The following is a 46675-nucleotide window of genomic DNA, read 5'->3' as shown; positions in this document are numbered from 1 at the left end:
CCCCCGCGATCTCCGCCCGGGGCACCCGACCGTCCCGCTCCGGCCGCGGCCCCCGTGCGGGGCGCCGCGCCCTCGCCGCCCTTGCCCGGCGGCACGAGGCACTCGTCGCCGTAGCCGATCAGGTCGGGCCGGCCGAGGCGGTGCAGGGCCTGGCGCAGCAGGGGCCAGTTGCGCTGGTCGTGCCAGCGCAGGAACGCCTTGTGCAACTCCCGCTGCTGGGGGCTGCGCACGGTGTCGACCCGGTCGGCCGGACGCACGTGGCGGACCACCTTGCGCAGGGTGTCGCGCCCGCTGTGGTACATGGCCGTGGCCGCCGCCATGGGCGTCGGCAGGAAGGTCTGCACCTGGTCGGGCTTGAAGCGGTTGCGCTTGAGCCAGAGGGCGAGGTTCAGCATGTCCCGGTCGGTGGTGCCCGGGTGGGCCGCGATGAAGTACGGGATCAGGTACTGCTTCTTGCCCGCCTGCCGGCTGTACTTCTCGAACAGGGCGCGGAACTTCTCGTAGCTGCCCACGCCCGGCTTCATCATCCGGCGCAGCGGTCCGTCCTCGGTGTGCTCCGGGGCGATCTTCAGGTAGCCGCCCACGTGGTGGGTCACCAGCTCCTTCACGTACTCCGGCGACTCGACGGCCAGGTCGTAGCGCAGCCCCGAGGCGATCAGCACCTTCTTGATGCCGGGGATGGCCCGCGCCCGGCGGTAGAGCCGGATCAGCGGCGCGTGGTCGGTGTCCAGGTTGGGGCAGATGTCCGGGTACACGCACGACGGCAGCCGGCAGGCCGCCTCGATCGCACGCGATTTGCAGGCGATGCGCCACATGTTGGCCGTGGGGCCGCCCAGGTCGCTGATCACGCCGGTGAAGCCGGGCGTCTTGTCGCGGATGTTCTCGATCTCCCGCAGGATGGATTCCTCGCTGCGGCTCTGGATGATGCGCCCCTCGTGCTCGGTGATCGAGCAGAAGGTGCAGCCGCCGAAGCAGCCGCGCATGATGTTCACCGAGTGCTTGATCATGTCGTAGGCCGGGATCGGCGTCTCGCCGTAGGACGTGTGCGGCCGCCGCGTGTAGGGCAGGTCGAACACCGCGTCGATCTCCGGCGTCGTCAGCGGGATCGGCGGCGGGTTGAGCCACACGTCGCGCTCGCCGTGGCGCTGCACCAGGGCGCGCGCGTTGCCCGGGTTGGTCTCGGCATGCATGACGCGCGAGGCGTGGGCGTAGAGGATCGGGTCGTCCGCCACCTGCTCGAACGCCGGCAGCCGGATCACCGTGCGGTCGCGGTGCTTCCAGCGGTGGCGCAGGTCCTTCATGTCCGCGAGGCCGGCCAGGGGAGCGGGTCCCGCCGCGGGCGGCGCCGCGTTGGCGGCTCCGTCTGCGCAGGCGGTCTCGTCCTCCATGGCGTAGGGATCCGGGTGCGCGATCAGGGCGCCCGGCGTGTCGACCTCGGTCGAATCCATCTCGATCCAGCCGCCCGGCACCTCGCTGCGCATGAAGGCGGTGCCGCGGATGTCGGTCAGGTCGCGGATGTCCTCGCCCGCCCCCAGGCGCTGGGCGATCTCCACGATCTGGCGCTCGGCGTTGCCGTAGACCAGCAGGTCGGCCTTGCTGTCCGGCAGCACGCTGCGCTTGACCTTGTCCGACCAGTAGTCGTACTGCGCGATGCGGCGCAGGCTGGCCTCGATGCCGCCCACCACCACCGGCACGCCCTTGAACGCCTCGCGGCAGCGCTGGGCGTAGACGAGCACCGCGCGGTCGGGCCGCCGGCCGCCCTCGCCGCCGGGGGTGTAGGCGTCGTCGTTCCGCCGCTTGCGGTTGCTCGTGTAGTGGTTGACGAGCGAGTCCATGTTGCCGGCCGTGACGCCGAAGAAGAGGGTCGGGCGGCCGAGGGCGCGGAACGGCTCGGCACTGTGCCAGTCGGGCTGGCTGATGATGCCCACGCGGAAGCCCTGGCGCTCGAGCACCCGGCCGATGACGGCCATGCCGAAGCTCGGGTGGTCGATGTAGGCGTCGCCGGTGACGAGGATCACGTCGCACGCCTCCCAGCCGAGGGCGTCCATCTCGGCCCGGGACATGGGCAGTTCGGGCGCCGTGCCGAAGCCCGCCGCCCAGTAGGGCGGGCGCGAGAAGAGGCCGGGCGCGGTCGGCGGAGCGGGTGCGGACATGGGTTCCTGCCGTGGGTCGGGGGCGCGATGCGACTGCGCACAGGAAAACGCCCGGTCGGGCCGGCGTCAAGCGCCACGCGGAACGGCCCGACGCCGGCCAGCCGCGGCCCGCCCTTGCGTCCGGCCCCGACCGGCCGCAGAATGTCGGGACGCGCCGCCGCCGGCGGCCCCGGCACCGAGCCCGACCCGCGAAGGAAACCCATGTCCGCTTCTCCCGATTCCGCCACGCTCCTGGCCCGCTACGGTCGCATGGCCGCCCAGCTCGCCGCCCAACTCGACGAAGGCCCCAAGGCCACCACCGACCCGGTCGCCCGCATGGCCACGATCTGCGCCCTGCTGCACGCCAAGCTGCCCCACTTCTTCTGGACGGGGTTCTACCGCCTCGTCGACGGCGACCTCGTCGTCGGGCCCTACCAGGGACCCCTGGCCTGCGCCAAGCTGCCCCCGCCGGACGGCGTGTGCTGGGCCGGCCTCCGCGGCGGCGAGACCGTCCTCGTGCCCGACGTGCACGCCTTCCCCGGACACGTGGCCTGCGACAGCCGCTCGCGCAGCGAGATCGTGGTGCCGGTGCGCGACGCCACGGGCGCCGTCGTCGCCGTGCTCGACGTGGATTCCGACCAGCCGGACGCCTTCGGCCCCGCCGACCGGGAGGGGCTCGAGGCCATCGTCGCCCTCGTCCACGCGCCGGCGGCGGGCCGGTGATCCGGCGCCTGATCCTGCTGGCCTGCCTCGGCGCCGCCCTCGCGGCCGCCTTCCTGGTCGGTTTCCAGCGGGGACGCCGCAACACCGGCCCCCGCCGCATCGCCATCACCGAACCGGACATCCGGCGCGACGACCTGCAGGGCCGCTGGTATCCGACCGCCCCCGTCGCCGAAGCCGGCGACCGCGAGCTGCGCCGCCTGCAGTCGGTGGGCTACCTCGGCGGCTACCGCGCCGGCCCGGACACCCGCGGCGCCGCCACCCTCGACTCGACCCGCTGCGCCCCCGGCCTGACCCTCGTCTGCTCCGGCCACGCCCCGGTGGCGACCCTCATCGACCGCGACGGCCGCCCGGTCCACACCTGGGAGGTTCCCTTCCGCACGGTGTGGCCCGACAGTGTCCCCTTCCCCGTGCACCCCGAGCACCGCGAGTTCCTGCGGCGCGCCGAGGTGCTGCCCAACGGCGACCTGATCGGCCTCTTCGAGTACGTCGGCATCTTCCGGGTCGACCGCGCGGGGCGCGTCCTCTGGCGCGACGCCTCGCTCCAGCACCACGACCTGCAGCTCCTGCCGGACGGCGGCATCCTCACCCTGGCCCGCCGCCTCGTGCCCCCCGCCGACCTCGAGGCCCATCTCGGCGCGGGCACCGTCCCCTTCCGCAACCTGCTGGTCGACGACGTGCTGCTCATGGACGCGTCGGGCCACATCCGCGAGCGCATCCCGCTGCTCGAGGCCATCGGCGCCTCGGACTTCGCCCCCATCCTGCAGCGCATCGCCCATCCCGACGTGTTCCACGCCAACTCGGTGTGGCGCATCGAAACGCCCTCGCCGGACCAGGCGGATCTCTTCGGCCCGGGCGACATCCTCGTCTCCCTGCGGAACATCAGCACCGTGGTGGCCCTCGACGCGACGACCCACCGCGTGAAGTGGGCCGCGGCCGGACCCTGGCACCGCCAGCACCAGGCCGTGTACCTGCCCGACGGTGACCTGCTCCTGTTCGACAATCTGGGCGCCAGCCGCCCCCTGCAGGCCTTCGACCGCTCGCGCGTGCTGCGGGTCGACCCCCTGACCGGGCGGATCCGCTGGTCCTTCGGCGGCCGGCCCGGCGAGGAGCTCTTCTCGGCCTGGCTCGGCAGCGTCCAGCCCCTGCCCGGCGGGAACGTCCTGGTCACCGAGGCCGCCGGGGGCCGCCTGCTCGAGGTCGCCCCGGACGGGGCCGTGGTGTGGACCTACGTGAACCCCCACCGGGCCGGCGACGCCGGCGAGTTCATCGCCGTGCTGCTCGCGGCGCGGCGCGTGCCCCGGTCGGGCCTGGGTTTCCTCGCGACGGAGTAGCGGGACGGCGTCCCGGGATGCGGCCCCCCGGTTTCCGACTACCTTGTGGGGGCTCGCCCACGGTCTCGTCGTCCGGGGGATTCCTTGTCCTTGCTCGTCCGGCATCACCTGCCGCGCCGGGTGACCTGCACCCTGCTCTTCGAAGTGGGGCTGCCGGCCGCGGCGCTGGCCGCCACGGCCGTCTGGACGGGTCTGCCCCGCCGGCTCGTCGCCGCCTCCGACACCCCCCTGCTCGTCGCCACCGTCGTCGCCTGCCCGCTGCTCGTGCAGGGGGGCTTCTGGCTCTGCGGGCTCTACTCCCGTCGCTGCGTCTACGCCGGCCAGGGCCTGCCCTTGCGCCTGTGCGCCGCCGCCGCCCTCATCCTGCCGGTCCTGGCGGTGCTGCTGCTGGCGGTGCGGCCCTTCGCGGGTCCGGCCTGGCCGTCTCTCGTCCTGTCGTGTGCGGGCGCCACCGGGGTGTGCGTGACCGGAGCCTGGCTGGCGCGATGGGTCGTGCTGCACCACTTCAATCACGGCGCCCACTACGGCCGCATCCTGATCGTCGGCGACCGCAACTGCCTGCCCCTGGTCGTCGAAGAGGTGCGCCGCACCCACGGCGACAGCCTCGAGATGGTCGGGATGCTCGGCTGCGACGACTGCCCCGGGGCCTGCCGCAGCGCCGACCTGCCGCTGCTCGGCGGACTGGGCTCCCTGGCCGAGGTGGTCCGACGCCACCGCGTGAACACGGTGGTGATGTCGCTGCGCCATGACGAGCCCGCCGCCTTCCTCGGGACCCTCGTCGCCTGTCGCCTCGCCGGCGTCGAGATCATCGACAGCGGCGACTTCTACGAGTCGATCTGCCACAAGCTCCTGCTCGAGCGCCGCGACAGCCTCAACTCGCTGGCCTGGGGACCGCACCGCGTCTCGCCCTGGCAGTGGCGGGCCAAGGCGCTCGGCGACAAGGTGCTGGCCGGCACGCTGCTCACGCTGCTGGCGGTGCCCTGTGCCGTGGTCGCCGCGGCCATCGCCCTCGCCGGCGACGGTCCGGTCACCTATCGCCAGCAGCGTGTCGGTCGCGGGGGGCGCCCCTTCACCATGCTCAAGTTCCGCACCATGTCCATCGACGCCGAGGCCCGCAGCGGCCCGGCCTGGGCCCGCCCCGCCGATCCGCGCGTGACCCCGGTCGGCCGCTGGCTGCGCCGCACGCGCTTCGACGAGGTGCCCCAGCTCGTGAACATCCTGCGCGGCGAGATGGCTTTCGTCGGGCCCCGCCCCGAGCGGCCGGCCTTCGTGGCCGACCTGGCCGAGGCCATCCCCGCCTATCCCTACCGGCATCTCGTCAAGCCGGGCCTGACCGGCTGGGCGCAGGTGAACTTCGGCTACGGCGTGGGCGTGGCCGGCGCCCGCGAGAAGCTGCGCTACGATCTCTACTACCTGAAGAACATGTCCCCCCTGCTCGATCTCGCCATCGTCGCGGCCACCCTGCGCGCCGTGGTCGCCGGCCAGGGCGTGCGCTGACCCGGCCCCGCCCGGCGATTGCGCACCCGGCCCCGCGGTTCCGCATGTCCGGTCGAAGCAACCTGTCGCGACCCCGTCGCGCCCCCCATGCCCAGGATGGACCTGACCATGAAGACCCTGCTCCCGCTCTCCCTGCTGATCGTCGCCCTGACGGCGACCGCCCCCGCCCGCGCCGACTCCCGCGTCGACATCATCCCCTCGGTGGCCTACATCAACCCGACGACCGACGTCGTCGACCAGGACGGCATCACCGCCCGTTTCGACGCCACCCTCGGCTTCGGCGGCCGCATCGCCATCTACCTGAACGAGACCGTCTCGCTCGATCTGAGCGGTCACTACGGCCGTTCGTCCCTCGCCGCCGACATCTTCGGCGACCCGGACGCGGCGTCGGTCGACCTGGCGCTGTTCTACGGATCGGCCCAGCTGGCGGTCGCCCTGGGCAGCGAGAAGCGGTTCATCCTGCACGGCGGCGTCGGCCTGCAGGGCACGAACTACGACGATTTCATCGAGGGCGGGAACATCATGACCGGCGTGCTCGGCCTCAGCGGCTGGATGCCCCTGAGCCCCACGGCCGCCCTGCGCGTCGACTTCGACGCCCACTTCCACACCACCTACTTCGAGGTGGGCGACGTGCGCACCGACGAGCTCTCGCAGCTGGACACGGTGCTCGCGGTGGGGATCCAGTTCACGTCCGGCGGTCGCTAGCGCGCGGCGGGCCGGGTCAGTCCGGGGCGCGGAACGCGTCGAGCGCGGGCAGCACTTCGCCGGCGGCGTCGAACAGGGCGCAGTCGCCCGCGCGCCAGGCCGGCACGCCGGGGGCGGCGATCCCCTCCGGCGCCCACCACAGCACCCCGCGCCCGTGGCCCCCGGGCGTCTCCCGCACCCGGCGCACGACCTCGCACAGGAAGGCCGCCTGGCCGGCGGGCGTGGCCGGGAACGGGGATGCCGCCGGCTCCGGCCCCTCCCGCCACGGCTGGGCCGTCTCCACCACGAGGACGTCGCGCCCGAACTCGGTCGCCACGACGTCGAGCGTCGCCGCCAGGTCGTCGGGCGCGCCGTGCCACCACGGGTAGTAGCTGAGCCCGACCAGGTCGTAGGGGACGTCGTGCCGTGCGAGTCCGGCCAGGAACCACCGCGTCGCCGCCGGGTCGCCGCCCGTGGCCAGATGCACCAGCAGCAGCGGCGTGCCGCCATCGGCATCCGCCCGGCGCGCGCCGCGGCCGGCCGCCCGCAGCAACGCCGCCAGCCGGACCCACGCCGCCTCGCTCCCGTCCAGCCGCCCCGCCGGCCACAGCAGGCCCGGCGTGATCTCGTTCCCCAGCTGCACGATGTCCGGCCGGGCGCCCGCCGCGGTCAGCGAGTCCACGACCGCCGCGGTGTACGACTCGACGCGGGCGGCGAGGGCGTCGGGAGCGAGTCCGCTCCAGGCCCGCGGCGTCTCCTGACGGCCGGGATCGGCCCAGGTGTCCGAATAGTGGAGGTCGAGCAGGAAGGTGGCGTGGCGGGCCTTGATGCGCGCCCCGAGCCGGGCGACCCAGGCCAGGTCCTGGCAGGCGGCCCCGTCCGGGTCGGGCGCGACGAAGAGCCGCACGCGGAAGGTGTTGCAACCGCTGCCGCCGAGGATCGCCAGCGCCTCGCCCGGCTTGCCCGCGACCGTGTACGTCACGCCCGCGTCTTCGCACAGGGGCAGCAGGGACACGTCGCCCCCCAGGAGCAGGGGCCGTTCCGCGGCGACCGCCGGCCTCGACCCGGCCAGGACGACCAGGGCCACCAGCCCCGCGCACCGGACGAACCGGCTCAACGCCCTTCGCCCGGCAGGGGGAACCAGCGCAGCGGCTCCAGGGCGGGGTCCAGGCTCACCGCGGACGCGACCGGCGCCACGGCGGCGGCGTCCCGCCAGCCGGCGACCAGTTCCTCCGCCTGGTCGAGATACTCCCGCAGCGCGCTCTCGGGCTCGGTCACGTGGTGCGAGCGGTACTGCATCTTGCCGGTGCAGTAGCTGATGTCGTGCAGGCGGAGGCTCGTGCCGCGCGGCTGCTCGCGGTGGCGCCAGATGCCGGTCTCCGGCTCGAAGTCGTAGTGGGCCAGGAAGCGCCAGCCCTCGCGCGCGATGAACTCCACGGCCCGGATGATGAAGTCGCACACGTCGTCGCTGATGAAGTAGTTGAAGTTCACGCGCACCCAGCCGGGCTTGATGCCCTCGGCGCCGGCGCTGATGGCCTCGTGGTACTTCATGCTGCGGGCGAGGTCGATGCCCAGCAGGCGGTGGCCGTAGGGCCCCGCGCACGAGCAGCCGCCCCGGGCCTGGATCCCGAAGAGGTCGTTCAGCAGGGCGACGACGAAGTTGTGGTGCAGGATGCGCCGGCCGCTGCGGATCACGAACGAGACGATCGACAGCCGTTTGGCCGCCAGGTTGCCCAGGATCTGGATGTCCGGGTTCTCCCCCCACGCCGCCACCGCCCGCTGCACGAAGCGGTGTTCGAGCGCCTCGATGTTCGCCTCGCCGACGGCGTTCTTCAGGTGGAACACGAGCCCGGCCCGGATCGCCTCGATGATGGCCGGCGTGCCCCCCTCCTCGCGGTGCTCGACGTCCGGCAGGTAGGTGTGCTTGTCGGAGCTCACGTAGGAGACGGTGCCGCCGCCCGGCACGGTGGGCACGGTGTTCTTCACCAGCGCGCGCTTGACCACCAGGAGGCCCGGCGTCCCCGGACCGCCGATGAACTTGTGGGGCGAGATGAAGACCGCGTCCTTGTAGGTCAGGCCGGCGCCCCCGTCATCGCCGTCGCGCAGGTTCATCTCGATCTTCACGTAGGGCGCCGCCGCGGCGAAATCCCAGAAGGCCAGGGCCCCGTGGCGGTGCAGCAGCCGCGAGATGCCGGCCGTGTCCGAGACGATCCCGGTCACGTTGCTCGCCGCCGAGAACGACCCGATCTTCAGGGGCCGTGCGGCGTGGTTCACGAGTTCGCGCTCGAGGTGGGCCTGATCGATGCGGCCGTCCATGTCCTCGGCGATGGTCACCACGTCGGCGATGGACTCGCGCCAGGGCAGTTCGTTCGAATGGTGCTCGTAGGGTCCGATGAAGACCACGGGGCGATCGTCCTTGGGGATGTGCGACGCCAGGTCGTACTTCTCCTCGAGGTCGCGCGGCAGGCTCAGGTTCAGGATGTCGATGAGCTTGTTGATGGCGCCGGTGGCCCCCGAACCGCAGAAGATGACGCAGTCGCTCTCGTCGCCGCCGCACGCCTGCAGGATGATCTGGCGCGCGTCCTCGCGGAAACGGGTGGTCTGCAGGCCGGTGCGCGACGTCTCGGTATGCGTGTTGGCGTAGAGGGGCAGCACCTCCTCGGCGATGAAGTCCTCGATGAACTCGAGGGAACGCCCGCTGGCCGTGTAGTCGGCGTAGGTCATGCGCCGGGGGCCGTAGGGGCCGCTGAGGGCCCGGTCGTCGCCGATGATGGCGTCGCGGATCTTCTCGACGAGGTGCTGGACGTTCGGTTCCATGGGCGCTCCGGGGACGGGTTCGCGGTGCGGCGAGGGCGCGACCATGATAAGCCCCGACGGCGCCGCGGGGAAGTCCGGTTCGCGGATGCGGCGAGGGGGCGGCCGCCGGGCCGCCCCCTGCCGTGCAGGTCCGCCGGGCGGATCTACTTCAACATGATCATCTTCCGCGTCTCGGTGAAGCCCGGCGCCTCGAGGCGGTAGAAGTACACGCCGCTGGGCCGGTCCTGGCCGTTGAACGTGAAGACGTGCTCGCCGACCCCGTACACGCCCTCGGCGAGCACGTCGACCAGCTCGCCCTTGACGTTGTACACGGCCAGGCGCACCCGGCCCTCCCGGGCCAGGCTGAAGGCGATGTCCGTCTGCGGGTTGAACGGGTTCGGCCAGTTGCGGCCCAGTCCGGTCAGCCCGACGACGCGGCCGCTCTCCGCACCGTACACGTCGCCCCCCTCGCAGCTCTGGGTGACGAGGTTGTCCCCGCTGGCGTAGTCCAGCGTCGCGTGGGTCACGTTGGTCACCGTGAAGCAGAAGGGCGAATTGGCGTAGGCCTTGGTCAGGGTCGAGAGCGTGACCCAGCCGTCGCTGCCCGTCACGCCGCTCACCGTGCCGCTGATGTCGCCGGAGTAGGTGGCGGTGACGGTCGCCGCGGCCACCGGGGCCCCGGTGTCGTCGACGACGCTCACGTCGCAGCGGCCGTAGTACTTCCGCCCGCTGAGCACCTTGTAGACGTTCATGTCGGCCACGTGCATGGTGCCGCCGCCGGCCGAGGGCTCGGTCACGGTGATGTAGCCGGTCTTGATCTCGGTGTCCGCGCCGTAGGCGTTGGTCACCGTCAGCGAGACCGTGTAGACGCCCGCCGCCGCGTAGGTGTGGTCCGGGTTCTGCACGGTGGCGGTGCCGCCGTCGCCGAAGGTCCAGGCCCAGCTCGTCGGGGCGTTGGCGCTCTGGTCGCTGAAGGCCACCACGAGCGGGTAGTCGCCGCTGGTGGGCGAGCCGCTGAAGGCCGCCACCGGCGGGTTCTCCACCGGGCCGCCGCCGCCGGCGATCGCCGCCGCCGCGTCGACCATGCCGTAGCCGCTGTAGCGGTCCCAGCCGGCGCCCGACTCGACGTTGACGATGTCCTGGGCCGTCGACACCAGCTGCGCGCGCACCTGGGCCGGCGTGTAGTCCGGGAAGGCCGACTTGATCAGGGCGCACACGCCCGCCGCGTACGGCGTCGCGCACGAGGTGCCGTTGAAGAACATGTCGTAGTTGCCCGCGTCGTAGCCGGCGCTGCCCGAGATGTCGGTCGTCGGCACGATCGTCGGGGCGATGATGTCCACGGCGCCCCGGTCGTCCTGGGTCGCCGGGCCGTAGTTCGAGCCCCACCAGCGCTCGCCGTCGCACGTGTAGCCGTTCGGATCGGCGTACACGCCGGGGTTCAGCTCGGTCGAGAGGGAACTGCTGCGCTTGCGGTCGCCGCAGGGCGAGGCCGCGCCGACGCCGATCACGTACTCGTTGATGGCCGGGTACGAGATGACGCTGTTGTTCTCGTTGCCGGTGGCCGCGAGGATCGTGCAGCCGGCGTTGTACGCGTAGGCGATGGCCGCGTCGGTGGCCGCGTCGCTGCTGATGGCCGCGCCGAGGCTCATGCTGATCACGTCCACGTCGTGGTCGGCCGCGTAGTACAGGGCGTTGGTGATCGAGGTGAAGCTCATGCTGCCGCGGCGGTCGGCCACCTTCAGCGGCATGATCGTGCAGTTGCCGGCGATGCCGACGATGCCGGTGCCGTTGTTGGCCACGGCGGCGGTGACGCCGGCGCAGCAGGTGCCGTGGCCGGCGCTGCGGCTGTCGTCCATCGGATTGGTGTCGTTGTCGCCGAAGTCGTAGCCGGCGGTGCAGCTGAGGTCCTCGTGATAGATGTCCACGCCGCTGTCGATGATGGCGATGACGACGTTCGGATCACCGTAGGTCTGGTCCCAGGCGGCCTGGGCGTTGCTGTCGAAGCCCACCGTGCCCACGGTCGGACCCGTGTGGCTGTAGGTCGACCAGTCGTAGGAGATCATCTGGGCCGTGTTGTTGTGGCCCCAGTGGTCGGCGTAGAGCGGATCATTCGGCACCGACGCCGGGAACGCGTACCAGTCCACCGTCGCGTGGGCCACGGTCGGGTCCTTGGCCAGGTCGGCCGCGAGGGCCTGCACGTCGGCTCCCGGCGCCTCGAGCAGGAACCAGCGGTCGACGCCCAGTTCGGCGGCCTTGTCCATGCGGGCCGGACGATCGTACGGCCGCGAGACCCGGACCACCCCGTCGCGCGCGAGCAGCGCGTCGACCGACGCGATGCCGGTGCGGGCGCCGGGCATCTCCGCGCCCCGGACGAAGGGCACGGCGAGCATGGCCTTCTCCACGTTGGCGGCGCGGAACTGCACGAGGACGCGCTCGGGATGGAAGGTCGCCTCCCGGGTACCCACGGCGTCGAAGCCGTTCTGGACGGGAGCGAAGGGGCGCGAGGCGGGGGCGGCGAAGACGGTGCCGGCTGCAAGGAGCAGCAGGGCGGCGAGAATGACGTACCGTGAACGCATGCGTTCTCCTGTTCGCTATTGGTGCGAGAGTGTCGAATGGAGCTCTCCCCTCCTACGCCTACTCCACACATCCGAATAGCAGCGGTGCCGACCTCCTTCCGGGATCAAATCCTACCACTACGGTAGTAATTTGTTGTCTGAGTTCATCTTATCGAATTCGAAACGCTTTTCCCAGCGAAAAAATCAGAAATTCCAGGCCAGGGAGGTGTGGGCGAACAGGCCGTCGTAGGTGTAGGTGTCGATGGTGCTTCGCTGGTCCCGCCAGCCGGCCGTCAGCTGCAGCTCCGGACCGTCCCGGTGACCGGCCAGACGCCGGCGCAACGTCGTGAAGATCTCCGCCACACTGTCGTCCCGGGTCTGTCCGGCGGGCGTGCCGGCGAAGAGCAGCGAACCGTAGTCGTGCTCGCCGCGGGAATAGCCCAGTTCGGTCCAGACCTGGAGCGGGGCGAGCCATTTCAGGACCGCCAGGGCATCCCAGCCCTGGTGGGCGTACGTGTCCAGGAGCGGACTGTCGAAGATGTCCTCGGACACGTAGTACGGGAAGTCCGACAGGGTGTGGCGCGAGTCCACCCTTACCCGCAAACCCACCCTGTCGGACACTCCCTGCGAAAATTCCAGCCGCGCCGCCGCCTGAGACGTTGAGGGGAGATTAGGGGTGCCCCAGACGGCGGACGCGGCCGAGTCGTTGTAGGTCTTCACGCCGAACCGGGCCGACAGTCCGAGCGTGGTGCGGCCCGAGAAGAACCGCTGGACCTTGAGCTGACCGTGCGGCTCGACGAAGCTCTCCTCCGGCAGCTCCCCGTAGCGCCGCAGCCGCAGCGCCCCGAAGCCGGACCAGAGCGTGTTCGTCCCCGCGTGGCGGCGGAAGGCCGCGTACGCGTACAGCTCGTGGTAGTCGTAGATCGTGTAGCCGCCCTCGTAGCGGCGCAGGGCTCCCTGCGCGCCGAGGCTCAGCGAGTGGGCCCGCGGGTCGCCCTCGGCGACGGGGCTCGTGTGGAAGTACTCGAGTCCGAGGGCGTGGCGCATGTTGCCCAGCTCGGTCTCGTTGTCGAACTGGCTCGCGTTGCCCTCGTAGCCCAGCTTGACGACATCGGGCAGCGGCCGCGACGTCGTGGGCGACGCGCCGAGCCGGGTCGAGATCCGCAGGGCCTGCGTGAGGAAGCCGGCCGGAGTCTCGCCTTCGATGCCGAGGGGATGGTCGTAGTAGCCGGTGCCGAGGCTGAAGGACCCGCTCAGGTCGCCGGCCGTCGCCCCCGTCGCCGCGCACACGATCGCCGCCAGGGCCAGCAGGCCGCCGGGGCGTCTCGTCGCGTGGGGGTGCTGCCGGTTGCGGGCGATCATCCTTCTCTTCTTCCGGGGGTGCGGAGCCCTGGGCCCCGTCGGTTCTTCATCCTGCGCTCGCGCGCCGTTTCCGTTCCCGTTCCTGCTGTTCGTCTCGTCGTTCGTCTCGTCGTGCTTCGTCGCGGCGGTTCGCCATCCGGTTCCGTGGGGGCCGGGCGGGGCCGCAGCCCCGCCCGCACCCGGCCGTCCTAGCGACGGCCCTTCCGCTGCTGCTGCACGCCGCCTTCGCTGCCGGTGCCGGTGCCGTCGCCCGTGCCGTCGCCCGTGCCCGCGCCGGGGCCGAAGGCGCCGCCGCCGGTGCCGTCGCCGATGCAATCGCCGGTGCCGTCGCCGGGACCCCAGTGGCCGCTGCCGTCGACGCCCATGGCCTTCTGCTCGGCCTGGCCGAACATCTGCTTCACCAGTTCGCCGTAGGCGTAGGCCCACTTGTACTGGTTGCCGCTGCCGGTGCCGTCCTCGGGCTTCACGTAGTCGGGATCCATGCCGTTGGGGATGCCGTCGCCGTCGGCGTCGGGGGCGAGGTCGTTGAACCCGTCGCCGTCCTCGTCGATGAACTGGCAGACGCCGTTGCCCTGTCCGGGTCCGAAGTCCTGGGCCTGGGCCGCCGCCGCGAACAGGATCGTCAGCGCGGCCAGCGAAATCATGATGGTCAAGTGCTTCATCTCAGTGCCTCCGTTGGGCGGTTGCCATGATCTCCCCATGCTCACACCGGCCCCTCTGCAACCGACGGACCATGCCGACCGCACCGACCCGACTTTTCTGCAACAGAAACGATCACATGAAGTTACACGACATCTCCCAGCGTACCGATTCGTGAACCTGCCGGGACGGTTCGCAGTTTCCTGCGGGCCTGTGCCCCCGCCGGCGCGGAACTCCGCGAGAAAACGAAGCGCCCCGCGGAGGGTCCGCGGGGCGCGCGAGCTGCCGTTCGCCTGGTGCTCAGCCTTCGTCGTCGTCCCTCCACTTGCCGAGCTTGTAGCGCAGTCCGCTCTCGGTCAGGCCCAGCCGGCGGGCCGCGCTGCTCTGGTTGCCGGAAAAGGCCGCGAGGGTTTCCAGCACGATCTTCTTCTCGAGCGTCTCGAGCCAGCGCGGCAGGTCGCCGCCGACGCTCTCCCAGCCCGGCGCGCCGTCGCCGTTCGGGGCCGCCGGCCCGCGCCGCGCGGTGAGAGCCGCCGGCAGGTCGTCCGAGTGGACCACCTCGCCCCGCGTCATGACCACGGTCTGTTCGACGATGTTCTCGAGCTCCCGCACGTTGCCCCGATAGGCATGCCCCATGAGGGCGGCCATGGCCTCGGCGCTGAAGGTGCGGGCCGGCCGTTCGTAGCGCGTCGCGTAGCGGGCGAGGAAGTGCCCCGCGAGTTCGGGGATGTCCTCCCGCCGTTCCCGCAGCGGCGGCAGCTCCAGGTCCACGACGTTGAGACGGAAGAAGAGGTCCTCGCGGAAGGCGCCTTCGCGCACGCGCGCCTCGAGGTCGCGGTGGGTGGCGACGACGACCCGCACGTCGGCCCGCTGCACGGTGTCGCTGCCCACGGGCGTGTACTCCCGCTCCTGCAGGAAGCGCAGCAGCTTCACCTGCACCCCCGGCGAGACGTCACCGATCTCGTCGAGGAAGAGGGTTCCGCCCGCCGCCTGGGCCACCCGGCCCGGACGGTCGCGATCCGCGCCGGTGAACGCCCCCCGCACGTGCCCGAAGAGCTCGCTCTCGAGCAGCGTCTCGGGCAGGGCGGCGCAGTTGACCGGCACGAACGGCCCCTCGGCGCGCGGACTCAGGTCGTGCAGCGAGCGGGCCAGCAGCTCCTTGCCGGTGCCGCTCTCGCCCCGCACGAGCACCGTCGCGTCGGTTTCGGCCGCCCGGGCCGCCCGGTCCAGCACCACCGCCAGGGCGCGCGACGTGCCCCGGAGCCGGAAGCCCGCCGACGTCTCGGCCAGGCGCCGCCGCAGCACCTTGTTCTCGCGCACGAGATCGCGCCGGGCCAGGGTCCGGTCGATGACGACCTCCAGCTGGTCGAGGTCCAGCGGCTTGGTGACGAAGTCGGCGGCGCCCTGGCGCATGGCCGCGACGGCGCCCTCGATGGTGCCGTAGGCCGTCATCAGGACCACGTCGACGTCCGGGCGCGTCTCCCGCAACCGGGCCAGCAGTTCGTCGCCGGACAGGCCGGGCATGCGCAGGTCGCTGAGCACGAGATCGACGGCCGCGTTGTCCAGCCGGGCGAGGGCCTCCTCGCCGCCGCCGGCCTCGAGCACGTCGTGGCCCCAGCCGGCGAGCACCTGGGCCAGGGTCTCGCGCTGGCGCCGCTCGTCGTCGACGATCAGGATCGTGCCCCGTCTCATGTCTCCGTGTCCTTCCGTTCGCCGCCGCCGCGGTGGCGGGGCAGACGCACCACGAAGCGGGCGCCCCGGCCGTCGAGGCCCGGTTCGGTGTCCAGCTCCAGGCTGCCGTCCATGGCCGCGACCATCTGGGCGGCCAGGCTCAGGCCCAGACCCGTCCCCTCGGGGCGGGTCGTGTAGTAGAGGTCGAAGATGCGGTCGCGATCGGCCGCCGGCACGCCGGGCCCGTCGTCGGCGACGACGATCTCGGCCATGTCACCGGCTCCGATCAGCGAGACGAGCACCTTGCCGCCGGGGCCGACGGCCGCCGCCGCGTTGCGCAGGAGGTTCTCGAGGATCTCGATGACGAACTGGCGGTCCACCTCGGCCGTCAGACCCGGGGCGTAGGCCGAGAAGGTCGGGCCGCCGGGCCCTGCCGCCGCCGCCTGCAGGTCCGTCACCTCGCGCACCACCGCGGCGAGGTCGAGTTCCTCGCAGATGGGTTCGCGCGGCTTGGCGAACTGCAGGAACTGGCGCACGATCTGCTCGATGCGGGCGCTCTCGTCGCGCACGTGGGTCACCTGCTGGCGCACGTCGTCGGGCAGGTCGGCGCGGCGGCCGAGCACCTGCGCCAGCATGTGGATGCTGTTGAGGGGATTGCGGATCTGGTGGGCGACCCCCGCCCCCAGCGACCCCATGGCCACCAGCTTCTCGCGGCGCCGCGCCTCCACCTCGTGGCGCTGCAGCTCGGCGCTGATGCGCGCCACCTCCGAATCGAGATGACCCTGACGTTGCCAGGCCCACGTCAGGGCCGAGACGAGGGCCAGCCCCCCCAGCAGCACCGCCAGCCGCATCACCGCCTGGCGCCGCGTGTCGGCCCGCATGTCGGCCAGAAGCTGTCCGTCGAGACCGACCCGCAGCCAGACCGGCTGCGCACCCAGCGCCACCTTTCGCGACACCTCGAACACCACGCCCGCCGCGGACTCGTACTCGCGGCTCACCCAGCGGGCGCCCTCCTCCAGGGGGGCCAGGAACGGCGCGTCGAGGGTGAGCGGGTAGTCGAGGTCGGCGGTCGAGGCGGCCTGGATGCCCGTGCGGTCCTGGATCACGATGTAGCGGAACGCCGGCCCCTCGCCGAGCGACCGGATCAGGTGCCCCGGCCCGAGGTCGCGCCGGGTGGCGTGGAGCGAGTCGGCCGTCACGTTGACGACGATGGCGCCGCCGCCGGGCCGCGCCGACCCGGCCACGAGACGCTGCTCGCCCGGTCGGGCCGCGTCGCGGAAGCCGTGGACCCGGAACGGCTCGCGGCCGTCGAGCAGCGGGGCGAGGAAACCGGCGGGCAGGCGCAGGTCGCCGGCGCCGCCCCCTCCGGGCGGATCGTGGCTCGCCCCTTCCAGGCGGCCGTCGGGCCCGAAGACCAGGATCCGGTGCAGCCCCATCGTCGCCGCGAAGCCGCGCAGCCGTTCGCGGTCCAGGCCGCCCTCGGCGTCGAGCCAGGCCAGCCAGAGGGCGTTGTTCACGAGCCGGTGCTCGACTTCGTCCCGCCACGAGTCGAAGGTCGCCAGACCGTGCTGGCTGGCTTCGGCCACCAGGTCGGCGATGGCCCGCCCCTGGCTCTCCATCATGTCCTGGAGATGGTCGACGCGGCGCCGGGCGTCCCACTGGAAGACCAGGATGACGACGGCCACGATGACCAGGGCGGCGAAGAGGAAACGGATGCGGCGGTGCGGAGCGGTCATGGCCGGGGCCGGGGCTGCCGGGCGCGGCGCCCCACCTCAGAAGACCCGGCGGGAGACGAAGGTCCAGTCCCCCGCGTCGACCGCCACGCCGGCGATCGTCTCGGTGTGCAGCGGGCGGCCGTCGTACCCGAGCAGTTCGACCTGCAGGTCGTACGTCCCCGGCGGCAGGCTCAGACGCACCAGGTGCAGGTGCTCGGGCAGGGTCAGCCAGGAGCGCGTGTCGGCGCTCTCGGTCACCGCGCCGAAGATGTTGGCCGCGAGCTTGGCCCAGTCGCCGCCGGCCTTCTCGGCCCCGCGGCTGGCCAGGTACTTGGTCAGGCCGCGCAGGATCGTCTTGAAGAAGATGGTGGGCTTCTCGGCATCGAACGTGAGGCGCGCCTGCCGGCTGAGGTTCTCGACCCGGTGCGAGACGGCATGCCCCGCCGCGGTGCCGGCGCTCACCCGCGCGGCGGCCACCGGACCGGGCCGCCCGTCCTGCAGTTCGGGCGCGGCCACCGAGACCCAGTACTCGACCTTCCGCCCCTTGACGAAGGCCTGGGTGTTGCCCATCCCCGCCCAGATCTGCCACGACCAGTAGTTCGGATCGTCGTAGGCCTCGCTCTCGAAGACCGGGAAGTCGAAGCGCACCTGGGTCTTCTCGGGCACGAAGCCCGTCTCGAGCATGAGCACGACCTCGCCCTCGCCTCCGCGCCAGGCGGCCAGCTTCTCGTAGTCCTCGCGGGTGACGGGATGGCCGTCGTCGTCGACGTCGCGGAAGACATCCGGACAGCTCGCCCGCAGCTGGTCGAGTTCGGCCCGGAAGCCGAGACGGGCGCCGACCCGGGTCAGGTCGCGGCCGAGCTGGGGCGGCACCTCGGTCTGCAGCAGGCCGTGCGACTGCTGGTAGGCCACGGCGGCGTTGCGGTAGGCCACGAAGGCGTCGTTCAGTTCGCCGTCCCAGTCGTACACCATGCCGCTGTAGTAGTGCAGGAAGGCGTTGTTGCGGATGCGCTCGAGGGCGTCGCGGTCCTCAGCGCGCAGGCCGTCGAGCGTGGCGTCGACGTACTTCGAGAGCTGCAGGCTCGCGCGGCGGGCCTCGACCTGGGCCTCCTCGCGCTGGCCGAGGTAGGTGTAGTTCAGTCCCTTGTAGTAGGGCACCATCGCCATCTCGAAGGGGCGCGGCCGGTAGCTGATGGCGTTGTCGTTGGAGATGAGCGAGAGCGCGCCCTCGCTGATGGACCTGGTGTAGAGATCGTCGGCCGTGCGCTCGGCCGCGGCGAAGGCCTCGTTGCTCTCGGCGAATCGTCCGGCGTAGTGGAGGATCAGGCCGCGTTCGAGGTAGTACAGGACGCGGTCCTTCGACCCGGCCTCCTTCTCGACCGTGGCCAGGGCCGCGTCGTACTGGCCGCCGGCGAACTGGGGCCGCAGGTCCTTGAACTTGGTGGTGTAGGTCGCGCAGCCCGACTGCACGAGCACCACGAGCAGGACGGCCGCCAGGGCGGCGGCCCTCCTGCCGCGGCACGCGTCGTGCGGGATGCGCGGGAACGGACGCATCATCAGGGCTTGTACTTGCCCTTGCCGACGAACTTCTTGATCTTCTCGAAGCCCGCCCAGACCTTCGTGTTGTCCTCGAGATCGACCAGGTAGGCGTCGACCTGGTAGTACTTCACCTGGTCGCCGCCCTCGGTGTCGAAGAGGGCGTTGATCTCGCCGATGAGCATGTAGTCGGCGCCCTTCTCCTTGCCCCACTGCTTCATGGTCTCCGGCGACGAGAACTCCTGCTGGTCGGCGCGCTCGCCGCGGACCTCGTCGCGCTCCTCGGCCGAGGCCACCACGCGCACGCGGCCGCCGTTGATGAAGTTGCGCTCGAGATCGGCGATGAAGGTCTTCACCGGGATGTGTTCGGGCGTCTTGTTGCGCACCGTGCCCACGATCAGGTAGGGCTTCTTGCCCTTCTCCGCCCGGAAGTCCTCGACCCAGGGGCTGGCGGTGATCTGGGTCGTCAGGGCCGCCGACACCTGCTGGCTGTCGATGTCGTTCCATTCGCCGCTCAGGTCGATCTGCTCCTGCACGTCGGTGCGGGTGACCTGCTTGCCCCCGCATCCGGCCAGGACCAGGACCGCCGCCAGGGCGATCAGGGTCGTCATGTTCAGGTATCGCTTGTTCATCGGGTTGCCTCCTTGGTTCCCGTCATCGCGTTCGCATCTCGCTGTGGTCGCGGCCGCGGGCGGCCTCAGGGGCCCGCGGCCGGCGGTGCCGGATTTCTCCCCCGGACGGTCGGCCGACCGTCCCGGCGAAGACTACCCCACGACCCCGTCCCGGTCCCAGCACTAATTGCCTGCCATCGGTCGCCGCGTCCCGGACTTGAATGGGATCGACAAGCCGGACCGGTCCGGCTAGGATACCGACGTTCGACGCCGACCGTTCCCACATCCTCCCGGAGGGATATGACATGAGATTCCCGCAAGCGATCACGGCCGTCGCGGCCCTCGCCAGCCTGCTGATCCCGGCCCTGGCCTCGGCCCAGGCCTCCCGGCCCCCCATCGAGGTGAGCGCCACCTACGGCAGCATGTGGGGCGGCAACATCGAGACCTACCAGGGCAAGCTGCGCACCGGCACCGGCGGCGCCCTCGGCATCGCGGTCGACGTGCCCATCCGGCCCGGGATGTGGGTCGAAGCCGGCTACACCCGCCAGGACGGCAGCCTCGACTGGGATCCGCGCATCGGCAGCAAGTTCACCCTGTCGAACATGTCGGTGAACTTCTGGCACATCGGCACCGTGCGCGCCCTCGGCCGTCCGGGCAGCCCGGTGATGCCGTTCGTGACGGGCTCCCTGGGCGCCACCTACTTCTCCCCGAGCGAGGCCACGGCGGTCATCGACGGCGACACCTACGACCTCGAGGGCCTGACGAAGTTCTCGGTCGCCTTCGGCGCCGGCTTCAAGGCCTACTTCGGCGAGGCCAAGAAGGTGGGCCTGCGCGGGCAGTTCAAGGTCTACAGCACGATCTTCGACGCGGGCGGCGGCGTGTGGTTCGGCCCCGGCGGCGTGGACATCGGCGTTTCCGGCTCGGGCATCTGGCAGTTCGAGGCGGCCGGCGGCCTGACGGTGAAGTTCGGCGGCTGATCCGCATGGCCCGCAGGCGCGACGGAGGCCCGGCCCGGTGCCGGGCCTCCGCGCGTACCGGTCCGGGCCTTTGCGGTGGTAACGAATATCAGAATCAAGTATCCTCGCTCCCGTTCACCCCGCAAACCGACCGCAGCCCGGAGGCCCGCCCGATGCGCCTGCCCCTCGTCCTTTTGCTTCTCCTGACCGCCGTCCTGACCGCGCGGCCGGCCACCGCCGCCCCCACGGCCTTCGTGGGCGCCCGCCTGATCCCGGTCGACGGCCCCGAGATCCCCGCCGGCGTCCTCGTGGTCGAGGACGGGCGGATCCGCGCCATCGGCTCGGTCGACGACATCGGCGTGCCCGGCAACGCGACCCTCGTCGACGTGTCCGGCCGGGTCATCATGCCCGGCCTCGTGGACACCCACAGCCACATCGGCGGCTTCCGCGCCGCCGACGACAGCGGCCCCATCCAGCCCGGCGTGCGCATCCGCGACGGCCTGAACGTGTTCGACTCGGGCTACCGCCGCGCCGTGGCCGGCGGCCTGACGACCCTGAACGTCATGCCCGGCAGCGCCTATCTCAGCAGCGGCCAGACCATCTACCTGAAGATGCGCCGCACCGGGCCGGGCACCCGCGTCTTCACTCCCGAGGACCTGGCCTACCTCGACGCCGACGGTCGGGTGATGGGCGGCCTGAAGATGGCCAACGGCACCAACAGCCGGCGCCAGGCGCCCTTCCCGGGCACGCGGGCCAAGTCGGCCTACCTGGTGCGCGAGAAGTTCATCGCCGCCCAGGAGTACGGGGCGAAGGTCGCGGCGGCCGACGGCGATCCGGCCAAGCTGCCGCCGCGCGACCTCGACCTCGAGACGCTGGTCGAGGTGCTCGCCGGCCGGCGGGTCGTGCACCACCACACCCACCGGGCCGACGACATCATGACCGTCCTGCGCCTGCGCGAGGAGTTCGGCTTCAAGGTCGTCCTGCACCACCTGAGCGAAGGCTGGAAGGTGGCCGGGCAGATCGCCGCCGCGGGCGTCGGCTGCAGCATCATCACCGTCGACAGTCCGGGCGGCAAACTGGAGGCCGTCGACCTGAAGTTCGAGACGGGCGCCGTCCTGGCCCGGGCCGGCGCGCTGATCGCCTACCACACCGACGACTGGATCACCGACAGCCGCCTCTTCCTGCGCTCGGCCGCCATGGGTGTGCGCGGCGGCCTCGACCGTGAGACGGCCCTGCGCTCGGTCACGCTGAACGGCGCGATCATGCTCGGCCTCGACGACCGCATCGGCAGCCTCGCCAGGGGCAAGGACGCGGACTTCGTCATCCTCGACGGCGACCCCCTGAGCACGTACACCCGGGTGCTCGAGACCTGGGTCGCCGGCGAGAAGGTCTTCGACATCGACGACGCCGACGACCGCCTGCACGCCGAAGGCGGACAGGGCGCCGGCAAGGACACCGAGCCCTTCCTCTGCTGCTACGAGAACGGAGGCGAGTCGTGATGAAGCTCTTCCTGAACCTGACCGCCGCCGTCCTGCTGGCGGCGCCCGCCGCCGCCCAGGTGGCGGTGCGCGGCGGCACGGTCTACCCCGTCTCCGGCGCACCCATCACCGACGGCGTGGTCGTCGTCACCGACGGCCGCATCGCCGCCGTCGGCCCCGCCGCCGAGATCACGATCCCCGCCGGCTACGAGGTCCTCGAGGCCGCCGTGGTCACGCCCGGACTCGTCGACGTGCACGGCACGGTCGGCCTGACCGGCATCTTCAACCAGGCCCACGACCAGGACCACCTCGAGACGTCGGAGAAGATGCAGCCCGAACTGCGGGCGGTCGACGCCTACAACCCCCAGGAGGCGCTGGTGGCCTGGGTGCGCAGCTTCGGCGTGACGACCGTGCACACCGGGCACTCCCCCGGCGCCCCCATCTCGGGCCAGACCATGGTCGTCAAGACCCGCGGCGCCACGGTGGACGAGGCGGCGCTGCAGCGGGAGACGGCGGTCGCCGTGACGCTGACCCCGCCCGCCGGACCCTTCGGCGGCAGCAAGATGTTCACGACCCGGGCCAAGACCGTGGCCCTGCTGCGCCAGGACCTGATCCGGGCCGACGAGTACCGCCGCCAGGCCGCGCGCGCGGCCGACGACGACGAGGTCGAGGCCCCGGCGCGCGACCTGCATCTCGAGTCGCTGGTGAAGGTCCTCGACGGCGACCTCGCCCTGATGGTGACCGCCCACCGCACCCGCGACCTGGTCAACGCCCTGGACCTGGCCCGCGAGTTCGACGTGCGCCTGTGGCTGGACGGCGCCGCCGAGGCCCACCAGATCCTGCCCGCGATCCGCGAGTCCGGCGTGCCGGTGCTGCTGCATCCGACCATGATGCGGGCCTTCTTCGAGACGGAGAACGCGAGCATGGAGACGGCGCGCCTGCTCCGCGAGAGCGGCATCCCCTTCGCGATCCAGAGCGGCTACGAGGGCTACGTGCCCAAGGTGCGGGTGATCCTGTTCGAGGCGGCGGTGGCCGCGGCCCACGGACTCGGCACCGCTGCGGCGCTCGAGGCCATCACCCTGGCGCCCGCCCGCATCCTCGGCCTCGACGACCGGCTGGGTTCGCTGGAGGTGGGCAAGGACGGCGACCTCGCCCTCTACGACGGCGACCCCTTCGAGTACGCGAGCCACTGCACGGGCGTGGTGATCGAGGGCGAGGTGGTGTCGCGGGACGTGCGCTGACCCCCCTCGCCATCGTCGAAACGGAGGACGGCCCCGGCGCTATTCGGCGCAGGGGCCGTTCTCGGTGATCTGGACCGACTGCACACCCTGCCAACCGGCCACCAGGCCCGCCGCGACGCACTGGTCGAGCGCCGGGTTCCCGGCGATCTGCACCTGCGGGACGGCGAGGTCGGCGGCGAAGGCGCCGATGGCGACCAGGGATTCGTTGGCATAGACCCGGAGCTGGCTGCGCAGGACCGCGAGATTCTCCAAACCCGCCAGCGAGGTCAGCGCCGCGTTGGCGCTCAGGACCAAAGCGCCCAGTTCCGTGACCTGCTCCAGGCCCGCGAGCGAGGTCAGGCCGTCCATGTCCATCAGCGCGAGCTCCAGCTGCGGCGGCAGGTCCGAGACGCCGGCGAGGCTCGTCAGCCCGTCCAGCGCGTTCAGCTGCAGGAAGCGCAGGGTCGCCGGCATCTGCAGGCCGTCCAGGCCGACCACGCCGGGCAGATCGCGCAGGGTCAGGGTCTGCAGGGCCGTGGCCCCGGACAGCTCCGCGACGCCGGCCACGAGCGGGCAGTGCCCGACCGACAGGTTCTGCAGCCGGTCGGACAGGGGCAGGTCGGCCAACCGCGCCAGCCCGTCGCAGGCGAAGACGACGATGCCGAGCGGGGCGGTCCCTGTCCAGGCCGGCATCTCCGCGAGCAGGGGCAGGTTGCCCAGGCTCAGGTTCCGCAGGCCCGGCAGTTCGGGCAGGCCGGCGAGGGTCGTCAGGGCGGAGAGTTCGTCCAGCTCGAGGACTTCCAGCCCGGACAGGTCCGTGAAGCCCGAGACGTCGGTCAGCAGCGCCGCGCGGTTCACCGAGAGGACCGCCAGGCCGGGCGTCGCGCCGACGGCGCCGCAGCGGGCGAGTCGGGGAGCACCCGTGACGATCAGGCTCGCCAGCGAGGACAGCCCCGACAGGTCGCCCAGTTCCTCGAGATTCGCCAGATCCATGGCCCGCAGTTCGGCCAGGTTGGGCGCACCCGGCAAGGCGAAATCGCGCACGCCCGGCATCCCCGTCAGCTCGAGCCGCTCGAGCGCCGGCATGGTCCCCAGCTGGGCCGGCGTCGCCGCGGCGTGCCCCGCCCGCAGAATGAGATGCCGCAGCGAGTCGAGCCCCGCCAGGGCCGACAGATCGGCCAGGGCGGGGTTGCCGTTGATCTGCATCCGGCGCACGCCGCTCAGGTCGCCCAGACCGGAGACATCGCCCAGGACCGCGTTGCTGCTCAGGGAGAAGGTCTGGGTGGGCCGCACGCCGCCCAGACCGTTCAGGTGCGTCAGGAGCGGGTTGCCCCCGATCTCGACGATCGGGATCTCGCCCCGCAAATCGGCCAGGGGGGCCAGGCTCGTCAGCCGGGCGTTGTCGAAGATCCGCAGGGATTCGCCCACCTGCACCAGCCCGGCCAGAGGCGCGAGGGAGACGATGTCGTCGCTGGGCCCGATGGTCAGGGCTCCCGAGACCTCGCGCAGGCCGGCCTGGGCGTCGACCTCGGCCTGGGTGGTCAGGTGCAGGAACCCCGGCACGGCGCTCGGGCCTGCCGGATCGTCCCCGCAGCCGGCCAACGTCACCAGGGCGCATGCGCACGCGCACGCGATCAGGCACATGATCCTGTTCATGGTTTCTCCACAGTCCCAGGGGTGGGTCCGGATACGGCGCGAGGCTCCCCCTTGCCGCCGCAGACTGAGTCTACGTCAGGCGTCTGGTCTTGACAAGCCCTGTTCACCCGCCGGCCACGAGCGGATGTGCAGATCGCGCTGCGGGAAGGGGATCTCGATGCCGGCCGCGGCCAGCGCCTTGTACACGCGCGTGTTCAGCTCGTCGATGAGGCGGCCCCGGTACACCGGATGCTTCACCCAGACCAGCACCTGGAAATCGAGGCCGGAGGCGCCCATGGCAGAGAAGCGGACCACGCCCGGCTGGTCGTCGGCGCCGTTCTCCAGCCCGACCGTGCAGGCGCCGAGGACCTCGCGCACCCGGTCGACGTCGCTGCCGTAGGCGACCGAGACGTCGACGCGCACCCGCATGTGCTGCGACGGCCCGCTCGACTCGTTGACGATCTTGGCGTTGCCGATGACGGCGTTGGGCACCGTGACCTCGACGTTGTCCCGGGTGAGCAGGCGCGTCGAGCGCATGCCGATCTCCGTGACCACGCCCCGGGTGTCGCCGTCGATGATGATGTACTGCCCCACGCGATACGGGGCGTCGGCCAGGATGAAGACACCCGAGAAGAAGTTGGCGAGGGTGTCCTTGGCCGCGAAGCCGACGGCGATGCCGACCACGCCGGCGCTGGCCAGCCAGCTCGTCAGGTTGATGCGCCACGCCGACATGATCAGGTAGGACATGACCGCGAACAGCAGCACCTTCAGCACGAACCGGACCAGCGGCAGGGTCTGGGGCTGGATCCAGTTGGTGCGGTCGGCGTTCTCGCTCAGCCGGCCGAAGAAGAGATTGCCCCCCCGCAGGAAGACCTGGCCCCAGATGAGGACCATCAGGGTCACGGTGATCGCCACGACGATCCGGTCGACACGCGGATCGAGGACGAAGTCGCTCACGGCCACGTTCACCCCCTGCAGGATGACCGTGCGGAAGATGGCCGGGCCGAGGAGGTCGACGAGCTGATCGTCGATGTCCGACGAGGTGCGCCGGGCCAGCCGGCGCAGGAGCGGCACGAGCACGAGGCGGGCCAGCAGCGCCAGCACGACCGCACCGGCGACGATGGCGCCCAGGCGCAGATAGGGATCGGTGGTCAGGGAATCGAGCCAGGCGCCGGTCAGCAGTTCGCTCACGGATTCTCCTCGGGCAGCCCCGGCCGCACGTTCAGCACCTTCTCCTTGCGGATCTCCACGGTGCCGGGCTTGGCGCCCCGGGGCTTGGTGACGTAGCGGGCGCGCGTGGCGCTGACCGCCACCTGGCGGGCCTCGCGCTTCTTGCTGTGCCAGGCGGCGATGGCCGCGGCGGCCTTCACCGTGGCGTTGTCCGGCTCCTCGCCCGCCGGCACCTGCAGCACCACGTGGCTGCCGGGCAGGCCCTTGACGTGGAACCACCAGTCGTTGGCCTTGGCGATCTTCAGGGAGAGGCGGTCGTTGTCCTCGTCGGTGCGACCGGCCAGCACGATCCAGCCGCCGGGCAGCTTGTACTCGAAGAGCTTCGGCGCGACCTTCTCGGGACGGGGCGGTCGGGGCATGCGGACTCCGGACGGGCTGCGGGTGACGGCCGGCGGCGCCCGCGGGCTCAACCGGAACCGAGCGCCAGGATGAGCAGCGAGAGCACGCCCACCACGATCAGCGAGCGGTTGTAGTGCACGCCGCGCTCGAGGTGCTCGACGAGATTGATCAGGAAGCCGACGACGCACACGGCCAGCGCGATCTTCAGCAGCAGCGGCCCCGCTGCATCCCCGCCCGTCCGCCCGTCGCCGACCATGGCGCCCCAGCGGCGGTCGAGGAACGTCTCGCGCCCCGGGCGGTGCGACCACACGAGGAGCCGGGATCCGAGCAGCAGCGCCCAGACGCCGATGCCCAGGACCTGGACGAAGTGGGCCAGGCCGGTTTCCGGTTTGGGCAGGGTCATCACGCGACCTCCCGTTCCGGGCGAGTCCGACGGCCGTCCTGCGACGGCCCCGTCAAGTTAGCCGCTGGCGCGCCCCTTGCCAAGCCGTCCCCGGCGTGATTCCGCGGGGGCGACGGGGTTCCGCGCGGCGGCCTGACGCCACCGCGCCGCACCCGCCGCCGCTAGGCGCCGGCGGCCCGACGCCCCGTCACGGTGATGCTCAGGATCTTCACGCCCGAAGCGGCGAACGCCGCCGCGCCCTCGACGCCGAGCACGTTCTCCACCACGCCGTCCGGCAGGGTGATCTCGCGGCGCTTCTGCACGGCCACGTCGACCAGGCCGGCCGCCGCGACGGTGGCCAGGTACTCGTCCTCCTGCTGGGCCCCGGCCACGCAGCCCACGTAGAGCAGGCTGGCCTCGGCGAGAGCCGGCGGCAACGTGCCCGCGAGCACGACGTCCGAGATGGAGAAGCGACCGCCCGGCTTCAGCACGCGGTGGATCTCGGCGAAGGCCTTGTCCTTGTCGGGCACGAGATTCAGGACGCAGTTGCTGACGACGAGGTCGACCACGGCGCTCTCCAGCGGAATGTCCTCGATCTCCCCGTGGACGAATTCGACGTTGGTGCGGCCGAGGCGGGCGGCGTTCTCCCGCGCGCGGTCGACCATGTCGGCGGTCATGTCCAGGCCGACGACCCGGCCGGTCGGGCCCACGAGCGTGCTCGCGATGAAGACGTCGTTGCCGGCGCCGCTGCCCAGGTCGAGCACGGTTTCGCCGGGCCTGATGAAGGCGTCCTCGGTCGGCAGTCCGCAGCCGAGTCCGAGGTCGGCGTCGGGCACGTAGCCGTCGACCTGCTGGTAGCCCTTGCTGAAGCTGATGCCGGACAGGTTGTCGCAGTCGCCGGCGGGTCCGCAGCAAGAGCCGCCCGTGCGGGCGATCTCGCCGTAGCCGTCGGTCACCATCTTCTTGATCTCAGCAGCATCCGGTTTCGGGGTCATCGTTCTCTCCTCGGAGGGTGCACGGGGACATGGCCCCCAGCAGCGTGGTGAAGGCGGCCACGGCGCGCTCCAGCACCACCGGGTCGATGCAGTAGCACCGTCGCGGCCCGCTGATCTCGCCCTGGATCAGGCCCACCCGGCGCAGCTCCTTCAGGTGCTGCGAGACGGTGGCCTGGGCCAGAGGCAGCTGCTCGACGATGTCGCCGCACATGCAGCCCGGGGTCGCGGCCAGGATCTGCAGGATGCGCAGCCGGGCCGGATGGGCCAGGGCCTTGGCCGTGTCGGCCAGGGCCAGCAGATCGGTCGGGAACACGCTCGGGGTCGCCATGGGAGTCCTTTCATCGTAGATCGTAAATATACGATACAACTTTCCGGCCGCCACGCATTTTATTTAAAAATTCTTTAGTTTTTTTGATGTTTTATGATACAATCAAGTCCTCGCGGCGGGAATCCGTGCCCGCCGAGGCCCACGCAAGGAGACGCGATCCGGTGCGACGCCTGCTGCCAGCCACCTTCTTCTGCCTGCCGTTGCTGCTCGGCCTCCCCGCGGGGACGGTCGGCGGCGCCGTGCGTGGCGGCGACCTCGCCCACGATCTGGGCACGCCCACTCGGGTCGCGCCGCCGCGCACGGAGGCAGACAGGGCCCTGACCCTCTCCCTCGCCCCGCACCGGAATCGCCTCACCGCCGGCGCGGCCGGCCTGAAGGCCACCCGTCCCGATCTCGTCGACGTGGACCTCACCGACCAGACCAAGGGGGTCGGAAAGGCGTCTCGCCCGGTACATCACCTTTCCCCCACACTGATGGCACAGGTCCAGCACCTGACCGACCCCCATTTCCTGCGCCGGCACCTCGCCGACGCCACCGCCAGTCCGGCTGTCGTGCCCCCGCGGCTGGACGGACCGGTCGCCCCACGGCGGGCCGCCAAGAGCCCGCCGTGGACAGCCGACCAGAAGCTCGCCAACCCCACCGACATGAACGACGAGTACGTCTCGGTGGCCGCCGTGCCCGGCACCGGCACCCTGTACGCCGTGTTCGCGGCCAAGGATCTCGGCGGCACCGACCGCGACATCCACATCGCCCGTTCGACCGATGACGGCGCCACCTGGCAGGTGTGGGAGATGCCGAGCTTCCTCGAGGACGAGTACCACCCCGAGATCGCCATCGACGGCGGCGGCTACCTGCACGTGACGTGGGTGCGGGCCGACGGCTACATCCTGCGCTCGCGCACCACCAATCCCGACGCGCCGACCCAGTGGGCGTGGGTCAAGGGCCTGGCCGTGGGCGAGCCCTGCGCCACGCCGAGCATCGCCGTCTCCGGCGCCGGCGACTTCGCCAAGGTCTTCATCGCGGCCGGCTGGCTGACCATCAACTACGACTATCTGGCCTACGAGTGGACCCTGGTCTTCATGGCCTCGAGCAACGGCGGCAACTCGGTGACCTACGACTGGTTCCTGCCCGACGGCTACGCCGACTACTGGCCCGACGTGGCCATGAGCGGCGGCACGGTGCACTTCATCAACGCCGAGGTCGACGCGTACACGGGCGAGACCGAGATCCTCATCGCCACCGACGCGTATACGGGTTCGTTCAGCGATCCGGCGAGCATGACCGGCTGGACGTCGAACAACGCCGGTTTCCCGCGCCTGGCCTGCCAGGGGAGCGACGTCTTCACCGTCTTCCAGCTCGACTGGAGCGACGGCATCGGCAGCGACGGCGACATCATCTACCTCTACAGCTGGGACTCCGGCGCCTCGTGGTTCGGCCCCTACGGCCTGGTGGCCGACGAGTACGACAGCGTCGGGCCGGCGATCTTCACGCGCGACGGGGTGGTGGGCGCCGTGTGGCTCGACGCGCCGCCGGGCGGCGACGAGTTCGAGCTGGCCAGCCGCCTCGGTTCGGGCTACGGGCAGGTGGCGTTCTTCGGCGACGTCGAGCTGGTGACCGAGCAGCCGCGCGTCGAACCGCAGTTCCACTCGGCCGACGGCCTGGTGGGCACCGACCTGATCCACGCCGCGTGGATCGACCGGCGCGACTACCCCACCGAAGGCCACAACGTCTACACGAGCCGGCACGCCCTGGCGCCCAACCTGGCGCCCTTCACGCCCGCCGACTGGGACACGGCCCTGGTCGCCAACATGATCCGCGGCGCGCGCTCCGACGGCTACGTCGCCGCCGGCGACACCGCCTGGGTGAGCTTCGCCTTCCTGAACGACGGCCTCGCCGACGCGACCGACGCCTTCTTCATCGACCTGGAGATCGACGGCCAGCCCGCCGCCTCGTGGGTGCTCGAGGGCGGCCTGGCCACCGGCACCTACGTGCCGCTGGAGGACTTCCCGGTGGTGCTGCCCGCCGGCGACCACACCCTGCGCCTGGTGCTCGACCCGGAGAACGACCTGGCCGAGAGCGACGAGAGCGACAACGTCCTGGCGCGCACCTTCCGCTGGCGCACGGGCGAACCCGAGCTGCGCTTCCACCCCACGGCGGTGGTGACGGCCATCGTCCCGGAGACGAAGCGGGCCGACGCCCTGCTCCTGGCCGCGCAGCCCCTGACGCGCCGCGAGGTCCAGCTGCCGGTCGTCGCGCCGGAGCTGGCCGCGGCCCTGGACGTGGCCAAGGCCGACGAGATGCTGCGGGTGATGGTCGTGCCCGCCGAGCGGCTCGACCCGACGGCCATGGCCGCCGCCTTGAAAGGCGCCTCCCGGGCCACCCGGCGCGAGGTGATCGCGGCCGCGGCCCGGCACCAGCTCGACACCGCCCATCAGCGCCTCGCCGCCGACCTCACGGACCTGGCCAAGTCCGGCCAGGCCGGCGCGGCCGAGCCCCTGTGGCTCGCCGGGGCCCTCCTGGTGCCCCTGACCCCGTCCGGCGTGCAGCGCCTGGCCGCCCACCCCGAGGTCGGCCGCATGTGGCTCGATGACCACAAGAACGAGGTGTGGGCCCGTCCCAGCCCCGAACCGGCCGCGCAGACGGCGGCGAAGGCCCTCGCCTGGCACCTGACGACCATCGGCGCCAACCAGGCCTGGGCCGCGGGCCTCACCGGGGCGGGGGTGCTCGTCGGGCACCTCGACACCGGGCTCATCTACGACCACCCGGATCTGGCGAATCACCTTTGGGACGGCGGCGCCGCCTATCCGAACCACGGCTGGGACGCGGTCGACGACGACAACGACCCCTACGACGGCAACGCGCCCTATTTCCACGGCACCCACACCGGCGGGCTGATCGTGGGCGACGGCACCAACGGCACCACCACCGGCGCCGCGCCGGGCGCGACCCTCATGGTCCTGCGCACGGTGCCCGGCTATTTCGCCGACATGGTCGAAGGCCTCCAGTTCGGGCTCGACAACGGCGTGCAGATCTTCACCATGAGCGCCGGCTGGTCCCTGCCCCCGGACGACGTGCGCGTCGCCAACCGCTACAACGCCGAACTGCTCCTGAGCATCGACGTGCCCTGGGTGTGCGCCGCCGGCAACGGCGACAACACCGGCGGCCACTACGCCCTGCCCGACGACATCGGCAGCCCCGGCGACTGCCCCAACCCGTGGTACGCGCCCAACGGCGGCGCGGCGGCCGTGATCACCGTCGGCGCCGTGGACAGCGCCTGGCAGGTGGGCCCCACCAGCAGCCGCGGCCCGACCGAGTGGAACACGGCCAACCCCCACGGCGACACGCCCTACGACGACTACCCGTATCCGCCCGGCCTGATGAAGCCCGACCTCGCCGCGCCCGGCGTGTCCGTGACCAGCACCACGGGCCTCGACGGCTACGTCGCCTACGACGGCACGAGCATGGCCTGCCCCCTGGTCACGGCCGCCTTCTGCCTCGCCCTGGAGAAGACCCCCGGCCTGACGCCGGCCCAGCTCGCCGAGACCTTCGAGACCACGGCCCACGACCTGACCGCGGCGCCGGCCGCCAGCGGCCGGGACAACGCCACCGGAGCGGGCCTGATCGCCATCCCGGCGGCCCTGGACTACGTGCCCGCGTCGGCGCCCCTCGGCGTGCAGATCACCAACTACGGCGAACTCCCCCTCGTCTTCGGCGCGGTGTACGCGCCGGCGGCGTGGCTGCAGGTGGCCGGCGTCCCGGCCTGGCTCGATCCGGGCGCTTCGGCGACGGTGCAGGTGCTCATCGATCCGGCGGGCCTGGCCGAGGGCACCTACGAGTCCGACGTCATCTTCATGACCAACGATCCCCACGGGGCGTCGGTGCTGCCGGTCACCCTGCTCTACGGGCAGCAGGTGACGCCGACCCCCGACGAGGTGCCGGGCCTGGCGGCCGGGACCCTGCGCGCGGCGCCGAACCCGTTCAACCCGCGCACGACGATCCGTTTCGTGACGGCGCGCAGCGGCCCGGTGCGCCTCGACATCCACGACGTGCGCGGCGCGCGCGTGCGGCGCCTCGTCGCCGGCTCTCTTGCCGCCGGCGACCACGATGTCACCTGGGACGGCTGCGACGACGCCGGCCGCGGCCTGGCCAGCGGCACCTATTTCGCGCGCCTCGCGGCGCCCGGCAGCCCCGACGCGGTGCGCAAGCTGACACTCGTCCGCTAGCGGCCCGCGCCCCGATTTTCCCCGGAACTTTTCACCCGTTGCCGCATTGGGCCCCTTTGCGCTTATATTGGGCGCTCTTTTGTGTGCTTTCCGAACCCCTGAACCGCCAAACCCTGAGGAGACTTCGCCATGATCGAAGTTCGTGGCATCACGAAATCCTTCGGGACCATGCGCGCGCTCGACGACGTCAGCTTCCGGATCGACAAAGGCGAGATCCTGGGCTTCCTGGGCCCCAACGGCGCCGGCAAGAGCACGACCATGAAGATCATCACCACCTTCCTGGCCCCGGACGCGGGCTCGGTCACGGTGGATGGGATCGACGTCCTCAAGGACCCCCTCGCGGTGCGCCACCGCATCGGCTACCTGCCCGAGAACGTGCCGCTGTACCTGGACATGAACGTGCACGAGTACCTGCGCTTCGTGGGCGAGGCCCGCGGCCTGCGCGGCGCCCGGCTCGCGAGCCGGCTCGACTGGTGCGTCGAGGCCTGCGGCCTCGTGACCGAATTCAAGAAGACCATCGGCGAGCTCTCCAAGGGCTACAAGCAGCGCACCGGCCTGGCCCAGGCGCTGATCCACGACCCGGAGATCCTCATCCTCGACGAGCCCACCAGCGGCCTCGACCCCCTGCAGATCCTGGGCATCCGCGAGCTGATCAAGAGCCTCGCCGGGCAGAAGACGATCATCTTCTCGACCCACATCCTGCAGGAGGTGAGCCCGGTCACGGGCCGCGTGGTGATCATCAACGAGGGCGGCATCATCGCCGACGGCGACGTGCACGGCCTGGCCCGCGAGGCCATGGGCAGCAACCGCGTCCGCGTGGGCGCCCGCCAGTTCGCCGACGCGGTCGAGACCGACCTGCGCGGCCTGGCCGAGGTGACCGGGGTCGCGCCCCTGCTGCGGCCGGCGGGCGAGCCGGACGGCTGCCGCTTCGAGGTGCGCGGGCCCTTCGACCGCGATCTGGTCGGCGCCATCGACCGCCTCGCCCGCGAGAAGGGCTGGGAGCTGACCGAGCTGCACGAGGCCACCTTCAGCCTCGAGGACACCTTCATCGCCCTGACGCGCCGCGCCCGCGAGGCCCGCGAGGCCGCCCGGAAGGGGGTGGCGTAGATGTCCAATGCCATGACCATCTTCCGCCGCGAGTTCGGCTCGTACTTCAACAGCCCCATCGCCTACATCTTCATCATCGCCTTCCTGGTGCTGAATTCGGGGCTCTACATGACGGGCTTCTTCCTCTCGGGCGCCGCCGACCTGCGCGGCTTCTTCGGGAACCTGCCCATCTTCCTGATCTTCTTCATCCCCGCCGTGAGCATGCGGCTGTGGGCCGAGGACAAGCGCACCGGCACCTTCGAGCTGCTGATGACGCTGCCCATGCCCACGCGCGACGTCATGCTGGGCAAGTACCTGGCCGCCCTGGCCTTCTACCTGGTGGCCCTGCTGGGCACGCTGCCCCTGCCGATCATGGTCGGCGCCCTGGGCAACCCCGACACGGGGGCCATGCTCTCGGGCTACATCGGGGCCACGCTCCTCGGCGCGCTCTACCTCGCGGTGGGCATGTTCACCAGCGGCCTCATGCGCGACCAGATCTCGGCCGTGATCCTCGGCATCATGGCCTGCTTCCTGGTCTTCATCCTGGGCGTGCCCAGCGTCTCGGCCACCATCGACGGCTGGGTGCCGGGCCTCGGCTCGCTGCTGCAGCACTACCTCGGCCTGGCCGACCACTTCGACATGATGCTGCGCGGGGTGATCGCCCTGGGCGACCTGGCCTACTTCCTGGGCCTGACCGCGGTCTTCCTGACCCTCAACGCCCTGTGGCTGGAAGGGAGGAAGTACTAGCATGAACAGCAACCGCCAGAAATTCCGCCTGACGTTCGCCGCGGCCGCCGTGCTGCTGGCGTTCATCGCCTTCTTCGCCGTGAGCATGTTCGACAACTGGCACGGCGCCCGCGTCGACATGACCAGCGACCGCCTGTTCACCATGTCGCCCGCGGCCGTCGAGATCCTCGAGGGCCTGCAGGTGCCGGTGCAGGTGAAGCTGTACATCACCCCCGGCGACAAGATGCCGACCCAGCTGCGCACCCTCGAGCGCGACATCACCGAGCAGATGCGCAACTTCGAGGAAGTCGCGGACGGCATGCTCGAGTTCGCCGTGCACTACCCGCAGGACGACGAGGAGATGCAGAACAACCTGGCCGCCAAGGGCATCCGGCCGTTCCAGGTGCAGTCCATCGACAAGGACGAGATCGGCGTGAAGCTGATCTGGTCGGCCATGACGATCGCCTACAAGGACAAGCCCGAGGAGGTGATCCCCCAGCTGCTGCCCCAGAGCCTGGCCGGCCTCGAGCAGGACATCATCGGGCCGGTGCAGCGCCTGACCCGGGAGAAGACCCCGCGGGTGGCGGTCTTCGGCCCGAAGAAGGACATCGACCAGCAGCTGGCCATGATGTACCTGCAGCAGGGCATGCAGCCGCCCCCGCCGCAGGAGCAGTTCGGGCGCGTCGCCGAGCTGCTCGGGCAGGGGCACTACGAGGCCGTGCCGGTGGACATCACCGCGACCTCGCCGATCCCGGAGGACATCGACGCCCTGATCGTCATGGGCATGGCGCCCATGAACGAGCGGCAGGTGTACGAGATCAACCGGGTGCTGCGCCGCGGCACGCCGGTGGTCATGGCCGTGCAGCCCCACGAGTACGGCTACAGCCCGGCCCAGGGCGGCGGCTGGACCATCAGCGGCCAGCCCCTCGACACGGGCCTCGAGCCCATGCTGGCCGCCTTCGGCCTCACGGTGAGCGAGGACCACTTCTTCGACTCGTCCATGGAGACGATCGACCTGCCGCGGGAGCAGAATCTCGGCGGCCTGCGCGTGCAGATGCGCGAGCCGGTGAAGGTCCCCATGCAGATCCGGGTCACCGAGACCCAGATGGACCAGGACTCGGCCCTCGTCAACCGCATCGGGGCGCTGTTCTACCTCTGGGGCACGCCCATCGAGCTGGACGCCACGAAGCTCGCCGCCGCGAGCCTGGCGACGACCGAGCTCATGCACAGCAGCCCCAACTGCTGGCAGGAGGCGTTCGCCCCGGGGCCGATCCTGAGCACGATGATCGATCCCGCGGGCAAGCAGATGCTGGGTCCCCAGCCCCTGGCGGTGCTCGTGGAGGGCGTGTTCCCGGACGCCTTCGCCGACCGCGAGGTGCCGGCGTGGCCGAGTGCCGAGGGCGAGGATCCGGCGGCCGCGGCCGCCGCCGGGCCCGATGCCGACGCGGCCCCGGTGGTTCCGCAGCCGGGCAAGCTGGTGCTCCTGGGCAGCGCGAAGATGTTCGACGACAACATCATCGCCGCCTCCCAGAACGCCCTGCTGCTGCTCAACGCGGTCGACTACCTCGCGGGCAGCCGCGAGCTGCTGTCGATCCGCGCCAAGACGCTCACGCAGCGCGTGATCCGGCCGGTCGAGGCCAACGAGAAGCTCATGTGGCGCATCTTCGCGGTGCTGCTCGTGCCGGTGGCCCTCGCCGTGTTCGGATTCGTCCGGGCCGGCATCCGGCGCCGGGACGCCGCCGCCTACCGCGCCCGGTCCCAGCGCTCCGGCGCGCAGCACTGAGAGGAGGCGAGCGATGATCAAGACCAAGAACCTGGTGATCCTGGGCATCGTCCTGGTGGTGCTGCTCGGGGTCAACCTGGCCCAGCGCTCGGGACACCGGCAGGAGACGAGCCGCTCGTCGGTGGTCGAGTTGCTGCCCGCCGGCGTCACGGCCGAGCAGCTGACCCGCATCACCCTCGGCCAGGGCGACGACGACGAGGCCGTCGTGCTCGAGAAGGATCCCGAGGGATGGGTCGTGGCCAGCGCCTGGGGCGCCGCCGCCAACCCCGAACGCGTCGAGGGCCTGGTGCGCAACCTGCAGGGCCTGACCGGCGAGTTCCGCTCGGACAGCGCCGCGGTGCTGCCCGACTACCTGCTGGACGAGCGCGCGGTCCGGGTGCGCTGCCTGGATGCCGCCGGAGCGACCGTGCTGGCCCTGGACGTGGGCGGCAAACCCGAGCGCTTCCCGGGCAACTTCGTGCGCCGGCCCGGCAGCGACGCGGTGTACGTGAGCCAGAAGAACGTCCTGTCGCAGCTGGGCATCTACGGCGAGCCGGAGAAGCCGGGCAACCGCTACTTCCTCGAGCTGCAGGCCGTGCAGCTCGACCGGAACGACGTGGACCGCCTGGTCGTCACCGGATCCGACTTCGCCTGGGACCTGAGCAAGGAGTTCGCCGTGGTGCCGCCGGCGGCGGACGCGCCGGACTCCGTGCAGGCCGCGCCCGAGGTCGACCGACTGACCTGGGAGTGGCGCGCCACCGCGGGCGACGGGCCGGCCCTGGCCAAGACGAAGGTCGACGCCGTGCTGAATTCGCTGGCCGTCATCCGGGCCACCGACCTGGTGGATCCGGCGGCTGACCCGGCGACCTACGGGCTCGACGCGCCCGGGCGGCGGGCCGAGCTCCACCTGCAGGACGGCACGACGGTGACGCTGCGTTTCGGCGCCGACCGCGAGGCCGTCGAAGGGGCTCCGGCGGGCACGTTCATGCAGCGCGAGGGCGATCCGACCGTGTGGGTCGTCACCGAGTACGCCATGGCGAACATCTTCAAGCCCCTGGCGGAGCTGCAGGCCGAGTAGGCCGCGGCGACGCGCGCGGACGGGAACGGGCCCGCCCTTCGGGGCGGGCCCGTGTCGTCCGGGCCCCACCGCACTTCGTGCTGGCGCCGGGACGGCGCATCGGCGAGGCTGGGGCGCACGGCCACCATCCGGCCCCGACGGGCCGCCACCTCCGGAGGAGACCATGACCATCCGCACCCTGTCGCTCGCGCCCCGTCGCGGCATCGTCCCGGCGGCCTGCCTGCTGGCGATCGCCATCGCGATCGCGGCCGCCTCGAACGCCCACGCCGCCGAGGACCGTGCCCAGTCGCGCCCCCACGGCGAGCGCGTGTCCGTCGATCCCGGACTCGTCGAAGTCGGTGACGGCGACACCGTCACCATCCGCTGGCCCGACGGCGACGTCGAGCGCGTGCGCATCCTCGGCATCGACACGCCCGAGGTGGCCCACCCCCAGTGGGGACAGCCCCACGACCAACTGCTCGGACCCGAGGCCGCCGCCTTCGGGGCCGGGGCCTTCGCCGCCGCCGAACGGATCGAACTGCTGCGGGCGGCCGAGACCGATCCCTACGGCCGCACCCTGGGCTACGTCTTCCTGAACGGGAAGAACTACTCGGTGCTGCTGATCCGGGGAGGCTTCGCCGTGGAGACGGTGAACCACTATGGCGACAACGGACTGCCCGACGAGGCGGCTGCCGTGCTCGCGGCCGCGGCCGTGGCGCCGCCGGTGCCCTTCGACGAGCCCTACCGCTACCGACGCCGCCTGCGCGACATCCGTGCCTGGCACGAGGCCCGCGAAGCCGGGCGCGCGGCCCCCGCCGACAGCGCCGGCCCCTGACGCGGCGTCCCCGGACCCGGGCCGGCGCGTCGCCGCCGTCGGCGCGGCGGCCCCGGTCCGGACGGCCCGATTTCCCTTCCCCCGCGCCTTTCATGTGCTAGATTTGACGGACGCCGCGCCCTGCCGCGCGCCCCACCCGAACGTGATCCGGAGGCCCTCCCGTGAGCCGCATGCTCCTGAAGAACGCCACCGTCCTGGACTATTTTCCCGTCGCCATGGACGCCGCGGCCGCCCCCCGCGTCGAGGTCACCGACCTGCGGGTGGCCGGCGAGCGCATCGTCGAGCGCGGCCCCGGCCTGGCCGCCGGCCCGGACGAAGAGGTGCTCGAACTGGCCGACGTGACGGTGATGCCGGGCAACATCAACGCCCATGGGCACCTCTACATGAGCCTGGCGGCGGGCATGCCCCAGCCCGCGGTGCCCCTGACCACCTACACCGACATCCTGACCGAGGTCTGGTGGAAGCTCGACCGGGCGCTCGACGCCCAGGCGGTGCGCCTGAGCGCCCTGGCGGGCGCCTGGGACGCCGTGCGCTGCGGGACCACGCTGGTCTTCGACCACCACGCGAGCATGTCGGCCGTCGGCGGCGCCCTCGACCGCATCGAGGAGAGCCTCGGCGAGGTCGGCCTGCGCGGTTGCCTCTGCTACGAGGTCACCGACCGCGGCGGCAAGGGCCAGCGCGACATGGCCCTGCAGGAGAACGAGCGCTACCTGCAGAAGCTGCTCGACGCCCCCCGCGCCGAGGGCGTGCCCCGCTTCCGCGGCCTGGTCGGCGCCCACGCCAGCTTCACCCTCGAGGAACGCACCCTCGAACTGCTCGCCGGCCTGTGCAGCCGCATGGACGCGGGCCTGCACATCCACCTGGCCGAAGGCACCACCGACCGCGAAGTGAGCCACGACCGCGGCTGGCGCGACCCCCTCGATCGGCTGGCCGCCTTCGGTCTGGTGCGTCCGGGCAGCGTCTTCGCCCACGGCGTCGACCTGAGTCCCCTGGACATGCAGCTGCTCGAGGAGAAGGGCGTCTGGCTGGTGCACTGCGGGCGCTCGAACATGACCAACGGGGTGGGCCGCGCGCCCATCGACCGCTTTCCGGCGAACTGCGCCGTGGGCACCGACGGCCTGGACAACAACCTCTGGGGCGAGCTGCGCACGAGCTACTTCCGGGGCAACGAGGGCGGCCGCGGCCCCATGGGCTTCGACGGCGCCGCCCGCTTCTGGCTGGGCAACTACCGCCTGGCCCGCGAGATCTTCGGCGAACCCTTCGGCAGCCTCGACCGCGGGGCGCCCGCCGACTTCGTCATCCTGGAGAACTTCCAGAAGACGCCGCTGACGGCCGACACCTGGCTGAACCACCTGCTCTTCGACTTCCACCCGTGGGACATCCACACGGTCGTGGTCGGGGGCCGGGCCGTGTACCGGGCCGGCGACGCCCCGCCCGTGGAGGCGCGGTTGCTGCAGGACACCGCCGCCCGCCTCTGGAAAGCCATGGGCTGGCGGAACTGACGGCGGCGGTCCGCTGCGGGCGTGCGGAAAAGTACCGAAACTGCAAAATCTGGAAAAACGCGCATTTTCGGGGGTTTTCCGGGGCGATTCATTGACAGGACGGGGTGCGATTTGATATAATCTGCGCATCGCCCCCGAGCCCGAAACGCGGGCCTCGGTCCGGGCAAGCCTTGGTGCCGGTCCCCTGGTCCGGCGGAACAGGAGTGCCATGATGTCCAAGCTCACGCTGATCGTTCTTCTCTGCCTGGCCTGCGGCGCCACCGCGGCCGTCGGGCAGACGACCGACCTCCTGCTCTCCGAGTACGTGGAGGGTTCGGGGAACAACAAGGCGCTCGAGATCTACAACGGCACCGAGGACGTCATCAACCTCGGCGGCTACACGATCGAGCGCTTCTCCAACGGGGCGACGACGTCCACGTCCATCGCCCTCGACGCGGTCGATCTCGGCCCCGGCGATGCGTTCGTCATCGTCAACACCCTCTCCGACGCCGGGCTGCTCGCCCTCGGCGACCAGGCCAACGCCAACATCAACTTCAACGGCGACGACGCCGTGGTGCTCATGTTCGGCGGCACCGTCGTCATCGACAGCTTCGGCCGCGTGGGCGAAGACCCGGGCAGCTTCTGGAGCTGCAGCGAAGGCGACACGGCGAACCACACCCTGCGCCGCCTGAGCAGCATCTGCAGCGGCGACACCACGCCCGACGACCCCTTCGATCCCTGCGACGAGTGGACCTTCGCGCCGGTCGACACCTTCAGCGGACTCGGCAACCACATCGCCGACTGCGGCGCGGTGTCCGACGACCTGTATCGCAGCTGGGGTTCCCTCAAGGCGGACTTCCGCTAGCGGCCGGCCGACGACCACGACGAACGACGAGGCGGGCCCCCACGGGTCCCGCTTTCGTTCGCCCGCCCAAGCGGCGGGTGATGGGCTCAGGCCCGCCGGAGCAGGTGCCGCACCACGCCCGAGACCAGATCCCCCACGAAGACCAGCCCGATGCCGCACACGACGAAGAAGAACATCTCGTCGGAGGCGGTGCGCGCCCGGGCGTCGACGATCCAGAAGCCGAGCGACCCGATGCCGAGCATGCCGAGCACCGTCGCCTCGCGCACGCAGGTTTCCCAGCGGTAGAAGAAGAAGAGCAGGAAGCGCGGCAGCGACAGGGGCACCAGCGCGGCGAAGGCGATGGCCAGCCGGCCGGCGCCGAGGCCGCGCAGGGCGGCCGGGGCCGGGGCGTCGACGTTCTCGACGACGTCGGCCCCCAGCTTGCCCAGGATACCGGCGTTGTGCAGGGCGAGGGCCAGGACCAGGGGCCAGGCGGTGGGGCCGAGCAGGGACAGGAGCAGGAACGCCCACACGTACTCCGGCAGCGAGCGCAGGCCGGTCAGGAGGCCGCGCGTCACGGCGACGACCCCGCGCCAGGCCAGCCGCGCGGTGCGCGCCGGCGAACGGCCGTCGGCCAGGAAGGGCTGCGGCGCGGCGAAGTTGCGGGCCGCGCCGAGACTGAGCAGGGCGCCGGCGCCGCCCGCCAGCACGATGGCGACGATGCTCATGGCCAGGGTGCGGACGGCCGCGTCCCGGCCGCGGTCGCGCCACAGCTCCCCGGCCCAGGCCGATGCGACACCGAGCCGTTCGCCCAGACCCGCAGGGGCATCCGGCTGCTGCAGCGGCCACGGCCGCAGCTCGCCGAGGAAACGGGTCGCGTTGGCCTGCTGGCGCTCGCTCAAGCCATGCCCGGGATCGAAGCCCCCCGCCAGCCAGCTGACGACGACGATCAGGAGCAGCGCCCCCACGCTCACCCGCACGAACGGACGTCGCGGCCGCGCCCGGTGCAGGCGCGCCACCGTGCCGCGCCGGCTGCCGGCGGCCGCCCTCACGAGACGAGCTCCCGCCGCAGACGCCCGCTCCACCAGTCGACCACGAGCACGAGCACGAGCAGCACGTACAGGTACGTCCACACCTCGCCGTAGTAGAGGTTCTCGAAGGAGGCGGCCAGGTGGTAGCCGAGGGTGGGGAAGCCGAAGAAGCCGAGCACCGCCGACGAGCGCAGGGCGCACTCGAAGCGGTAGAACGTGTAGGCGAGCATGTCGGGCAGGGCCCGGGGCAGGATCCCTACGGCGAAGCGCGCGGCGGGCGGGGCGCCGGCCAGGCCCAGGGCGTCGGCCGCGTCGGTCGGGGTCTCGTCGATGAGCTCGCCGAAGATCTTGGCCAGCACCCCCGTGTAGGGCAGCGCGATGGCGGCCACGGCGACGCCCGGCCCGTGGCCCAGGGCCGCCAGCAGGAGCACCGCCCAGATGAGCTCGTGCACCGAGCGCAGCACGTTGGCCAGCACGCGCACCACGGCCACGACGGGCGCCAGGCGGCGTCCCATAAGGCGCGTCGAACCGAGGAAACCGAGGACGAAGCCGCCCACCACGGCCACCGACAGGGCGGTGGCGGCGAAGACCACCGTGGCACCCGCCGCCCGCAGGGCCTGGCGCAGCAGCGAGTCGCCGCCCGCCGCGCCCCAGTCGCTCTGGAAGTGGAGCGCCGGACGCAGGGCCCGGCCGAAGAACTCGCCGGCCAGGCGCAGGCCGCCGCGATCGGGCAGGAGATCGGCGGGATCGAGCTGGAGGCGCCACGCCGACCACAGGGCGGCGAGCACGAGGGCCGCGAGGATCAGGCCCCCCGTGGCGAAGGACCCCAGGCGCGACCCCGGCCCGTCACGCCGCGCGGAGCCCCCCCGGGGCTCCAGACGCCGTTCAAAGCTCATGGTCGCGCTCCAGCCGGTAGAGATCGTCGAGCCGGTCGGCGTCGACGGCGGCGCCCGGGGCGTCGAACACGACCCGCCCGGCGCGCAGGCCGACCAGGCGGTCGAAGTGGCGGCGGGCCAGGTCGGGATTGTGGAGGCTGACCACGACCGTCAGGCCGTGCTCGCGGCCGAGTTCGCTCAGCAGGGCCAGCAGGTTCTCGGCCCGCGCGGGGTCGACGCTGGCCACCGGTTCGTCGGCCAGCAGCAGGAGCGGATCCTGGAAGAGGGCGCGGGCGATGGCCACGCGCTGGGCCTGGCCGCCGGAGAGGCGATCGACCCGCTGGAACATGTACTCGCCCACGCCGACCCGTTCGAGGAGGGCGTGCACGCGCTCGCGGGCGGCGCCGTCCGGGCGCAGCAGCAGGCGCAGCGCACCGGCGAAGCCGACCCGGCCGAGGCGTCCGGCCAGCACGTTCTGGGAGACGCGCAGGTTCGGCACCAGACGCAGGTCCTGGTGCACGAAGCCCACGTCGGCCCGGTGGCGGCGCAGGGTGTCGCCCCGCAGGGTGGCCAGGTCGCCGGCATCGACGAGAACGCGGCCGTGCGCCGGCACCGCGCCGCCGTTCAGCAGACGGAGCAGCGTGGTCTTGCCCGCCCCGCTGGGCCCGATCAGGGCCACGCGCTCGCCCGGGGCGACGTCCAGGGAGACGTCGTCCAGGGCGGGCACTTCGGCGTAGCGCACCGTCACGTTCTCGAGGCGGAAGCCGCCCCTGGCCACCGGTGCGTCCATCCTAGCGCAGCATGCCGAGGTCGCGGGCGACGGCGGCGATGCCGTCGAACTCCTCGTTGCGGGCCGGGATGAGCTTGTCGCGGGGCAGCGCCGCGAGCAGCTGCGGGTCGGTGATGCCCACCAGCGCCTGCTGCAGCTTGTCGGTGAAGCCGGCGCCGAAGGTCGTCTCCAGATCCGGATGGGCCGTGAAGTTGTAGTCGGCGTACTCGGGCGTGCGCCAGATGACCTTGCACACGGCGGGATCGGTGGTGCCGTCGGCCACGCGACGGTCGTAGACCTTGTAGTTCACCACGCCGACGGCGAAGCGTCCGGCCTCGACCATCTCGCAGGTCTTGTCGTGGCTGCCGGAGAAGCCGAAGGGCTCCTGGAAGAAATCGGCCGGGGCCTTGCCCGAGGCCTGGCGGATGAAGAACTCCGGCATGAGACGGCCCGAGGTCGAGCTCTCCGAGCCGAAGGTGAAGGTGTGGGCGCCGATGCCCAGCGGGAAGTCGTCGGAGGCCTCGAGGCCCGTCGACGCGTTGGCGATGAAGTAGGAGTAGTAGTGGGGATCGGCATCGCCCTGGGCGATGGCCCGGGCGCCGGGCACCGCCGCGCGGGCCTGCACGCCGGTCAGGCCGCCGTACCAGGCGAACTGGATGTCGCCGTTGCGGAACATCTCGACCGAGGCCTGGTAGTCGCGGGCGGGCACGTACTCGACCGGCACGCCCAGCTGGCCGGACAGGTAGGTGGCGAGGGGCGCGAAGCGCTGGGCCAGTTCGGTGGTGTTCTGGTCGGGGATGGCCGTGAACTTCAGCACGGGCGCGGCCTCGGTGGTGGACTGCTTCTCGCCGCCGCCGCAGCCGGCGACCGCCAGGATCAGGAGACCGAGCAGCAGGCCCGGCAGGATACGGTTCTTCAAGAGGATCCCTCCCACGCAAGCGGCGGGGCCTGTCCCCGCCGCGATCAGGGTGCGGCGCCCGGCCACCGGGCGCCGCCTTGGTCACGAGCCGACAAGGTTAGTCGCGGTGCGCCGGTTCGGCAACCGGGGCGACCGCTCAACGCCGCGACAGGTAGATGCCGAACACGCCGCCCGCCGGATCGGACAGGACGGCGAACCGTCCCGCCCCCGGGATGTCGGTCGGCGGCACGACGACGGCTCCGCCGAGCTCGCCCGCCCGGGCGGCGACGGCCGCCGGATCGGCGACCTGGAAGTAGATGAGCCAGTTGGGCGGCACGTCCTTCATGGCCGCGGTGATCGCCACCATGCCGCCGCCCGCGCGCTCCTCGGCGCCGCGGGTCCAGACGGTGTAGGTGCCCATCTCCCCCAGGTCCATGCTCTCGGTGCCCCAGCCGAAGAGGGCGCCGTAGAAGCCCGTCGAGGCGGCCGGGTCCGGGGACATCAGCTCGTTCCAGCACATGGCGCCCGGCTCGTCGAGCACGCCCACGCCGATGTTGGCGCGGGGCTGCCAGAGGTTGATCTTGGCTCCCTGCGGATCGTTGAGGATGGTCATGCGGCCGTAGTCCATTACGTCCAGCGGCCCCATGAGGATCTCGGCGCCGAGGTCGACCGCCTGCCGTGTGGTCGCATCGGCGTCCGGCACCGAGACGTACTGGCACCAGTGGGTGGGCACGGGCTGGTCGTCCGGCAGGCGGAACTGGGCGGCGACGACCCGGTCGCGCAGCAGGAACTGGGTGTAGATGCCATAGGCGCCCATGTCCTGGTCGTTGCGGCCCCAGCCGAACAGGGCGGTGTAGAATTCGCCCGAGGCCGTCGGGTCGGTGCTGGCCAGTTCGGCGTAGCAGAAGGTGCCGGCGGGATGGGTGGCGATGTCCGGCATGGCGGTCCTTTCGGTGGCGGCGGTGGCGGGGGATCGCGATCCCGGACAAGCTAGGTCCGCTGCCGCAGGGCCGCCCGCGCGCCGGGCATGTAACTTCCCCGGCGTCCGTGCGTCCTTGGCCCCGAACCCTTCCGGTGAAAGGATGCCCCATGAAGCGAATCGCGATGCCCCTCGCCCTCGGCGCCCTGCTCGCGGTCGCCGCCCCCGCGGCGCGGGCCGGCGGCGTGGGCCTGCCCAGTTCCCAGGGCGGCCTCGGCTTCGGCAACCTGCCCCGATTCTCCGGGCTGCGCCTGAACTTCTCCGACCGCGAGGTCGGATCGGTCACCGGGGTCAACCTCACCCTGGGCGTGCCCCGCCGCAACGGGGACGCGCGCTACACCGGGCTGTCCCTGAACCTGATCGGCCATCGGGCGGCCGCCACCACCGGTCTCGTGCTGGCCGGCATCGGCATCGGCGCCGGGGACATCGACGGCATCGCCGTCGGCGGCATCGGCATCGGGGCCGACGACATGAGCGGCCTCGGGATCGGCGGCCTCGGGATCGGCGCCGACGACCTTTCCGGCATCTTCGTCGGCGGCCTGGGCATCGGCGCCGACGACGTCACCGGCCTCGTGCTGGGCGGACTGGGCGTCGGCGCCGACGACATCACGGGGATCGCCGTGGGCGGCATCGGGGTCGGCGGCGACGAGATGACAGGCCTCGCCGTGGGCGGCGTCGGCGTCGGCGGCGACGACATGACCGGCCTCTTCGTCGGCGGCGTCGGCATCGGCGGCAACGAGATGACCGGGCTGTTCGTCGGCGGCGTCGGCGTCGGCGGCGACGACGTGACGGGCGTCGCCATCGGCGGCATCGGGGTCGGGGGCGACGACATGACCGGCCTCGTGATCGGCGGCGTCGGCATCGGCGGCAACCGGTTGCAGGGCCTCTTCGTAGGCGGCGGCATCGGCGCCGACACCATCGACGGCGCCGGGCTGTCCCTGGCGTACCTGTCCAGCGACCACCTGCGCGGCTTCGGCACCGGCGCCTACACGCGCACCCGCACCACGCGCGGTCTGACGATCGGGCTGTTCAACAGCACCGACAGCCTCCACGGCGTCCAGATCGGCCTGCTGAACCACGCGGGCAACAACCCGCGCGGCCTGCAGTGGCTGCCGGGGATCAACGCGCACTTCTGAGCCGCCGCCGACGGTCACGGCCGCCCGTTGAGAACCCCGTTCAACGGGGGTTTTCCTTGACCCGCCGGACACCGCGGCGCGATCTTGAACAGAGCGTCTCAGTCCCCTGATCTCCCCGCGGAGGCCCGATCATGCCGGCTGCCCGCCGTCCCCGACGCCGCGTCGTCGTCGCCGTCCTCGTGCTCGGCATGGCGCTCCTCGCCGCCGGCCGCTGGTCCCACCTCATCAACGCCATGCTCCCGGCCGACTGCCGGCCCGGCCGGATCCCCCACGCGACCGTGGCCGTCGATGCGGCGGCATTCGACGCCCTCGCGGCCGAGGTGCGGGACGCCGCCGTCGCGGACGGGTTCCGCGCCGACCACGTGGACTACTTCGCCGACGCCGGCCTGCGCGCCTACGCCGGGCCGGCGACCTGTCTCGGCTGCCACGCCGAGGTCGCCTGGGCCGGACCGGACGGCGCCGCCCACGCCGAGGGCCTCATGGCGAATCTGCTCGGCTCGGCCCACTACCGCTTCTTCACCACGCAGCACCCGAACGTGTACGGCTTCAACGGCGAGCTCGCCGACGACTTCCCCATGGGCAAGCTGAACCGTCCCTGTCCCAAGCCCGGCTCGTTCGCCATGACGGCCTGGGCGGAGCTGGTCGTCACCGCCGGCGGCGACACCCTGAGCGAGGGCTGCGGGCAGTGCCACATCGGCGGCCAGTACCAGGCGCCCCTCGGCGAGATGATGCCCCTGTACCTGACCCTCGCCGCCGAGCGCGACGCCATCGACTGCCTCATCTGCCACAGTCCGCTCTACGACATGGACCGCAAGCAGGTCGTGCGCGACGCGAACGGCCGCACGCGCTGGGGCCAGGACCGCGGCCTGCGCGCCGCCCTGGCCGTCACCACGCCCACCACCGGCGCCTGCCTGCGCTGCCACCAGCACAACCTGGGTGGCGACGTCTACATCGAGAACGGCCACGCGGAGTTCGCCCCGAGCCTGACCGCCAGGGGTGCCGACCGCCCCCGCGTGCTGCATCCGGGCAGCAAGCGCGGCACGCCCTTCACGCCCGACTGGGACGTGCACGCGGCGGCCGGCCTGACGTGCCTCGACTGCCACGCCACCGAGGGCCACCGCATCGCCAAGGGCACCCACACCACGACGATGATGGCCA

38 protein-coding genes are annotated in these 46675 nt (G+C 71.7%); 17 read left to right on the top strand and 21 right to left on the bottom strand.

All coding sequences use genetic code 11. From position 1 onward, the window contains the following. Positions 1-2153, bottom strand: a 2153-nt coding sequence (locus KDM41_05255) for a YgiQ family radical SAM protein (protein MCB1182820.1), incomplete at its 3' end; no start/stop codon positions are given. 201 nt (positions 2154-2354) lie between these two features. Between KDM41_05255 and KDM41_05250 the strand changes: the two genes are divergently transcribed. The 4 genes from KDM41_05250 to KDM41_05235 all read left to right on the top strand — a co-directional run bounded on the left by KDM41_05250 (position 2355) and on the right by KDM41_05235 (position 6388). Then, positions 2355-2855 (top strand): GAF domain-containing protein, encoded by a 501-nt coding sequence (locus KDM41_05250; GenBank protein ID MCB1182819.1) that lies wholly within the window; start codon positions 2355-2357, stop codon positions 2853-2855. Further along, positions 2852-4186 (top strand): PQQ-binding-like beta-propeller repeat protein, encoded by a 1335-nt coding sequence (locus KDM41_05245; GenBank protein ID MCB1182818.1) that lies wholly within the window; start codon positions 2852-2854, stop codon positions 4184-4186. The genes KDM41_05250 and KDM41_05245 overlap by 4 nt, the downstream gene beginning before the upstream one ends. A gap of 84 nt (positions 4187-4270) precedes the next feature. Then, on the top strand, positions 4271-5683 hold the full coding sequence (locus tag KDM41_05240) for an exopolysaccharide biosynthesis polyprenyl glycosylphosphotransferase (GenBank protein MCB1182817.1): 1413 nt from the start codon (positions 4271-4273) through the stop codon (positions 5681-5683). Positions 5684-5791: 108 nt separating this feature from the next. After that, a complete protein-coding gene (locus KDM41_05235; protein MCB1182816.1) occupies positions 5792-6388 on the top strand; it encodes a hypothetical protein in 597 nt (198 codons plus the stop codon). 16 nt (positions 6389-6404) lie between these two features. Here the strand turns inward: KDM41_05235 and KDM41_05230 are convergent, their stop codons facing one another. From KDM41_05230 to KDM41_05190, 9 genes are all read right to left on the bottom strand, one after another. Further along, positions 6405-7484 carry a glycosyl hydrolase 53 family protein gene (locus KDM41_05230; GenBank protein MCB1182815.1) on the bottom strand — a complete coding sequence of 360 codons (1080 nt, stop codon included), beginning with the start codon at positions 7482-7484 and terminating at the stop codon, positions 6405-6407. After that, the gene (locus KDM41_05225; GenBank protein ID MCB1182814.1) at positions 7481-9184 is read right to left on the bottom strand and encodes an aminotransferase class V-fold PLP-dependent enzyme; all 1704 of its coding nucleotides are present in this window, start codon (positions 9182-9184) and stop codon (positions 7481-7483) included. Before KDM41_05225 ends, KDM41_05230 begins: the two co-directional genes overlap by 4 nt. A 143-nt stretch (positions 9185-9327) precedes the next feature. Beyond that, positions 9328-11739 carry a S8 family serine peptidase gene (locus tag KDM41_05220; GenBank protein ID MCB1182813.1) on the bottom strand — a complete coding sequence of 804 codons (2412 nt, stop codon included), beginning with the start codon at positions 11737-11739 and terminating at the stop codon, positions 9328-9330. A gap of 183 nt (positions 11740-11922) precedes the next feature. Continuing rightward, on the bottom strand, positions 11923-13080 hold the full coding sequence (locus KDM41_05215; protein MCB1182812.1) for a hypothetical protein: 1158 nt from the start codon (positions 13078-13080) through the stop codon (positions 11923-11925). 188 nt (positions 13081-13268) lie between these two features. Then, complete coding sequence (locus tag KDM41_05210; protein MCB1182811.1) at positions 13269-13742, bottom strand: hypothetical protein; 474 nt, start codon at positions 13740-13742, stop codon at positions 13269-13271. Positions 13743-14019: 277 nt separating this feature from the next. Further along, positions 14020-15411, bottom strand: a complete 1392-nt coding sequence (locus KDM41_05205; GenBank protein ID MCB1182810.1) for a sigma-54-dependent Fis family transcriptional regulator — start codon at positions 15409-15411, stop codon at positions 14020-14022. Beyond that, on the bottom strand, positions 15408-17126 hold the full coding sequence (locus tag KDM41_05200; protein ID MCB1182809.1) for a HAMP domain-containing histidine kinase: 1719 nt from the start codon (positions 17124-17126) through the stop codon (positions 15408-15410). The genes KDM41_05205 and KDM41_05200 overlap by 4 nt, the downstream gene beginning before the upstream one ends. Positions 17127-17162: 36 nt before the next feature. Then, positions 17163-18662, bottom strand: a complete 1500-nt coding sequence (locus KDM41_05195) for a hypothetical protein (protein ID MCB1182808.1) — start codon at positions 18660-18662, stop codon at positions 17163-17165. After that, complete coding sequence (locus KDM41_05190) at positions 18662-19273, bottom strand: penicillin-binding protein activator LpoB (GenBank protein ID MCB1182807.1); 612 nt, start codon at positions 19271-19273, stop codon at positions 18662-18664. Before KDM41_05190 ends, KDM41_05195 begins: the two co-directional genes overlap by 1 nt. Before the next feature lie 284 nt (positions 19274-19557). Between KDM41_05190 and KDM41_05185 the strand changes: the two genes are divergently transcribed. The 3 genes from KDM41_05185 (at position 19558) to KDM41_05175 (ending at position 22927) form a co-directional block, all read left to right on the top strand. Further along, on the top strand, positions 19558-20229 hold the full coding sequence (locus KDM41_05185) for a hypothetical protein (GenBank protein MCB1182806.1): 672 nt from the start codon (positions 19558-19560) through the stop codon (positions 20227-20229). 152 nt (positions 20230-20381) lie between these two features. Then, a complete protein-coding gene (locus tag KDM41_05180; GenBank protein ID MCB1182805.1) occupies positions 20382-21707 on the top strand; it encodes an amidohydrolase family protein in 1326 nt (441 codons plus the stop codon). Further along, positions 21707-22927 (top strand): amidohydrolase family protein, encoded by a 1221-nt coding sequence (locus tag KDM41_05175; GenBank protein MCB1182804.1) that lies wholly within the window; start codon positions 21707-21709, stop codon positions 22925-22927. The genes KDM41_05180 and KDM41_05175 overlap by 1 nt, the downstream gene beginning before the upstream one ends. A gap of 39 nt (positions 22928-22966) precedes the next feature. On the opposite strand, the gene KDM41_05170 is transcribed toward KDM41_05175, so the two are convergent. The 6 genes from KDM41_05170 to KDM41_05145 all read right to left on the bottom strand — a co-directional run bounded on the left by KDM41_05170 (position 22967) and on the right by KDM41_05145 (position 27815). After that, the gene (locus tag KDM41_05170; GenBank protein ID MCB1182803.1) at positions 22967-24562 is read right to left on the bottom strand and encodes a hypothetical protein; all 1596 of its coding nucleotides are present in this window, start codon (positions 24560-24562) and stop codon (positions 22967-22969) included. Positions 24563-24637: 75 nt separating this feature from the next. Continuing rightward, positions 24638-25732, bottom strand: a complete 1095-nt coding sequence (locus KDM41_05165; GenBank protein ID MCB1182802.1) for a mechanosensitive ion channel family protein — start codon at positions 25730-25732, stop codon at positions 24638-24640. Further along, the gene (locus KDM41_05160; GenBank protein MCB1182801.1) at positions 25729-26130 is read right to left on the bottom strand and encodes a DUF814 domain-containing protein; all 402 of its coding nucleotides are present in this window, start codon (positions 26128-26130) and stop codon (positions 25729-25731) included. Before KDM41_05160 ends, KDM41_05165 begins: the two co-directional genes overlap by 4 nt. Positions 26131-26177: 47 nt before the next feature. Further along, the gene (locus KDM41_05155; protein ID MCB1182800.1) at positions 26178-26513 is read right to left on the bottom strand and encodes a hypothetical protein; all 336 of its coding nucleotides are present in this window, start codon (positions 26511-26513) and stop codon (positions 26178-26180) included. Positions 26514-26674: 161 nt separating this feature from the next. After that, positions 26675-27487, bottom strand: a complete 813-nt coding sequence (gene arsM, locus KDM41_05150) for an arsenite methyltransferase (GenBank protein MCB1182799.1) — start codon at positions 27485-27487, stop codon at positions 26675-26677. After that, positions 27462-27815 carry a winged helix-turn-helix transcriptional regulator gene (locus KDM41_05145; protein MCB1182798.1) on the bottom strand — a complete coding sequence of 118 codons (354 nt, stop codon included), beginning with the start codon at positions 27813-27815 and terminating at the stop codon, positions 27462-27464. The genes arsM and KDM41_05145 overlap by 26 nt, the downstream gene beginning before the upstream one ends. Positions 27816-27976: 161 nt before the next feature. Between KDM41_05145 and KDM41_05140 the strand changes: the two genes are divergently transcribed. The 8 genes from KDM41_05140 to KDM41_05105 all read left to right on the top strand — a co-directional run bounded on the left by KDM41_05140 (position 27977) and on the right by KDM41_05105 (position 39850). Beyond that, the gene (locus KDM41_05140; protein MCB1182797.1) at positions 27977-32038 is read left to right on the top strand and encodes a S8 family serine peptidase; all 4062 of its coding nucleotides are present in this window, start codon (positions 27977-27979) and stop codon (positions 32036-32038) included. 129 nt (positions 32039-32167) lie between these two features. After that, complete coding sequence (locus tag KDM41_05135) at positions 32168-33145, top strand: ATP-binding cassette domain-containing protein (GenBank protein MCB1182796.1); 978 nt, start codon at positions 32168-32170, stop codon at positions 33143-33145. After that, positions 33146-33871: an ABC transporter permease gene (locus tag KDM41_05130; protein MCB1182795.1), complete on the top strand. Its 726-nt coding sequence runs from the start codon at positions 33146-33148 to the stop codon at positions 33869-33871. It begins immediately after the preceding gene. A 1-nt stretch (position 33872) separates the two neighbouring features. Further along, positions 33873-35633 (top strand): GldG family protein, encoded by a 1761-nt coding sequence (locus tag KDM41_05125; protein MCB1182794.1) that lies wholly within the window; start codon positions 33873-33875, stop codon positions 35631-35633. A 13-nt stretch (positions 35634-35646) separates the two neighbouring features. Further along, the gene (locus KDM41_05120; protein MCB1182793.1) at positions 35647-36690 is read left to right on the top strand and encodes a DUF4340 domain-containing protein; all 1044 of its coding nucleotides are present in this window, start codon (positions 35647-35649) and stop codon (positions 36688-36690) included. Between the two features lie 163 nt (positions 36691-36853). Continuing rightward, positions 36854-37504, top strand: a complete 651-nt coding sequence (locus KDM41_05115; protein ID MCB1182792.1) for a thermonuclease family protein — start codon at positions 36854-36856, stop codon at positions 37502-37504. A gap of 161 nt (positions 37505-37665) precedes the next feature. Continuing rightward, a complete protein-coding gene (locus tag KDM41_05110) occupies positions 37666-39006 on the top strand; it encodes an amidohydrolase family protein (GenBank protein ID MCB1182791.1) in 1341 nt (446 codons plus the stop codon). A gap of 208 nt (positions 39007-39214) precedes the next feature. Continuing rightward, positions 39215-39850 carry a lamin tail domain-containing protein gene (locus KDM41_05105; protein ID MCB1182790.1) on the top strand — a complete coding sequence of 212 codons (636 nt, stop codon included), beginning with the start codon at positions 39215-39217 and terminating at the stop codon, positions 39848-39850. 86 nt (positions 39851-39936) lie between these two features. On the opposite strand, the gene KDM41_05100 is transcribed toward KDM41_05105, so the two are convergent. The 5 genes from KDM41_05100 to KDM41_05080 form a co-directional block, all read right to left on the bottom strand. Continuing rightward, on the bottom strand, positions 39937-40881 hold the full coding sequence (locus KDM41_05100) for an ABC transporter permease subunit (GenBank protein MCB1182789.1): 945 nt from the start codon (positions 40879-40881) through the stop codon (positions 39937-39939). Next, entirely contained in the window at positions 40878-41756 is an 879-nt protein-coding gene (locus KDM41_05095) for an ABC transporter permease subunit (protein MCB1182788.1), read from the bottom strand. Before KDM41_05095 ends, KDM41_05100 begins: the two co-directional genes overlap by 4 nt. Next, complete coding sequence (locus tag KDM41_05090; protein MCB1182787.1) at positions 41746-42525, bottom strand: phosphonate ABC transporter ATP-binding protein; 780 nt, start codon at positions 42523-42525, stop codon at positions 41746-41748. The genes KDM41_05095 and KDM41_05090 overlap by 11 nt, the downstream gene beginning before the upstream one ends. 1 nt (position 42526) lies before the next feature. Further along, the gene (locus KDM41_05085) at positions 42527-43384 is read right to left on the bottom strand and encodes a putative selenate ABC transporter substrate-binding protein (GenBank protein ID MCB1182786.1); all 858 of its coding nucleotides are present in this window, start codon (positions 43382-43384) and stop codon (positions 42527-42529) included. A gap of 175 nt (positions 43385-43559) precedes the next feature. Continuing rightward, positions 43560-44342, bottom strand: a complete 783-nt coding sequence (locus KDM41_05080; GenBank protein ID MCB1182785.1) for a VOC family protein — start codon at positions 44340-44342, stop codon at positions 43560-43562. Positions 44343-44491: 149 nt separating this feature from the next. Here KDM41_05080 and KDM41_05075 point away from each other — a divergent pair, with 149 nt between their 5' ends. Both KDM41_05075 and KDM41_05070 read left to right on the top strand, forming a co-directional pair. Then, entirely contained in the window at positions 44492-45517 is a 1026-nt protein-coding gene (locus KDM41_05075) for a hypothetical protein (GenBank protein MCB1182784.1), read from the top strand. A 131-nt stretch (positions 45518-45648) separates the two neighbouring features. Beyond that, the coding region (locus KDM41_05070; protein ID MCB1182783.1) for a hypothetical protein at positions 45649-46675 on the top strand (1027 nt) is incomplete at its 3' end.

It is taken from the genome of bacterium, assembly GCA_020440705.1.
GTDB lineage: Bacteria > Krumholzibacteriota > Krumholzibacteriia > LZORAL124-64-63 > LZORAL124-64-63 > JAGRNP01.
Note: the sequence above shows the minus strand (reverse complement) of the source record. Positions and strands in the feature narration are given on the sequence as shown.

Coding starts and splice junctions, on each gene's coding strand:
- KDM41_05250 (MCB1182819.1), top strand. CDS start 2,355: ATGTCCGCTTCTCCCGATTCCGCCACGCTCCTGGCCCGCTACGGTCGC.
- KDM41_05235 (MCB1182816.1), top strand. CDS start 5,792: ATGAAGACCCTGCTCCCGCTCTCCCTGCTGATCGTCGCCCTGACGGCG.
- KDM41_05225 (MCB1182814.1), bottom strand. CDS start 9,184: ATGGAACCGAACGTCCAGCACCTCGTCGAGAAGATCCGCGACGCCATC.
- KDM41_05220 (MCB1182813.1), bottom strand. CDS start 11,739: ATGCGTTCACGGTACGTCATTCTCGCCGCCCTGCTGCTCCTTGCAGCC.
- KDM41_05215 (MCB1182812.1), bottom strand. CDS start 13,080: ATGATCGCCCGCAACCGGCAGCACCCCCACGCGACGAGACGCCCCGGC.
- KDM41_05210 (MCB1182811.1), bottom strand. CDS start 13,742: ATGAAGCACTTGACCATCATGATTTCGCTGGCCGCGCTGACGATCCTG.
- KDM41_05205 (MCB1182810.1), bottom strand. CDS start 15,411: ATGAGACGGGGCACGATCCTGATCGTCGACGACGAGCGGCGCCAGCGC.
- KDM41_05200 (MCB1182809.1), bottom strand. CDS start 17,126: ATGACCGCTCCGCACCGCCGCATCCGTTTCCTCTTCGCCGCCCTGGTC.
- KDM41_05195 (MCB1182808.1), bottom strand. CDS start 18,662: ATGATGCGTCCGTTCCCGCGCATCCCGCACGACGCGTGCCGCGGCAGG.
- KDM41_05190 (MCB1182807.1), bottom strand. CDS start 19,273: ATGAACAAGCGATACCTGAACATGACGACCCTGATCGCCCTGGCGGCG.
- KDM41_05185 (MCB1182806.1), top strand. CDS start 19,558: ATGAGATTCCCGCAAGCGATCACGGCCGTCGCGGCCCTCGCCAGCCTG.
- KDM41_05180 (MCB1182805.1), top strand. CDS start 20,382: ATGCGCCTGCCCCTCGTCCTTTTGCTTCTCCTGACCGCCGTCCTGACC.
- KDM41_05175 (MCB1182804.1), top strand. CDS start 21,707: ATGAAGCTCTTCCTGAACCTGACCGCCGCCGTCCTGCTGGCGGCGCCC.
- KDM41_05170 (MCB1182803.1), bottom strand. CDS start 24,562: ATGAACAGGATCATGTGCCTGATCGCGTGCGCGTGCGCATGCGCCCTG.
- KDM41_05160 (MCB1182801.1), bottom strand. CDS start 26,130: ATGCCCCGACCGCCCCGTCCCGAGAAGGTCGCGCCGAAGCTCTTCGAG.
- KDM41_05155 (MCB1182800.1), bottom strand. CDS start 26,513: ATGACCCTGCCCAAACCGGAAACCGGCCTGGCCCACTTCGTCCAGGTC.
- arsM (MCB1182799.1), bottom strand. CDS start 27,487: ATGACCCCGAAACCGGATGCTGCTGAGATCAAGAAGATGGTGACCGAC.
- KDM41_05145 (MCB1182798.1), bottom strand. CDS start 27,815: ATGGCGACCCCGAGCGTGTTCCCGACCGATCTGCTGGCCCTGGCCGAC.
- KDM41_05135 (MCB1182796.1), top strand. CDS start 32,168: ATGATCGAAGTTCGTGGCATCACGAAATCCTTCGGGACCATGCGCGCG.
- KDM41_05130 (MCB1182795.1), top strand. CDS start 33,146: ATGTCCAATGCCATGACCATCTTCCGCCGCGAGTTCGGCTCGTACTTC.
- KDM41_05125 (MCB1182794.1), top strand. CDS start 33,873: ATGAACAGCAACCGCCAGAAATTCCGCCTGACGTTCGCCGCGGCCGCC.
- KDM41_05120 (MCB1182793.1), top strand. CDS start 35,647: ATGATCAAGACCAAGAACCTGGTGATCCTGGGCATCGTCCTGGTGGTG.
- KDM41_05115 (MCB1182792.1), top strand. CDS start 36,854: ATGACCATCCGCACCCTGTCGCTCGCGCCCCGTCGCGGCATCGTCCCG.
- KDM41_05105 (MCB1182790.1), top strand. CDS start 39,215: ATGATGTCCAAGCTCACGCTGATCGTTCTTCTCTGCCTGGCCTGCGGC.
- KDM41_05095 (MCB1182788.1), bottom strand. CDS start 41,756: ATGAGCTTTGAACGGCGTCTGGAGCCCCGGGGGGGCTCCGCGCGGCGT.
- KDM41_05090 (MCB1182787.1), bottom strand. CDS start 42,525: ATGGACGCACCGGTGGCCAGGGGCGGCTTCCGCCTCGAGAACGTGACG.
- KDM41_05080 (MCB1182785.1), bottom strand. CDS start 44,342: ATGCCGGACATCGCCACCCATCCCGCCGGCACCTTCTGCTACGCCGAA.
- KDM41_05075 (MCB1182784.1), top strand. CDS start 44,492: ATGAAGCGAATCGCGATGCCCCTCGCCCTCGGCGCCCTGCTCGCGGTC.